This is a genomic window from Roseomonas sp. KE2513, assembly GCF_016107305.1.
GTDB lineage: Bacteria > Pseudomonadota > Alphaproteobacteria > Acetobacterales > Acetobacteraceae > Roseomonas.
In genome coordinates, this window is the sequence record NZ_RCVR01000007.1 from 1 (window position 1) to 55,994 (window position 55,994).

Here is a 55,994-nt window from a genome sequence, read left to right on the forward strand (position 1 = left end):
GGGCAAGGGGGGCGGTGCTGGGTGGGGATCGTGGGTGGAGGCCGCCATCGCCACCCTGCTCGACAGCAGCCACAGAAGCGCGCCAGGAGGAGGCCACCCGCGCAGCGTATCGGCTGATACTGGAGTTTGAGGCCCTACGCGCGGCGGGCGTCACAACCCGCCATGCCGTTGCTCAGGCTTTGACCGAGAAAGGCGTGCCGACGCCTCGAGGAGGGCACAGCTGGACGCATACGACGGTGACGCGAGTTCTGCAGCGGGTTGTCACCTAGGCGGGCGAGGCCTCCCCCTGCATAATCACGGGGAGGCCCGGCATCGCCAAAGATCGGGCCGGTAAGGGGTTGGAAGCAAGCCTTGAAGTTACCATTGTGGGGTAGCGCCTTGGTCGCGACCTCGATCGTCCAGACGGTCAGTTCCTTTTCCTCCCTTGCTGTTCCCCTGTTAGGCCCGCCGCTGATGGCTCGTGCTGGGCTTGCACCCGAAAACATTGGCCTCGTCTCGGCGATGACCTCTGCCGGCATCTGCTGGTGTCTGGCTTGCGGCGGGCCAATGCTGAGCCACCACGGGCCGGTCCGCACCCTTCAGATCGGCTTGGCCTGCATGGCTCTGGGTCTCTTCATCCTCTCACAGCCACTCGGCCTGATCGGTCTGCTTGGCGCGCTGGCCATCGGCTTCGGGACGGGACACAATACGCCTGCGGGGAGCCAGATCCTGGTTCGCACAGCTCCTCCCAGGCACCGCGCCCTGATTTTCTCGGTCAAGCAGGCAGGGGTGCCTCTCGGCGGCGCACTGGCGGGGCTCCTACTGGCACCGCTGGTGCTGGCGCTGGGATTATCAGGCGCGCTCTGGGTTGTCATCGGCATTGCGCTGCTGACGATGTTCTCAGTGCAGCCGTTCCGGCGTCGACTGGACGAAGATAGGGCCGCTGGGCGGCAGAACTGGGGGCGAGCATTACTCTCCCTCGCCGCACTGGCGCGCTCTGTCGCCGTTCTTCGGGCACATCCGTCCTTGCCCCTTCTAACTGCGTTCGGCGCTTCCTTCTCAATTCTGCAGTCCTGTCTCACAGCGTTCACTGCCACCTACGTCATCACTCGCTACGGTGCCTCGCTGGCCGAGGCTGGGCGGGTGGTTGCAGTGATGCAGGTTGCCAGCATGGTGGGACGCATCGCCCTGGGTTGGTTAGCGGACCAGGTAGGCCACGCTCTCCGACACCTTGCCTTGCAGGCCGTTGCCTCCACTGCGGCGGTTGGGCTGCTGATCTTGGTTGGTGGCCATGGATCCTGGACTCTCTACGGGTGCGCGGCGCTGGTGGGGGTCACGGCGATTGGCTGGAATGGCGTGCACATGGCGGAGCTAGCCCGGGTGGCACCTCTGCCTCTGGTGAGCGACGTGACATCCGCGGCCGGCCTTTTCGGGTTCATCGGTTCGATCTGCGGGCCGCTTGTATTCACGATGCTTGTGAGTTCGACGGGCAACTATGATCTTGCTTTCATTGTCATGGCCGTGCAGCTCGCGACCTTTGCTCTGGCTAGCGTGATTGTCTTGAGGCGTGGCAACGCCCGGGGCGGATGACCTGATAATGCGGGTCTATGCGGCCATGGCACAGAAGGAGCGGGAACTGATTTCCGCGCGTACGCGAGCGGTGCTGGCGGCGGCACGGGATCGGGAGACGGTGCTAGGCGGAGATAGGGGATGGCTGCAACCGTCGCCCCCCTGCGCCGCAGCTGCGGCCCACGTGCGCCAGGAGGAGGCTAACCGCACCGCACACCGTCTCACCTTGGAATTAGAGGCGCTCCGGGAAAAGGGATCACGACCAACGCCAAAATAGCGCGGGCCCTGATGCAAAGGAGGGTGCCAGCGCCGCGAGGAGGGGCTGTGTGGACCCATACGACGGTTGCTGGAATTATGGAGAGCTTCCGTGTGACCGACGTGCCCTATTTAGCGGCGTAGGCCTCTTCAGATACGGTGCACAGCCACTCCATGCCGATACGATCCCAGTGCAGGCTCCTGCTCCCAATTCCCTCAAGTTCAGACTTGACGTGCGCTGCGGCCGTTACATCAGATTTGGCGCCGCACGCTCATTAGGCGCCTATGCACCATCCGCTTCATGGGAAACACTCTCTTGAGCAGCTAGGATGTGGACGGCATGGGCGACACCGATCTCGACAGCACCGCTTGGCGCGTGACGCCAGGTGCGTACCTCGCCGGCCGGTCTGCCGACCAGTCCATGCCGGACCGCCCGCTGTCTCGCTATCTGACAATGCCCGACGGCTGCCGGATCGCAGTGGACGCTTGGCTGCCTGAGGGCTCGACAGGGCCGGTACCGGCCATTCTCATCCTCACACCTTATTATCGGCGGTTCGCGGTCGCGGATAGCAGCCAAGCGGACGCGATCCCAAATGCCGGCAAGTTTGTCCGCTTCCTGGTTCCACGCGGCTATGCCGTGGTGGTCGTTGACGTGCGTGGCACTGGTGCGAGCTTCGGCACACGCGACAGCTTCCGCTCGCCTCGGGAGCGGGACGACAGCCGTGAGATCGCGAACTGGGTTGTGGCGCAGCCCTGGTGCAACGGACAGATCGGTGCGACTGGGATCTCCTATCCAGGTGCGGCTTCAGATTTCCTAGCCAGCACTGGGCACCCGGCCGTGAAGGCGATCGCGCCGCTCTTCGCGATGTGGGACACTTGGCAGGACCACTATTATCCTGGTGGCGTGTTCCTGAACCGCCTGTCCCGGTCCTATGACGATCTCATGATCGCTATGGATCATGACAGGCGCGATCTGCTGAAGAACATCGCGTACTACGCTAATCCGGATCTTCAAGGGCCCGCCCCAGTAGACGAGGACCAGGGCGGCGTGCTGCTGGCTCAAGCCATTCAGGAGCACCTCGGCAGCTTCCACATGCCCGACTTCATTACTGAATTCCGCTTTCGTGAGGAGCCGTTGCCCTACGACGCTAACTTCAGCTCGGCCTCGTTCAGTCCCTATGCCTATCGCGACCACATCCGAGAGGATGTCGCGGTGCTTGCCACGTCTGGCTGGATGGACGGTGTAGGCTTCAGCAATGCGGCAATCACGCGTTACCTGACACTTTCAGAAAACCCAGTTCATCTCCTGCTCGGCCCCTGGGATCATGGGGCACGCAGCAACGTCTCCCCCTGGCGGGACCAGCCGGGATCCCAGTTTCCGCTGCTGGGCGAGTTGCTGCGCTTTTTCGACCACTACCTCATGCGCCGTCCGACAGGGTACGAGAAGGAAGCCAGGGTCCATTATTTTTCCATTCATGCCGAGTGTTGGCAGGAAGCTGGAACTTGGCCGCCCGTCGATCGGATCCGGCGACTGCACCTTGCCCCAGCCGCTCTGGAAGCCGAGAGCGGCGCCACGGGCCGCGACACGTTCCAAGTGGACTTCACCTTTGGCAGCGGTGACCACACGCGCTACGAGAGGCTGGCTGCCGTCGACACCACCACTTACTACGCTGACTGGGGTGGGCGGGCGACGCAGCTGCCATCATGGACCTCTGCGCCGATGGAAGCCGACACGGAGTTGACCGGCCACGGTGTCGCCGATCTCTGGATCCAGTGCAGCGAGCCCGACACATCAATCTTTGCCTACCTCTCCGAGGTCGAGGCCGACGGAACCGTGCGATACGTCACCGAGGGATTGCTTCGTGCTCTGCACCGCAAGGAGAGTCCCGCGCCGGAACGTTATCGAACGACTTGGCCCTCCCGGAGCTTCGCGCGCGCCGATGCCTCCCCGCTGGTACCCGGTCACGCCGAGCGCCTCCGCATCGCGCTGCTGCCGACTTCTTGGGTGTTCAGAGCGGGTAGTCGCATCCGTTTCTCGATCGCGGGAGCCGATGCCGACCACTGCGTCCAGGTGCCTCACGGGCGTCCGCCGATCCTTACCGTCCTGTATGGAGGTGATCACGCCTCGGCGCTCGATCTGCCAATGTGCGCCTTTCCCCGATCCACCCTTGAAGGAGCAACTTCATGACGATGAGCTCAATCGGGCGCCGCACCCTGACTGCTGCTGTCTTAACCTCAGGCACAGCGCTCTCCGCACGCCGGGCGCGGGCGCAAGGCATGTTCCCTACACAGCCTATCCGCCTCATCGTCTCTCAGGCTGCCGGCTCCAACACCGATGTCGTGGCGCGGCTTATGGCAGAGCCGATGGCCCGCAAACTCGGCCAGCCCGTAGTGGTGGAAAACCGGGCGGGCGCCAACGGCGTAATCGCGACGACTTACATCAAGCAGCAGCGGCCGGATGGACATACCATCGCGCTGGTTGGGGTCTCCCTGCTCACGTTCAATCCGTATCTCTACAGTAACCTGCCTTACGACCCGGCGCGAGATTTCACCTACATTGCGCCCGTCTCGGACACTCCTTTCGTCCTGGTCGTCAGCCCGAAAAGCGGTATCACCTCGCTCGCTGATTTTGTGACGCGCGCCAAGACGCAGTCAGGAAGGCTCACCTTCTCCAGCGCCGGGATCGGTAACTCTACCCATCTCGCGACTGAAATGCTCGCCGATCGCACGGGCATTCAACTTACTCATGTTCCTTATGCCGGCACTACTCAGGCACTGACGGCCGTTATGACCGGCGAAGTAGACGCGATGATCAGTGTGCTCGGTAACGCCCTGCCGCAGATTCGTGACCGATCGCTTGTTCCACTCGCCGCGGTCGCTGCGGCCCGCTCACCTGATTTGCCGGACCTGCCCACGCTGACCGAAGCGGGGGTAAACGCCCCGGTTATGCCAGGCTGGCTTGCGCTGGTCGGCCCGGCTGGCATGGCGGAGCCGGTCGTAATGTTGCTCAATTCAGCCGTGCGCGAGGCTTTGGCAGACCCGGCGGTCACTCGGAACATGGTCGCTTCCAACATCGTCCCGATCCCGGGCTCGGCGGAGGACATCCGCGGCCGTGTGGCACGGGATGGGGACGTCTGGGGTGGCTTCATCCGCACCAAGAACTTACGAGTGGAGTGAGGAAATAGCCTAGCAGCCTGCTTGTCGAGCCGTTGCAGCGGCGCTGCGGTCGGGCATCGGATGCCACATTAGGCATCCGAGCCATACTGGAATCAGCTCGGTGGACCGGGCCTTGGCTGCCCCGGCATCTGGCTGGTCCGGCTGAAAAATCCCTTTGACCGCCGTAATTCGACTGCGCTGATAGCAGGAGTTGTGGCAGCCATTCGAGCAGGCTCGCGTCGGTGGCGCGGGTTGCTTTTCGCGCCATGCAGCCTAGCCAGCACGCATGTCCATGGCTCTCACGATGGGGACCCAGCGCTCGTTCTCCTCGCTGAAGAACCGGGCCACTTGGTCCGGCGATCCTGACATAGGCGTCAGGTCGATGGCCGCGAAGCGCGCACGGACCTCTGGCCGTGCCGTGACGTCGTTCACGGCGGCGTTCAGCCGGGCCACTACCTCGGTCGGTGTGCCGCGCGGCGCGACGATCGCCTGCCATGGTTCGAGGTTGTTCACGCTGGCGAAGCCCGCCTCCTTCATCGTGGGCACCTCGGGTAGGGTGGGGATCCGCGCGTCGGACATGACGGCCAGACCGCTGATCGCGCCGGAACGGATGTGCTCGCCGATGACCGAGGGCGTGTCGACGAGGAAGGCAATCCGGCCGGCGAGAAGGTCCGCCAGTCCCGCTGCGCTACCGCGATAGGGAACATGCGTCACCTCGAGGCCGGTGACGTTGGCGAAGTGCTGGGCGGCGATGTGGCCGGAGGTGCCGGTGCCGGCCGAGCTGAAGTCGTAGGTGCCGGGCTTCGCCTTCACCGCTTGTACCAGCTCGGCGACGCTGCGGACGTTCATATTCTTCGCCGCGACCAGGATCAGCGGCACCTTGGCCACCAGAGCGACGGGGACGAAATCGCTCATGGGATCGAAGGGCAGGCTGGCATTGGCCCCCTGCACCAGGATCTGCGCCGTTAGTCCACCGAGCAGCAGGGTGTAACCATCGGCCGGGGCGCGAGCGACGGAGGCGGCACCCACGACACCGCCCGCGCCGGGGCGGTTGTCGACCACAACGGGCTGGCCAAGCAGGGGAGCCGCGCCTTCGGCCAACAGACGTCCCGTCGTGTCGTAGCTGCCGCCAGGGGCGAAGGGCACGACAATGCGAATGGGTCGGTCCGGGAAGGCGGCCCAGGCCGGGCTCGTGCCCGCGACGGTGCCAAGGGCAAGCGATCCGAGTAGAGTCTGACGGCGGCTCAGGAGCATAAGGGCAAGGTCCTTCGGTGCGGCGGTCACCAAACCGGGCCGCTGGGCAGATTGAGGGCGACCCGGATCTCGGCGCAGACGGCCTGGAATTCCGTCTCGGCCACTGCGCTGAAGCGGCGCATGCGGACATAGCCGTGGATCAGCCCCGGCCCGACGCGGGTGACAGTGGGAACGCCCGCCCTCTCTAGGCGCGCTGCATAGCGAAGCCCGTCATCGCGAAGGGGATCAAGCGCCGCGATGCTGAGGTAGGCGGGCGGCAACCCGGCGAGACTCGGTGCGCGCATGGGCAGGGCATAGCCGTCCTGCGGCCCCGCGCCCTCCGGCAGGAAGGCCTCCAATGCCTCCCTCATCGCCGCGCGGGTGAGAATGGGGTCCGTGCTCGCACGGTAGCTCTCGGTCTCCAGGTCGTCATCCAGCGTGGGGTAGAGGAGGGTCTGGTGCCGAATGGCCGGGCCGCCCCTGTCCCGCGCCATCAGGGCGCAGGCCGCAGCGAGGTTGCCCCCTGCGCTGTCGCCCGCGATGGCGATCCGATCCGGGTCAATCCCGAGTGCTTCGGCCCTCTCCGCCGCCCAGCAGAGCGCGGCGTAGGCGTCCTCGGTCGCGGCCGGGTAGGGGTTCTCCGGCGCGCGGCGGTAGTGGACGCTGAGGACGACGGCGCCCGTGTTGGCCGCAAGGCTCGCTGTGATGAAGTCGTGGGATTCCGGGCTGCCGGCGATCCAGCTTCCGCCGTGCAGGTAGAGGATGGCGGGGCGTGGCCCATCCCCCGCGGGGACGTAGACGCGGACGGGGATCTCGCGTCCGGGGAGGGTGACGTAGGTGGTGTGGGTGGAGAGCCAATCCGGGTGGCGCTCGGCCGTGACGCGGGCGAGGATCTCCGCGCGCAGGCGCCTCTGGTCGGGCGAGAGGTCCACGATCCCTGCCATCCGGCCGGCATCCCGACGCGCCTTCTCAACATAGGCCACCACGCCGGGGTCGATGGAGGGGTGCAGGTCGCTCACGTGGCGCCCGGACGGGAAAGGGCTGTTCTCATCTCGGCAAGACTAGGCGCCATGTTCACAGAGGTGCAAGTCTGTTTCACGCTGATGAAAACTCTGGAGGCTGCTTGGCCCGTCATCCTGTCCGTTCCACAGAGCCGCGCCACGCCGATACCATCGACGGCACTATCGGGCGCCGGCTGAGGCTGCTGCGCGAGGCACGACGCATGCCGCTGACCGAGGTAGCGCTGAGCCTCGGCAAGTCGGTCGGGTATCTCAGCCAAGTGGAGCGCGGCCTCTCGTCGTTGCCAGTCCGGGATCTCGTGCGCATCGCGGAGTTACTGGGCGTGGACTTCCTCTCGCTCGTTAGCCCTGTTGAGGCGGGCGAGGGGGCGTCACCCATCCGCCGTGCGGCCGATACTGCGTCGGTCACCTTCCACCCAAGCGGCATCACCAAACGGCCGCTCGCCCCAGCTGCACCAGGGGAACTTCAGCTTTTCCTCATGACGCTCGAACCCGGATCCAGCACGGGCAAGGACCTCTACAGCCATGAGGGAGAGGAGGCGGGACTGGTGTTGGAGGGCAGCATTCGGCTGACCATCGCGACAGAGACCCACAGCTTAGCCCAAGGCGACGCCTTCCGCTTCGCCAGCAGCACGCCGCACGGCTTTGCTAACACGGCGGAGCTGCGCTCAGTGGTGCTCTGGGTTAACTCGCGTAGATGAGGGAAGCGCCAGCGCCGTTAGGCAAGACTGTTCGAGAACAGCATGGAGGTCCAGGACCGAGGTGACTGTGCTGATCACCGGCAGCGTGTCTCGGGCGGGAGGAGGTGTTCACCACCCATCAACGGTCGTTGGTCGGTGTTGAACACGAGTGATCTGGCAGTCCGTCTGCGCTTGCCCTCCAGTGGAGCAGGCCGCCCGGACAGTCGCCGCAATCCTGCAGCATGCCGCAGGGCCTGGTCATAGCTCCAGAACGTCACGCGACACTTCGGGTCCTTACGGTGAGTGCGGAATGACCGGGCCGAAGGTCGTGATTTCCGGTCCCCGGCGCCCCGCATCGGTTGTCGGTAACTTGTCAGATGCCCAGATTGAGCTGGCGAGAGGCAATGGAGGCGGGGAAACCTCCTCGGGGTCAGGGTTTGCGCCGCAATGAAGCCGCTGACAGACAAGCACCTATCTGTACTGCGTCGGCACATGGTCGAGCTGATCTCGGTCCACGCCAACGTTCTCGAGGACGAGATCGGCAAGCCGTCGCTTGATGAGAGGGTCTTGGCTGCGATGCAGCGGGTACCCAGGCACTTGTTTGTGCCTCAGCCGCTCGCAACGCTCGCCTACCAGGACAGCCCCTTACCAATCGGCTTTGACAAGACAATTTCACAGCCGTTCATTTGTGCCCTGATGACTGACCTCCTCGGTCCCGGCCACACGGACATCGTGCTCGAGATCGGCACTGGGCTCGGGTACCAGACGGCGATTTTGGCGGAGCTCGCAAGCAAGGTCTGGACGGTCGAGATCGTAGAGGAGTTTTCGAGCCAAGCCGAGGAACTCCTTGGCAAGCTCGGCTACAGCAATGTCGGCTTCCGCGTGGGAGATGGCTCGCGTGGGTGGATCGAGCACGGGCCCTACGACAGGATCATGCTGACGGCTGCGCCAGAGCGGGTGCCTCCGGCCCTATTGGACCAGCTCAAGCCAGGAGGCAGGATGGTTCTGCCCGTCGGCCCTGTGAACGGTCAGTGGCTCACGGTTGTCGACAAGGATGCACATGGGGAGACACACGCCCGCGGGGTTATCCCTCTTAGCTTCAGCAGCCTTGAGGCGGTCATTTGAAAGAAGCTATCCGGGCACGAAGGTCGCTGTTGGGTCGTGGCTGGCTTTTGGCCGTCAGACCGTCTTCCAGGACGTGGCGCCCTCGTCGTCATCGTTAGCGAAGAGCTTGGCGTAGCGGTCCTCCTGCGCATCCAGCTTGAGCTTCGGCGCGCTGCCCTTGATCATCCTGTCCAGCAGCTGCCCCACAAGGCCGAGCGCGTCCACTTGGTCGTCGTGCCGGCCCGCCGGGAACGTCAGCAGCTCCGCCTCGAAGGTCTGGCGCCAGGGTGCCGCCCGCGGCAGGTGCAGCCCGTCCAGCGCCATGCGGCCGCGGATGGACTGCGCCCGGACGGCCTTGTCGCCACGGGTGGGGAAGGCGTGCCGGGCCACATAGGCCTGCCGCTCTCGCATGCGGCGCTCGAGGAAGGGACCCACACCCGCCCTGATCTGCCCTGTCTCCTCCGCCCAGCCGATCGGCCGCCAGCGCCGCACGAGGTCACAGAAGGCCTCGATCCAGGCGTCTGAGGCTGACTGACCGCGCCAGAGGTCCAGCAGCCAGAGCCGCCCCTGTGGGTCCATGCCAACCACCACGTGCACGGTCCAGTCACCCCCGCCCGAGGTGACCGCATAGTCCGAGCCGCCATAGACCCGCAGCGTTGCCCGTTCAGGCAAGCTGTCGGCCGGGTGCAGCCACTCGGCGAGGAAGTAGTCGCCCGTATCCGGCACCGGACGCTGCTGGTACAGCGCGCTCCAGCTGCGGGTGCTCGCCTCCGCCTTCACCCGGGTCAGCGAGGCGGCATAGCCGTAGGCGTCATCAGCCCACAGCATCTCGCCGGGAGAACGGCCCAGCGGGTCGTCCGCCTCGGCTTCCGCCGCCAGGGATACGACGCGCCACCTGTCCCGCTGCGTCTCCAGCAGCCGGCCGGAGAGGTCGTCCTCGTTCCACCGGGTCTGGACCACCACGATGGCAGCGCCGGGCCTGAGGCGGGTGCGGAGGTCGTCCTGATACCACTCCCACACCCGGTTGCGCCGCGCCTCACTGTCGGCCTCCTCCCTGGACTTCACGGGGTCATCGATCAGGGCGAGGTCGGCGCGGAGGCCGGTGATCACGCCCCCGATGCCGGCCGCCCGGTACTCACCGCCATTCGTGGTGGTCCAGAGATCCTCGGCCTCGCGGTCCAGCCCGTAGCCGAGCGTCAGGCCATGGGCGCGGATCCTGCCTCGCACCCTGCGGGAGAAGGCACCCGCCAAGTCGGCCGTGTTGGAGGTGGCGATCACACGGCGGTCGCGGCCCTGCGCCAGGAACCAGGCCGGGAACAGGTCGGAGGCGTAGGTGGACTTGGCCGAGCCCGGGGGCATGAACACCATGAGCCGGTCGTGCACGCCGTCGGCCACGGCCTGCAGCTCGCGGATCAACAGACGGTGGTGGGCAGCTGGCGCGAAGCCTTGGGGAGCGAGGGCGTGCTCGCACCAGAGACCGAAGTCACGGCGAATGGCGCGGCGCTGGCCCAGCTCCCAAGCCGGGTCACTTTCCATCGCCTGAGCCCTCGCCCCTCGGCGCCTCCCGGTCGAGCACGAGGCGGGCGGCACGGGCGCGGGCGATCTCCTCCTCGAGCTCGGCGTCACTCATCTCGCCCGCCGGCTTGGCCGACAGCACCACCTCGTGCTTCTCGCGCCAGCCAGCTCTGGCCTTCATCCAGAAGATCGAGGCGGCGGTGTTCTGACCCGAGGTCGCCATCTGGTAGAGGGTCTGCGCGACCTTCACCGTCGCCTCGACAGAGCCGCGGTCGAGCTCCCGGCGGAAGTGCACGCGCAAGGTCTTGGGATCGATCTCCAGCAGGGTGGCGATGTCGGGCTGGGGGATGCCGAAGCCGGCCATCACCCGCACCGTCCGGCGCTGCTCCTCGGTGGGGACGTAGGGGGCGCCTTGGGGCATATCAGGCACCCTCCGGCGCGGTGGCGCTGCGCTGCGTCCTGACCTCAGCAAAGGTCGCCCCGCTGCCCTCCAGGCTTGCCTTTTGGCCGGTGAAGGCCTGCCAACGGAGTACGGCCACATCGACGTAGGCGGGTGAGAGCTCGACCGCGTGGCAGGCGCGCCCGCTCATCTCGGCCGCAATCAGGGTCGTGCCGGAGCCGGAGAAGGGCTCGTAGACCGCCTGCCCAAGGGAGGAGTTGTTTTCGATCGGACGCCGCATGCACTCGACCGGCTTCTGGGTGCCGTGGACGGTGTCGGCGTCCTGGTCCCGCGAGGGGATGGACCAGAGGGTCGTCTGCTTCCGGTCTCCCGACCAATGACCCTTCGCGCCGTTGCGAACCGCGTACCAGCAGGGCTCGTGCTGCCAGTGGTAGTGGCCTCGCCCCAGAACCAGGCGCTCCTTGGCCCAGATCACCTGAGCGCGGATGTCGAACCCGCACTCGATCAGGCTCTCGGCGACGGTGCCGGCGTGCAGGGCGCCGTGCCAGACATAGGCCACGTCGCCCATGAAGAGCGCCCAGGCCTGGGTCCAGTCCGCCCGGTCGTCGTTGAGTACCTTGCCCGTGCGCGCGGTCTTGCTGCCCTCCAGAGCCTCGTTGCGCCAGGAGGGGTCGTAGGCCACGCCGTAGGGCGGATCGGTGACCATCAGGTGCGGGCGCACGCCGGCGAGGACGGCCTCCACGGCAGCAGGGTCGGTGCAGTCGCCGCAGACCAGGCGGTGGCGGCCCAGCAGCCAGACGTCACCCAGGCGCGACACTGGCACCTCGGGCGGGGAGGGAATGGCGTCGGGGTGGGTCAGTCCCGAGGTGGGCTCGGCGAGGAACGACGCGATCTCCAGCTCGTCAAAGCCGGTGAGCGCCAGGTCGAACCCCTCGGCACCCAACTCTGCCAGCTCCACCCGCAGAAGGTCCTCGTCCCACCCGGCCGAGAGCGCCAGGCGGTTGTCGGCGAGCACGTAGGCGCGGCGTTGGGCAGGGGTGAGGTGCGCCAGTTCCAGTGTGGGCACCTCAGTCATGCCGAGCTGGCGCGCTGCCAAGAGCCTGCCGTGGCCGGCGATCACGCCGCGCTCGCCGTCAACCAGGATCGGGTTCGTCCAGCCATACTCGCGGATGGACGCGGCGATCTGCGCCACCTGCGCGGGCGAGTGGGTGCGCGCGTTGCGAGCGTAGGGGATCAGCTCGGAGACGCGAGCGCGATTGTAGGATGGGAAAGTCGGGCGGGGGAGTTCCGTCATGGCGCCTCTGCCGAGCACGCAGCAGATTACGCGATGAGGTACGGCCAAAGCGATACGACAGGATTGCGCTACGCTTCCTTTGTTTGCGTCTTATGCGGAGTTCGAACTGAGCCGAGCATTCCGTGCTTTAGCAGGCCAGGTTCTGACCATGGATGGGAGGGTGGGGGTCGTGGGTTTGGTGGGACTGTTGCAGCGAGCAGCACCAAACTCTCATCAGTGCGAACTCGAAACTTGCCAATTTCCGCGCGTGCGTTGGGAGAGACCCACTAGACCCACCAGACCCACCCCCTTGCGGCGTCAGCGGGCCTCAACCGACCAGCGGACAACACCGCCTCCAGCACCACCTCGCCGGACAAACCGCAGCTTGTTGACGATCCGCCCCTGCCGATCTCGAAGGAAGTTTCCCAGTCGCAAGGTGCTGACCACGCCACGATCGCCGGCGATCCGTAGGAAGGCGTCGTTTAGCTCGGGGTGCCGCAGCTCGGTTGGCTCACCCATCTGGCTTTCTTCTCTCGTTCCTGCCGCAAGGGCCGCGTCTTTGACGGTCAGGGCCTCGTTCCCGAAGGCAGCCGACCACAGGCGCAGCAACTCTCCTAACTGGTCCAACTCGGGATCGTCAGCACGGGCGGCATCCATGCTGCCAACCGGGTCCGCACAACCGAGCCACACGAGAGCAGAGCGGACGAGCCGAGACCAGTCCGCGTAGGACTGTACGGGGGCGAGTAGGCCAGGCGTACCGGCCGCAAGATAGGCCCGAACAATCACCAGGGCGGCGGAGACATAGGCTCCCCGGGCAGACAGCACTGTCGCAACCGGATCGCCTTTGAACACTCGCAGCTCTGGCCGCTCAACCCCGGCGTCCAGGTCGCACACCATTACTCGGCGAACCATATCGCCGCGCACTCGCAGGTTGTTACCTGTGGCGAAGATTACCGCCCGGTTCTCAATCTCGACGATCCGCGATGTGCCGAGGGGGCGGAGCCGCAGCATCGTTCGCTCTGTCGCCTGAGCGAGCAGATCCCCGCCCAGCTCCCCGTTGACGTTGTCCAGGCTGACGACGGGAAAGCCGGACAGCAGCAGTCCGGTGAGGCGCTTCTCCGTTTCAGCCTCTTCCGGCGCGACCGAGGTGACTGGGCAGAGACGACCGGTGGCAATGGCACTGGCCACGTCCACCATATAGCTTTTTCCCGTCCCTGCCGTGCTGGCGCGGAAGGCGTGCATGGGCGCGATGCTCATAGCCCCCCGAACCACGGGCGTGATGCAGCCGGACAGTGCTACGGACAAGGAGGTGCCCTTCTTTGGTTCCCCCTCTCCTCCTCCAGGTACGAAGGGAAACTCGGCCAAAAGGTCCTTCATCAGCTGCAGCGCGACTTCGGCGTCTGACCGAGACGGTTTGTCATTTTTCGCGGCAGGCGTGAGGCGGAGGGTCGGGTCGGCAGCATGGTAGAGCCGCGTCGCGGGGTCGTAGCCCGGCTCAATCAGCAGGCTCCCGTCAGGCCGCAACGTCGGGGTCGTGGTGACGCCCGCGATCACCGGCAGCCGCCACCGTCCTTCCCGAGACAGCAGGATTGCCGCGACGTCACCGGGCGGATCGATGACGAGCCACTTGCTTGCCCGCTTGTCGTAGCGACAAAACTCGGCCACGTCGCATAGCACGTCCCGAATGGCGGGTGACGTCACGGCTGCCACGCCGGCGGCTAGGGTCGTACGGCCGTGGGAGGCAGGCACCTCCCGCGTCACCGGCCGGACCAGCTCATGTGCTCGCTGGAAGATCGGAGCGCCTGCTCGGATGATCGCGCTTTCCGCCATACTCGTCATACGGTTCAGCTCGCCGGCCGCGCTCGGGATGATGGGGCGCCCGTTCCTTCCGAATTTCGGTGGTGGCTTCGTCGGCTCTGGCTGCCCCTTTGCATCTTCCGCGGAAGCCTTCTTTTCCTCCGAGCCAGCATGGGTGCTCCCGTTTGGCTTCGGTTTCTCGGCGGCTGCCTGTGCTGCACCGCGGCGCTCGGCCACCGCGGCGTGCAGGGCATGTAGGGGAAGGTCGAGCCTCTCGGCGGCATCCTCCACCTCATCTCGAAAGGCGTCCCATGCCAAGCTCGCCAAGCGTGAGAGCTCGGCCTCCACCGCGGGAGCATAGGACGCGCTCATCCCTTCTGGCCTTTCCGGGCAGCCCACCGGGCAAGGGACAACATCTCGCCGCCGCGGGTGCGTTGCTCGGCATGCTCGAGCAGCCCCCGCCAGCGATCGCCCAGCGCCTCCGCCACGTCCTCAGGATCGTTGCCGGCGTTCACCGCCTCGATCACGACAGCAAGCGCCAATGGATGGCGCGCCACTTTCTGCCCGACTGCCTGCGCCGCGGCAGCGGCCTCGAGAAGCTTGCGGGCCTCGGCCAACGCACCGGGCGCGCCGCCGGTCTGGCCAGCCCGCCAAACCGCCCTTGCGGCCGTCCGATCATAGGCGCCAGGCTGGCCCTCCCGCAGCGCCTCAGGTCGCGCCAATCCGGCACTCACAAAGGCGAGGTTCAGGGTACGGACGAAACGCCCCACGTCCTCCGCCGCCACGGGGGGAAGGTCCCGCGGCCGGAGAGAGTGCAAATTCTCCACCGGCCAGACATACCGGCCGGAAGGAGCCTTCACGTGCGGGCCGAACGCGGCGATCTGCCGACCGGTCTCGTAGCCGGCGTTCAGCGCGTAGACCTCTCCGCCGACGCTCGGGAGGTTCACGTACCGGATGGGGCCGACCGGCCGATAGAGCGTCACACTCCGGCCGGGCTTACCGATCCGCACGGCCGGCGTTTCCCCAAGAGTGGTGAGCCGCACGGCCTCGAAGAGTGCGGACGCGTCCGGCGTGTCACAGTCGTTGTCGACGCCGATCGCGCAGAAGCCGCAAGCGACACCCCAGCCGGTGACGGGCCAACGGCGAAGCCAACGCTCAACCTGATCTGGTGAAGGGGGCACCATCGCCAGCGCGTTCCAGCCATTCACTGCTGGCAGCTTTGCGCCCGGCTTCAGCGGGAAGATGTGCCAGCCTTGATCCAGCAGGCGCAGCGGATCGCAGTAGGGGGTGGCGCTGTATGCCGTACTCATCAACGCGGCATCCCACGGGCGAAGCGTTCTTCCGGGGTGAGCTCAGGATGACCAAGGGCAGCGCGGGCCGCTCGGACCTGCTGCGCCTCAAAGGCCTCGATGTCCTCCATGCGGTAGACGACGGCGCCGCCGAGCTTGAGGTAGATCGGCCCCTGTCCGAGCCAGCGCCAACGCTCGAGCGTTCGGGGTGAGATGCCCCAACGATGGGCGACCTCGTTCTGGTGCAGATGGCGGAGAGGAGCGCAGCGATGGGGTGTGCCGCGCGCTTGGTCACCGGTGCTGTTGTTGGGCATGCGAACCGCGTCGAGGTCGTGCCGCCATGGCCCTGTGCCTGCGCGGTCAGCCCCGTCCTTTCGCGGTGAATCTCCGATCTGCGGCCCCGAAGTGATATGGCGGCGGCCCTCAAGGTTGTGAGGAATGGCCATAAAAAAGGTATGCAAAACAATGGGTAGAGAAGAAAGTTGTGAGGCCGGCGAGAAGGTTGTGAAGGGGTGGCTGCGAGCTCTTTCAAAGCCTGGCTTGATGCGCTGTCGGCGCATCCCGATCCACTCAAGAGTGGCTCTTTGAGGGTGGTGAAGCAGCGAGGCGCTGTTTCCGCTTGAGCACCCCGCCCGGCCTAGGGCATGCGGTTAAGTGTCGAAGCAAAGCGAAGGGAATGACGAGAATGGCCAAAGCCTACTGGGTTGCCACGTACCGCTCAGTCAGCAACCCGGATGCCCTGGCTGCCTACGCCAAGCTCAGCGGCCCAGCCATCGCTGCTGCAGGCGGACGCATCCTCGTGCGTGGGACGCCTTCCCACACCTATGAGGCAGGGCTCTCACAGCGTACCGTCGTCATCGAGTTCGACAGCGTGGAGCAGGCGCAAGCGGCGCATGACAGTGCAGCCTATCAGGAGGCGCTGGCTGCCCTCGCCGGCGGCGCTGAGCGCGACATCCGCATCGTCGAAGGGGTTTGAGGGCAGTCGCAAACCGGCCAGGCTGCGGCACCTTGTGACCTGACCGACGCGGGCGGAGCCAGTTTCAGGCGACCTGTTCGCTCAGCGCCGTCCCGAGCCGCAGATGCGGGTTCAGCCGATAGCCCTGGAACTTCCTGCTATCGATGACGTCGTCGAGTTGGAAGGGCACGCCGAAGGCTGTGCGCGACTGTTCTGTCAGCGTCTTCCGCAATCCCACAACGAAGTGCCGAAGGCTGTCTTCGGTCGTTCCCACTGCGGTAGCCAGGCTCCGCGTGGGGACAAATGGATGTCCAGTGTCACCACGGCCAGCCCGCTGCCCTTCCTGGTAGGCCGGCAGCAGCGCACGGATGATGGCGGCATGCCTCTTCTTGAGGACAATTTGCCCGTCAAAGAGTACCTGACCACGCGACGCGTCGATGGTGAAGGTCAGTGGACGCGGCACAGTGCGGACGCTGCGTCTCTGTGCCTGGGTGGCCGTGTCAGGTTCAAGCTCCACCGGGTCGCGAAGCTGCACATCTGGCGCCTGCGTGGCCTGCAGCATGGCTAGAAGGGAGTGGTCGGGCAGGCTCAGGTGGTCGCTGAGCGTCAAGCGGCCGGTCTCGGCCTCCAGGGCGGCAACCACCGCTTTGCCATGACGGACATGCATCTGGTGCAGCCGGGTGGCCGCCACGCCGGGCGGTAGGTCGAGGTAGCGCAGCGCACGGAATACCTCGCCATGCGCGCCGAGGAACCCGGCCTCGGAGGAGTCAGCATAGCGATGCGCAGCCAAGACGTAGGACTCGGCCGTGACCGCCTCCACTCCGGCCCGTCGCTCGCCGCGGAACAGCTCGACAACGTACTGGCTGGCCGGCTCGAGGTGACCGCACCGCGCGGCGAGGATGCCGAAGCGCCGATCCAGGCACTGGGTGCACACCCCGCAGTGCTTCCCGTTCTTGAACGTGGCCTCGCGGGTGGAGCCACAACTGAAGCTCGGTGTGATGAGGTCGCCGCAGCCCGCCTCGGCGATGCGCCGGACGATGTCCGCCTTGGTATCCCAAAAGAAGGGGTTCCGAACCTCGGCCTGGGAGGAAGTCACCCGGGAGAACAGCGCAGCGTAGTCGCGGAGCACCAGCGGGTGCGTGGTCCGCGTGGCGCGGGTGCCGAGGACGTGGCTGGCGATCGGCAGGTTCGTGCTGACGATGCCGTTCTCGTAGAAGGACACCCCTTTTTGACCGAAGAGGTGGGCCACCACCATGCCGAAGCAGGCGAAAAGGAAGGAGCGCGTGCGCTGCGTTGACTCCGCCATCTCGCCAGCGCCTTTCAGGCCGAGACCGACATGGAGGAGCTGGTCCTGCCCCGCACGCTCCCTAAGAGACGCGGCTAGACGGGTTTGGATGGAGTGGAGGAGGTTCGCCGACTGGTACGAGGCGAGCACCACGGGGATGCGGCGGACCAGCAGCGCATCCACAGCACCGGCGAGGGAGTCGAGCCCGCCGGAGAAGAGGATGATCTCCTCGGGCCTGAACTCGCCCCGCGGCCCGCTGCCCCGCAGGTCGAGGTAGTCCTGCTGCGGGGTGGGATGCTCGTCCCGCACGAAGTCGAAGGAGAACCGGTCACCCGAGAGAAAGCCCAGCGTATTGGCGAGCATGACGTTGATGGTGGGCGTGTTCCAGAACTCCGGATCGCGTACCGCGATGAGGAAGTGCAGACCGCGCCGCCACTTCGCTCCCTCTCCTTGCATCTCCGGCCCGTCACGGGAAATCCGGCGGTCGGCCGCGTGCACGTAGCAGGCGATGTCGAACAGGTCGGCAAGCCGGTCCGGCACGTTCGCCATCATCTGGCGGGTGATCTCAGACAGCGTCACAGTGAGCGTGGAGGTGCGGCGCCCGCGCACGCCGATGTCGAGGGTCAGATCAGGCTTGCGGCGCCAGGTGTCCGTTGCCCCGGCACAATGGATGAGAAGGTCAAGCATGCGCGGCGGCCTCTGCCCGAGCCTGCAGCTCGGTCCTGACCTTCGCGAAAGCGCGTCGGGCGAACTCGCCCGCTTTCGCCGGCGTGATGCCCCCCTCGTAGTTCGTCTTGCTGAACCAGCTGGCGGCGTTCTCCTCGACGATCTCCGACGTCTCGCGGCAGTGGATCTCCAACGCGCGCTCGAAGACGTGGTGGTCCTTGAGGCTCGGGAAGCGCTGGGCACCACCGACGTGGTCGGGCAGCACGCGGCTGAGATAGTAGGCGAGGTACTCGCGGGTCACTCGGGCGAAGAAGTCGCGGGCGAGGACGGCGAAGCGCGCCGGCTTGGCAAGGTCGTGGAGGGCAGTGCGGGCATCGTCGGCGGCATAGGTCGTGCCGAAGAGACCGCCGGCGTCGCGCCCGGCCACCGAGACGAGACTCTCCACAGCGGCTGTTGCCGCCATCTCGCTAAAGTCGGTGGCCTTGGGATCGCAGGCGATGCCCCTGTCGACCGCGGCCATGAGCGCCGCGCCGATCTCGATGAGCGAGGGTTGGCCTGTCGTGTCCAAGCCGAGGGCGAGCAGAGCCTCGCCGAAGTCAGCCTCGCGGGCGGCGAGCGGCAGCTGGGTAAGCAGCCAGAAGCCCTGGCGGAGTGCGCCGTCGTCGCCCGCCCGCTGCAGGCTGCCTTCTGCGGCTTTGCCCACTGCGGCCGCGAGCTCGGCCGCGTCCGCACCGCCGGTGATGAGGGCCACGACGGCTTGCCAGGGGCGGGTCGCCGGGAGTTTGCCCAGTCTCTGATGGCCCATCGGCGATGCCCCTCAGGCGAATCGATGTTCTTTCTGTGTTCTACTTTGGGGTGGCTGTCCGGTTTGGTGCAATAGGAAAGCAAGCTCGCCTTTTGGCCGGGCTACGCAAGCGTTCTGCCTGGCTCCTTTGTGGTCACTGGATTTCGCTAGAGGATTGTTTCCGCTACTCCTTTGCTGCCGGCGAGGCGATCGTCATCGGCGAACATGCATCGCCAAACCCCCAAGCTCCGGCCTCAGCCCACGCTTAGCCTCCACCTCCCCCCGCACCTGCGCGAGGTCTGCGCTCTACTCGCAGCCGGCCTGGTGCGGCTCCGTGCCCACACCGCCGTGGATCTCGCCCGCGACGCAGAGCAGGGGCGGGGCTCGGGAGAGAGTTCGCTACACTTCCCGCTCGAACAGAGCGGTCGTGTCCCTCCCGAAACTCGGAGGCACGCATGACGCAGAGATCGATGGCAGGGCAGGGAAGGGCGCCCGGGAAGCAGCAGGCGGCCCCGCCTGTGTCACCCACACCGGTGTTCCCGGCCATCCCGCCTGCTGACGTGCTGGGCCGTTTGGCAGCCCTCCAGAGCACGCCCACGGCGCACCTGAAGCAGCAGTGGCGCGAGCTGTTCGGCAAGGAGCCGCCGCCTTTCAACCGCGCCTACCTCCAGAGCCGGCTGGCCTACCGCATCCAGGAGCTCGCCTATGGCGGGCTCAGGCCTGAGACCCGCGCCCGCCTGGAGGCACTCGGCGAGCAGCTGGACGGGGGCAACGTGGTGCTTCGCCGCATCCGCGCCGACAGCCGCCCCTTGGCCGGCACCCGCCTGCTGCGCGAGTGGCAGGGGGTGGAGCACGCGGTCACCGTGCTGGCGGACGGGTTTGAGTTCGAGGGCCGGCCCTACCGCTCGCTGTCCGCGGTGGCGCGCCACATCACCGGCACCCGCTGGAACGGCTGGACATTCTTCGGCCTCAAGGGGCAGGGGAGGGGCGCATGAGCCGCCGGCAGGGCAGGGCGGCCGAGGTCGTGCCGCCTCCTACCCCCGTTCGGCGCCTCCGCTGCGCCGTCTACACGCGGAAGTCCACGGACGAGGGGCTCGACCGCGAGTTCAACACCCTCGATGCCCAGCGGGACGCCTGCGAGGCCTACGTGGTCAGCCAGCGCCAGGAGGGCTGGACCCTGGTAGCGGACCGCTACGATGACGGCGGCTTCTCGGGCGGCACCCTGGAGCGCCCGGCGCTGCAACGCCTATTGCGCGATGTCGAGCAGGGCCGGGTCGACATCATCGTCTGCTACAAGATTGACCGCCTCTCGCGCTCGCTGATGGACTTCTCCCGGCTGGTGGAGACCTTCGAGGCGCACGGGGTGACGTTTGTCTCGATCACCCAGAGCTTCAACACCACCACCTCCATGGGCCGGCTGACGCTCAACATCCTGCTCAGCTTCGCCCAGTTCGAGCGCGAGGTGATCGGCGAGCGCATCCGTGACAAGTTCGCCGCCTCCCGCGCACGGGGCATGTGGATGGGTGGGCACGTGCCGCTTGGCTACGAGGTCAGGGACAGGAAGCTGCTGGTGTACGAGGCGGAGGCCAGGACAGTCCGGCGGGTGTTCACGGCCTTCCTGGACACACAGTCCGGCACCGAGACCGCCCGCCTGCTCCAGGCGGACGGCCTGACCAGCCGGTCGGGGCGGCTGCTGGACAAGGGCGACGTCTACAAACTGCTGAACAACCGTACCTACGTCGGTGAGGCGGCACACAAGGGGAAGGTCTATCCCGGCGAGCACCAGCCCATCATTGATCGGGCGCTCTGGGACAAGGTGCACGCGCTACTGAAGGAAAGCCCGCACACCCGGGGCAACGGCACGCGGAACCAGACGCCGGCGCTGCTCAAGGGGCTGATCTACGGCGCGGACGGTCGGGCGCTCTCGCCAACGCACACGCGGCGCCGGGGGCGGCTGTACCGGTACTACGTCTCGCAGGCGGCGCTGAAGGGCACCGACACAGCGGAACAGGCCGACCCCACCCTCGTGCGGCGCGTTTCCGCGGCCGAGATCGAGGCGGCCGTTGTGGGGCAGGTGCGAGCCCTCCTATGCCAGCCGGAGATCATCGTGGGCACCTGGGCGGCGGTGCAGGTCAACGACCCCGACCTGACCGAGGGCGAGACGCGAGACGCCCTGCACCAGTTAGAGCCGCTCTGGGACGAGCTGTTCCCGGCGGAGCAGGCGCGGATCGTGCGGCTGCTCGTCGAGCGGGTGACGGTGTCTAGCACGGGGGCGGACATCCGGCTCCGAGTGGAGGGGCTGGCAAGTCTGGTGCGGGATCTCGGCACGGGCAGGGCGACGATGCTGGAGGCAGCGGAATGAGCGCCTCCACCAGCCTCACGGTCCAGGTGCCGCTCAGCATTCGACGCCGGCCAGGGCGGAAGACCGTAGTGACGCCGGATGGGACGGCGAGTGCTGCCATACCAGCACTGACGATCTCCACTCGCACCGATCCAGCACTGGTGAAGGCGCTGGCGCGCGCTTTTCGGTACCAGCGCCTGCTAGATGAAGGGCTGTATGCGTCAATCACTGAGATTGCGGAAGCAGAGAAGCTGGACCGGGGCTACATGGGGCGGTTGCTGCAGCTGACGCTGCTAGCACCGGGCCTGATCGAGGCAGTCCTGAACGGAACACCGTGCCCGGTAATCGGCTTGCCCGGATTGCTGAAGTCCGTCCCAGCGGCTTGGAGAGAACAGGCTGTCGAGCCAGGTTAACAGAGCTGTGCCGGACGACCTGCTCGGCACAGCCCTATAGTCGAATAAACCGATCTCAGCGCCAGGCAGGGCGGCCCAAGTTCACGTCACGGCCGCTGGTCAACGCACCGCCTGCGGCACCCGCTGCGCCGCCGATCAGAGCGCCCGTTCCAACGCTGCCTCCGGTAAGCGCACTCACACCAGCTCCTGCTCCGGCACCCAGGAGGCCGCCCGAAACGGCACGGTCGCCGGTGCTATAGCCGCAGCCGCTCAGGCCCAAAACGGCTATGCCAAGGAGCAGGACACCTGTTTTGCGCATATTTATGTTCTCCCTTGTTAGTGGGCTAATCAGACCGAGGTCTGGACACCAGATTAACTTGCCATTGTCAGCGGCCGCCGAGTAGCTGACCGAGGATCTCTGCCGGTTGCAGCCCATCTCGGCGCCGGTTGTCTCGGGAATAATCATCCCGGCGACGGTCGTAGTCGCGGCGGCGATCATACTCCCAACGACGTGCGTCCTCTCGACGCCGGGGCTCGGCCCAGCGTCGATCGTCACCACGATGGCGGCCGTAGTCCCGGTCTGAGCGGCGGTCGTAGTGCCGTTCCCGGCGCCCGTTTCCGCTTTCATCCTTCCAGGGATCAGCCAGAGCGGAAGGCACAGGGCCTGCCAGCATCGCAGCAAAACTGCCTAGGAGAAGAGCCCTCCACCCCGTCATGACGCCTACCCCTTTCCTGGGTTGGGTTTGTAGATACTCGCCGTAACGGTCTTGGGCGGGAAAGGTCGCATTGGGCTATGCGGAAAACCTGCCCGAGACCCCTGAGGAATATCTACATCGCACCATTCTGCTTCGAATGTGCCCTTACGATGGCTTGTTTATGGAGTTCTGCGTGTCGAGATCTGGTTGATCATGAGGCTTCGCAAGGACTCCGGAAGCACATATCTGCCGCACCAGCTTCGTGTTTCAACTTACAGTTCTATGCCCGGTCGTGAGCATCCGTAGAGTGCGAATACCAGCAGACACACAGTTTCCCACTTAACGAGCCTCTTCCGAGAGGTGGCTGCAGAAGGACTTTATGGGCCAAGTCTGAAACCTAGTACCCTCGACTGCTTTCCTATTTATCTTCGCCGCCGCCCTGAGCGCCGTGTGCGCTCAAGGCACCACCACCTCGCAGCGGAAGTCCTCGAACTTTCCAGAGGCGGTCCGGGGCAGATCCGGCAGGTAGACCAGGGTGATTTCGAAGGTCGGACCGAACTTCTCCTGCACCCAATGGCGAAGGGCTTTTTCCTCCTCACTCGCGAGCGGCCGCGCCACCACCAGCCGCAGCTCGATGCGGTGGAGGGCAGTCTGAGCGAGTTGGTAGCCTTGCAGCGGTGGCGCTGCCGACAGCAACGCGCCGATGTCGGGTGAGGAGAGGAGCGGCCATCGGCGCTCCCCTGAGGGCAGCAGGAGCATGTTCTGCGTGCGGCCGAGAATGCGCCGGAGCACAGGGAGGCCACGTCCACAGAAGCAGGGCGGCCCGACTTCGGCGAGGTCACCGATGTCGTAGCGGATCAGCGGCATGGCGAAGTTGTGGAGCGGCGTCACAACCACACGCCCAACCTGTCCCGGGCCGCAGGGCTGCCCGGCGTTGTCCAGCACCTCCAGAAAGACGCTCTCGGACTGCACGTGGTAACCCTCGCCATACGGGCATTGAAGCGCGAGATACCCAGCCTCTCGCGTGCTGTAGATGTCGGAAACGGGCACTCCCCAAGCCGTATGGCAGGCCTCGCGTACACCCGGCCGCAAGGTTTCCGAGATGGTGATGACCTCTTTAAGTCGTGCAGGCCGCACGCCTTGCGTCAGGCATGCCTCAGCCAGGGCCTTTGCGATGCTCGGATGCGTCAGCAGGTAATCGGGGTCTCTCCGCAACAACCACTCGACCTGGCGATCAATGGGAGTGGTGATGTTGAGGCCCACCAGCGGTCCGGTCGCGAACACGGTGTCTGTGGAGTAGCCCCAGGAGGCAGACTCCGTGCCCTCGGGCCATGGCGCTTTGCCCTTACCGCTCTCCCGGATGGTGGCGAAGGTTCCGGCGAGGTCCCGGCGGTGCCAAAGGTGGTCGCGCACGGTGAACGCGCTCCAGACCAACTCCCAGAGCTGGCTGCGCACGGAGCGGATCGGCTGACCGGTCGAACCGGACGTGAAGATCTCCCGCCAGTCTCCGTGACCAGCAGGCAAGGCGTCCGCAAGCATTGCCTCCGCGTCGTCGGCGGCCTGGATCTCCTCACGCCGCAGGAGTGGGATGCGGCGCCAGGCCTCCATCCAACTGCTATCAACGGGCAACTCGGAAAGCCCTTGGGCGAGGCGCCCACGGTAGAAGGGCACCTGGGCTGCGGCGTGCGAGAGCAGGCGAGCAAGCTGGTCACGCTGTCGCGCGAGCAGCCGCTCCTCCGGCCACCACTGGCTGCTCTCCAGCTGGAACAGGATCGACAGCATGGCCGCGCCATTGGCGGCGGGAATACCGGGCCAAGCGATCCCATCCACTGCCGAGTGAACCGTGAATTCCGGCTGCGGCATGGTCGCTCCTCTCCCCTTTTCCGGCAGCACCGAGCCTGAAACCGTGCCACCACGCCTCACGTTTGCCACGAAGATGCAACTATCCGGGAGATCAGTACTCTTGCTTCTCAGGCGGCATCAGGAGGGTGAATGCAGTCGGCGGTGATCAGTGCGGCAATGCTTGGCGTGCTGCAGGTGAGCCTGCCCGTCGCCACTGCCGCACCGGCGAGCCGGCCGATCCCTGAGGCCGCTGGTGCGGATGGAGGGAGAGGCACGTCCCTGGTGCGCGCGGGTGCCGCAGGGTTCCTTGCCTCCCCTGAAGCCCGGCAATCCCCCCTGGTCACCGTGGGCGAGGGCGGCGAAGGGGGCGAGGGTGGAAAGGGGCGCCGCTCCCGTCGGCGCGGTCGCGACGACCGGTACGGCTACCGCGAGCCGTACCGGTACCGCGCCGAGCCACCCTACTCCTACTCCGCGCCCCCTCAGGCTCGCGCCCGGCCCTACGCTGCGCCATCGGATTACGGCAACGCCCCGGAGCCGGCGCCGCGCTACGTCCCCCCGAGACCTGGAGGCGGCACATGGGTGGACCCGGGGAGCTGAGGCCGGACAGGGCGAACCGCTTGGTAGAGGACCGATCTATCGATCCAGGTGGGAAGGCTCCGAGGGGTAGGCGCTTCCAGCAGTTGGTGCGCCCGCTTGGCGCACCTATTCGGTTTCTCGTTCGGCCGGTGACGCTTCTCGCCCTGGCCTCTGCCGGGCTTGCTGTCGGGTGCGTGTTCGTCGGCTGGACCCTGCTTCGCCTGCCGGTTGATGGAGGGATGGTCGCGGATCCGGGCACCGGTGGCTCTCTCGTGCTGGAAGCCGCAGATGGGGAGGCGTTTGCGGCCCGCGGGGTGCTGCGAGGAGATGCGATCACCGCCGACCGTTTGCCCCGCCGTCTCGCCGATGCCGTCATCGCCATCGAGGACCGGCGCTTCTATGAGCACGGCGGAATAGATCCTCGCGGTGTTCTTCGCGCGGCCCTGCGCAACGCCACCGCCGGCCGAACCCGTGAGGGCGCCAGCACCATCACCCAGCAGCTGGCACGCCTGCTCTACCTCTCCCAGGAGCGAACCCTGGCCCGAAAGGCGCAGGAGCTCCTCATCGCCGTTTGGCTGGAGCGACAGCTCTCCAAGGATGAGATCCTCGCCCGCTATCTCAGCAGCGCCTATTTCGGGGCTGGTGCCTGGGGCGCCGATGCCGCGGCCCGACGGTACTTCGGCAAGGCCGCAGGTGACTTGAGCCTGGCTGAGGCCGCGATGCTGGCAGGTCTCGTCCGTGCCCCCTCCCAGTTGGCACCGACGCGTAACCCTGAGGGCGCCCGCCAGCGTGCCGGGCTGGTGCTCACTGCTATGGTTGAGACCGGCCGTGCGACACAGGCAGATGCCGCCGCGGCGCGTGATGCCCCTGTTGCGCTCCGCACCCCTCCCGAGATGGTCCCCGGGCGCGGCTACTTTGCCGACTGGGTCGAGGCCGAGACACGGCGGCAGGTCGGACCAGTGCCCGTCGACGTGATGGTGCGCACAACGCTTGATCCAGCCCTTCAGGACATTGCCGAGCGAGTGGTCGGGTCTGCTCTGGATCGTGAAGGAACACGCGCCAAGGTAGGGCAGGCCGCGCTTGTGGCCCTCTCCCATGATGGAGCGGTGCTCGCCGCCGTCGGCGGACGTGACTACGGAGCGAGCCAGTTCAACCGGGTCACCCAGGCGCGGCGTCAGCCGGGCTCCCTCTTCAAGCTCTTCGTGTATGGCGCGGCGCTGGAAGCAGGATGGCAGCCCGATACGTCGGTTGTGGACCAGCCGGTGCGGATAGGCACATGGGAGCCGCAGAACTTCGGCGGGCGCTACCGGGGCCGCACCACCCTCAGGGACGCCTTCGCCCAATCGATCAACACGGTCGCGGTTCAGGTCTCTGAGGCCGTCGGGCGCAATCGGGTGATCGAGGTGGCAAAGCGCCTGGGTGTGCGCTCCGAGCTTGCCTCCGTCCCCAGCATTGCCCTTGGCAGCACCGAGGTCACTCTCCTGGAAATGGCAGGTGCCTTTGCGGGGGTCGCGTCAGGATCACGGGTGGAGCCCTATGTTCTTCGTGCCGTCAGGGCACGCGATCGCCCTCTTTACTCGAGGGCCGAACCGGGGATCGGAGGCGGGCAGACAGCACCCGTCCTCACACCGGCTGCACGGGCCGGCCTGCTCGACCTTCTGCTCGCCGTGGTGCGCGATGGAACCGGGCGAGCCGCCCAGCTTCCCCGCCCAGTGGCCGGAAAGACCGGGACTACACAGGATAATCGCGACGCCTGGTTCGTGGGCTTCACCGCCGACGTAGTGGTCGCTGTGTGGGTCGGGAACGACGACAACACACCGACCAACAACGTGACAGGTGGCACCCTTCCGGCCAACATTTGGCGCGCCTTTGTCTCCGAGGCAGACCGGGTGAAGACCGCGACCGCACAGGCAGCCGCGGTGGCTCGTCCAGTACCGCCCGGGGCAGCAGGACGTCCCCCTCAGGCTACCGCACCATCAGCACCGCCTGCCATGCCTCCGCGCCCGGCGGTTCGAGGTCAGGCAGTTGTCCTGGACACGGGCACTCTACGGGTCGCTGGGCAGGTGGTGCGGTTAGGAGGCGTCATCGGCTTTTCGGGCGAGCCTGCGCGCGACATGGCGCTCTACCTGGCCGGGCGCGAGGTGATATGTGAACCCGCAGATGCCGGGACGCACCGCTGCAAGGTCGGTGACCGCGACCTCTCCGAGGTGGTGTTGTTTAATGGCGGCGGCCGCGCCGCCAGGGATGCCGAAGCATCCTTGCAGCGAGCCGAGGATCAGGCCCGAGAAGCTAGTCGAGGCCTGTGGGCTGCATGGTGACGGTTAGTTCTGCTGGAAACACGGTGGAGCCCGGCACCCTGCCACAACACCGCCCGTTTCACCGGGTAGGGCCAACCTCCTGCCGAGTAGATCAGTGGAGGTAGCAATGCGAAGCCTGCGTGTTCTTGCCGCCTTTGCTGGGCTCATTATGCTGTCTGGCTGCGAGACGAGTACGTGGGACGGTTACCCGCAGAGGCCCTACGCCACACCGCCTTACCCTCCGACCTATAGCCAACCCCCAGCCTACCCTCCTCTTGGACGGCCTGGTGACAGCAGGGAAGGTTACCGAGGTGGGGAGGATGATCGCTTGAGGCGAGACGGCCGTGGCTACACGCCTTATGGCGGCGCACCGGCTTACCGACCGGAGGATACCCCACCCACCTACCGTCAGCCCGAGTACGGCGACCGGAGCCCCCGCCAGGACGAGAGTGGACGATACTATCCACCTCCTTCACCGTACGGAGGTTCGTCCCCATACGCTGATGACGACCGGCGCAATGACCGCGGTGGCGATGACGGCAATGCTGTGCCATCGTTGCTTGAGCGCTGGCGGCAGCGCGACGCACCGGCGTACCGGCCGGATGCTGCGCCTCCGGAGAACTCCGGGGATGCTTATCGTGCTCCGCCGACCACAGAACCAGATAGGCTTCAGCCAGATCTGGGAAGACCAACTTGGCGGTAACTGGCACACCTCCCACCGCGGGTCGCGCGTACAAGCGGACCTTCCTAAACACTGCTGTCCTTGGTCAGCGGGGTAGAAAATCGGGCCAGGTCGGACTGGTACCCCATGGAGGCATATGATGCGGTTCGCGCTCCTCGCCGCCATCCTGGCAGTTTCCCTCATGCAGATCAGCCCAGCCGCCGCCGATGCTGACACACTGCCTGTGCAGTATGGCGGTGAATGGCGAGGCGGTGGGCGCGATTACCCGGCTTATCGCGACGACCTCGAACGCGAGGAGCGCCGCGCCATGCGACGGGAGCGCCGTGCGGAGCGTTATGCGGCCTTCCACGAGCAGCGCATGCGTACCCACTATCAGCGGGGCGGCCGCGACTGGGCGCGCCTGCCCGACTTCGAAAAGGACCGCTACATCCGAGATGAATGGGAACGCTGGGGCAGAGATCGCTGGGGCCGCTGATCACTCTTCCAGATGGCTCGAAATCTTCAGTTGAGACGCCAGGGCAGCAAATAACTCGGCAGGGCGACGAGCCGCTTCAACGGACTATCATCTCCGCTCTGCCCCTGTCCTGGCCATTCGCGCGACGCTGTCGCCTTCCTGAAGGCGGCCATGGCCGCTCAGACGGCAGTTAGGCACTGAAGTGGAGAGCAGCCGCTCACTTCCGCCCTGCTTACCTGCCGGGCTCTGTCACCGGGTGGTGCAGGGAGCGGCCTTACCTTGCCTCCGTGCTTTGCCCTGCCTGTCTTTTATGGCGAACAGGCGGGGATGGAGCATGACCTCAGCCCCCGTCCTAGGCCGCCCTCTCTTCCACGCTTCCCAAGTAACGCCCTCTGCCGGCCTTGGCGCCTGATCGGCATGCTCCCTCTGCCACGAGGTGACCATGGTGGTGTTGGCCCCGCCAGACGCCTCGCCCGAGGCACTGATGGTAAGGCCTGGGCCTAGTTCCCGAGGGCGAACTGGACGGCGACCGAGATCTGGAGCGCAGGGGTATCGCGGTTCAGCCCGGCGCCTCCGGCCACCCCGACCACGGCGCCGTTCGGCAGGCGGTAGCGAAGCCCGGCCTGGAGCAGGCTGAAGTCGCGGTTCCCACGCTCCTGCTGCGAGAGGGCGTAGGTGAGGACGAGGGCCAAGTCGCTTGTGACGGCCTGACCGATGGAGGCGTTGAAGAGGTAGCGGTTGGTCCGATCCCCGGGCTGCGGATCGATGCGGGTGGTCCAACCGAAATTGGCGTGGATTCCGAGGGGCAGGCGCCCCGGGCGGAAGGTCTTGCCGACGAGCGCCACCCCCTCTGCCTCGTAGGCGGTGCGGCCGGGGCCGTAGATCGTGCGGATGCGTCCGAGGAGACCGACAGCTGGGGCGGCGCCCCGCTCCTCGGAGAGCTGGTAGAGGAGGCCGAGGCCACTGGTACCGCCTGCGCGGGCGCGCTCGCGCTCCTCCTGTTGCTGCGGCAGGGTGTCCCCATCAGTGAGGTCGACGGCGGTGCCGAGGCGGCGCCGGGTCTCAAGATTGCCGTAGGCGCCCGTCTGGCCGAGACGGAGCTCCAGCCGGGGAAGGACGCCGATCTCGTACTCGGTTTGAAGCGCGCCGGTGTCGCGGATCCGGCCCTGGCGCGCGCGCTCATAGGCGCCAACGACGCCGATCTCGGCGGTGCCGGGGGCAGCGGCGATGGGGTCGGTGATCTCGAACGGGTCGTCGGCGAGCTCGATCGGCTCGTCCTGGGCGGCGACGGGGGTGGCGGCGAAGAGGAGGAGAGCGAGAACGCGGCGGGACATCGTGCCTGCCCTTAGGTCGGGCAGGCGCGGGGCGCCAGGGCGAGGCGTGCGGGCGCCCAGTCAGGGCTCATCCTGCCCGCAACCGCTCCTCCGCCTACTCCACCCGAAACTAGCATGCCGCTTCCAGCTAAACGTCGCCATGACAGCTGTGTGCCGAGAGGGGAACTGTTTTCCCGGGTGCCAGATACTCCACGACGGACGTCGCGAACTCCTGCGGGTCATTCGTCACGGTAGCTCTGGCGATCTGGGCTGACGTGAGCCCTCTCACACCAACTGTGGTGCTGACGATTGGCTTGCCGAAGGCAAGCGCTTCCAGAACCTTCACGCTCACGCCCGTTCCATAGCGCAGGGGAACGACTGCAACTTGGATGTTCTCATAGAAGTCGTTCACCACGTCGAGGTGAGGCCAAACCGTGACCCCCCTCGCGTTACGGATGACTGGCTGTACCTTTCCAGCAATTCGCCCAGCTATAAGGAATTTAAACTCTGGTATCGCTTGTCTGATTAGAGGCAGCACCTGACTAGAGAAGAATAGCATGGCGTCGAGGTTCATGACATCGTCGGACGCGACGAAGCCTGCATGGAACTCAGGCGGCTTGTCTCTCCTCCTGCAGGATGGCGCCTGCGCCTCCTGCGGCCATGGGGCATAGATGACCTTGCCTGCAAGCTCCGGGAAGGAGCTATAGAATTCGAACTCTTCTGGCGAGGCAACGAGTATTTTGTTGCAGCGCGAAAGCAGCTTAAGCTCGGTCTGTCGCGACCGTTCGAGGCTCACCCGTGTGAAATGATGTCGTAGCCACGCGGCACCATGTTGCTTAACCGCCGACGCAAGGGAGAGCTTGCGAAACAAATTCCCATAAGCCTCCTGGTACTCGCTAGCCCTTTTGACGAAGTCATCATGCAGATCGAGGACGATCTGGATCCCCGGAGTGTAGCGGATGATCCTGCCAGCAAGCTGAAGCGCATGAATCTTATGGAAGTAGATAATATCAATATCCCAATTGAGCAGCTGCCGAGCTGGCAGCGTAGCTCCTGGTCCGCTTTGTAATGTCGCGAGCAGAGGATGTGACGCGAAAACGTCTCCAGTGAGCCGTCTCTCTAGTTCCCGCCACGCCTGTCCCAGCTTCCCCGATAACTTTCCCCCATTATTCCAGCCGGGCAGGAACATGTGCCCTTTGAACATCTTGCGGTAAGCGGCCTGGGTTTCTTCCGCGTCAGCTAGTGCACGATCACGAAAGAAGCAGACTGAATAAATTTCTGCGCCTTGATCTGCGTATCTCTGAGCGACGGAGGTGTAGATCTGTTGCGATCCGTTCCTTGGGGGCAGAAAGAGCTCGTCTGTGACGAATGCTATTTTCTGCGGTCTCGTCATCACGGCATCCTCCACCTTGTTGTTTCGCCGCCGAGAAACGGTGCATGGTTCAGATTGTTGGTGACCGGATTCTACATAATTCTCTGCTTTGCTTCGGCGGCGCCGAGTTTCCCCATGCGTCGGCCCGATCTCGCCGGGACACTCCCTTGTGTGTTTGGCGACCTCAATGCTGCTTTAAGGCGTCATAGTTTTGCCTGCACCTGAGATTCGGCCAGGTCGATGTACCCTTGTGACTTAATCTGACAGCTGCTGCGAAGCCGCTGCAGCTCAAGATTTACCCGAACGACCGTCCATACATAAAAGGCCGTGAGCGGCTCATTGCCTTGCCAAAGACGAGTTTCCGCCATGTTCGTTATCAAAAATAAGCCCAGAAACATTGTGGCCCAACTGGCAGTCGTACCTGCTCCGGCGAGGCCAATACTGATCAGGCGCACGAAAAGAACGAGGATGCTCGCCACAAAGAGGGCGACGCCTATGAGGCCCGCATCAAGAGCGAGCTGGAGGAAGCCGTTATGCGCGTGGAGATCGAACTGTTTTGTCCAGTACCAGAAGAGGGCACCAGGAGCGCTCTCCCCTAGCCAGAAAATGCCGTAACCATATCCGGCTAACGGCTCCTGCCGAATCATCTCTAGCACGAACTCCCATATGTTCGTGCGGCCGGATAGGGTCACATCCCTTCCCAACGCTTCCGCAATTAGCGCTGAGGCATGCCCGCCGAAGATGAGGGCAAAGGCGATAACCCCTGTTAGGAACCCTGGGGCAAGGGACCGCGCCAAGCCGTCGCTCCATAGGAGCTGCTTCACCAAGCTGGAAACCAGCACGGCAACGCCGATGGAGAGGATGGGGGTGCCGGAGCGGGAGAGAAGAAGACACGAGAAGGAACCAACAAGGGCGCAGACATCAAGAGACATGATCCGGAAGCGCCTCATGCGCCACGCCATGCTGATCCGATGAATTGCGGCGATCGCCGCAATCGCCACGAAGCCACCAAGGAGATTCTTGTGGGCAAACGGACCCCGAAGCTGGCTGTGAACGTCTAGACCAAGACCCGGAAATGCTGCAGTGAAGAGAAGCGTCGTGATAACAGTAATCACCGCGGCCCTAATCAGCGTTCTCGTAATCTGATCCTCGTTGAAGTGCAGCCCAGTAAGTAATCCAAAGCTTACGGCTCCTAAGAGAGCGACTGCACGCCGCAGAGTTGGACCAGGAAGAACCGACCACGTTACCGATGCGAATGACCAGCCCAGGAGGATGATCAGAGGAGTCCCGAGCAGGAGTAGCGCTCCCGGGCGCGTGTACCAGACAAGTAGCGTTAGGTTCGCCACGTACATACCGAGCAAAAGGAGCTGCTTTCTCGGATCACCTTCCTGGGCAATGCTCGTGACATCTTCGTCCGATGGCAAGCCAATCGGTTGATCGCCGAGAAAGCCCGCTTGCAATCCGGCGAGAAGGAGGACCGAAACCACGGCCATCCACTGCATCAGCCTGGGCGGAACTCTGTCACGCATGTGACCATCCGGTTACAGGCATTCAATAAGAGACGATGTGACACAGAGTTTCAAGAGCTACTTCTATGCTGCAGGCTCAGTCACGGCAAAAGCGGAAATGCTCGGTCTATTCCCGCTAGTACTGTAAAGACGGAAGATCAACCAATGGTGGCAGAAATCCAATTGGTGCATCTTTTGGTTGGGATGTCGAGATTTCTCGCTTCAGCTTTCAACTCAAGACGTTGAACTGGCGAAGAGTTCGCGAGTTAGGTATTATTTAAGCTACACCTTTCTCCTTCCCCTCATGCGCACTACGAGGGTGCATTAGGTAACGTCATAAGCTTTCATGGCTTCACGGCTCCGATATCATCACGCAGGAAGCGGTTCGGCATGGTCGGGCAAGGGGAGATGGCTGCACTGTGAGTGCGAAGCAGGGGTCCGCAAGGCGGCTCCTCACATACTACAGATGCCGTATCCGCAAGCGCTATGACTCAGTGGCGGGGAGGTGCCTGGAACCAGCCTCGATCCCCCGGCTGCAGATCGGAGCATGTCCCCTTCGACCTGAAGAGAAACGAGACGGAAGACGCAGCCTTGCGCAAAGCTGGTAGCGGATGACGTGTGATGCTCGGGGCTGAAGAGCACGCAGTTGGCGCTTGAAGGCGATCGCCCGAGGAAAGGGAACACCAACTCTGGGGAAGACTAATTCGAAAAGGCCGAGCGATTACAAATAACTAAACCTTGTAGACTAAATCGCCCAAGTCCCAAGCTTCGGAGACAATGGCCTCTCCGGAGAGAGAAAACGGCGCTCGTTCCGCACTCGAAGTATCAAGCTATGCGCGGAAACTGAGGCCAGAACACACGGAGAAGCGCGATCCAACCTGCCAGAGAAAAATTGTCTCGTGGAAAGTTGGAGCGGGCGAAGGGATTCGAACCCTCGACCCCGACCTTGGCAAGGTCGTGCTCTACCCCTGAGCTACGCCCGCGCTCCGTGTGGGGCGGCGTATGACACGGGCTGCGGGGGCTTGCAACCCCCTCCCTGCTCGGGGAAATCGTCGGGAAATGCCGCAAACTCCCGACAACCTCCTCGCCCGCCTCAAAGCAGCGGGCATTCAGGCCACTACGCACCGACATCCACCACTCCACACCGTCGCGGAGAGCAAGGCGCTGCGCGGCGCATTACCTGGCCTGCACGTGAAGAACCTCTTCCTCCGCGCGAGGCCCCCGCACCCCTTCCTGCTCGTCGTCGCAGAGGAGGACACGCCGCTCTCGATTAACGCTCTCGCCCGCCGCCTCGATACCGGTCGCCTCTCGATGGCGAGCGAGGCGGAACTATGGGACCGGCTAGGCGTGCGTCCCGGCTCCGTCACCCCGTTCGCCCTGGTGAACGCTTCTGCCGGCAGCGTCCGTCTGGTGATGGACCGACGCCTTCTGGAAGGGCAGGGGCCGGTGAACCTCCACCCCCTCACCAACACAGCCACCACCGCGATCGCGGCTCCTGATCTCCGGCGCTTTCTCGAAAGCCTAGGGCACACACCCGAAGCCATCGACCTTGTGGAGGCCCCCGCGTCCCCGCTTGCCTGAGAGCCCGCGCGGCGCATCTATGGGGGCGAGCAGATCGCCCGAAACGCCCCTCACGACCAGGTTGGAACCGCTATGAGCACCTCTCTCGACCAAACCCAGCCCACGGCCGACGACCTGATCAAGGACGGCGACCAGCGCAGCTTCATGCAGGACGTCGTCGCGGCCTCGCGCGAGGTGCCGGTGCTGGTGGACTTCTGGGCCACCTGGTGCGGCCCCTGCAAGCAATTGACGCCCACGCTGGAGAAGGTGGTCCGCGCCGCCGGCGGCCGCGTGCGGCTGGTCAAGATCGACATCGACAAGAACCGCGCCCTCGTCCAGCAGCTCGCCCAGCTCGGCCTGCCACTGCAGTCCGTACCGACGGTCGCCGCCTTCTGGCAGGGCCAGATCGCCGACATGTTCCAGGGCGCCCTGCCCGAGAGCGAGGTGAAGCGCTTCACCGAGACCCTCCTGAAGATGGCGGGCGGCCAGATGCCCTCCGCCGACCTCCTGGCAGAGGCCAAGCAGGCGGCGGAAGAAGGGGACCACCAGGGCGCGCTCGAGCTCTACGGTGCCCTCGTTCAGCAGGAGCCGGAGAACGCCGCCGCCTATGCCGGCGTCGCCCGCAGCCTGATGGAGCTGGGCGAGGAGGAGCAGGCCACCCAGGTACTGGACAGCCTCTCGCCCAAGCTGCGCGAGCACGCCGACGTCGCCGCGGTCCGCAGCGCCCTCGAACTTGCGGCCGCCGGCAGGGAGGCGCGCGGCAAGCTGGCCGAGTACGAGGCCCGCTTGGCCGCTGACCCGGACGACCACCAGGCCCGCATCGACCTCGCCATCGCACTCAACGCCGCCGACGACCGCGCCGGCGCCACCGACGCCCTGCTGGAGGCCTTCCGCCGCGACCGCGCCTGGAACGACCAGGCCGCCCGCAAGCAGCTGCTGAAGTTCTTCGAGGCCTGGGGCTTCGAGGACCCAGCGACCAAGGCCGGCCGCCGCAAGCTCTCCTCGATGCTCTTCAGCTGAGGCAGCCCCGCCCGGGTGCCTCAACGAAGGCACCCGGGCAACCGCCCGGCGATCAACCCGGGCGGAGGCGGCGCCGGCCAGCGGCCAGTGCCCTGGACAAGCCGCCCATCCGGCGCATCTGCCCCACCTACACGCAGGCGAACGGGAAGACCGGCCATGCCCTTCAAGCCCTCCGGCCTCGCGGCCCTGCCGGCGGAGATCGCGGTGTTTCCCCTCACGGGCGCGCTTCTCCTCCCCGGCGGCCGCCTACCGCTGAACATCTTTGAGCCGCGCTACCTCGCGCTCGTGGAGGCGAGCCTCGCCCAGGGCCGGTCCTTTGGCATGATCCAGCCCGACCCCGCCGCCGCCGCCCAGGCCGGCGCCCCCGGCCTCTACAAGGTCGGCTGCCTCGGCCGCCTCTCCTCCTTCTCCGAGACCGACGACGGCCGCTTGCTGATCAGCCTCACCGGCATCATCCGCTTCCAGGTGGCGGCCGAGTTGCCCGGGCGCGATGGCTACCGCCGGGTGCGCGCCGACTACTCGACCTTCGCGGCGGACCTGGACAATCCCGCCCCCTCGGCCGAGCTCGACCGCCCCGCGCTGCTCGACGCGCTCCGCGCCTATTTCCGCACTCAGGGAATCGACGCGAACTGGGAGGCGATCGAGCGGCTGGAGGACGATGCCCTCGTCACCACCCTCTGCATGGTCTGCCCCTTCGAGCCCCTGGAGAAACAGGCCCTGCTGGAGGCGCCCGACCCTGCCTCCCGCGCCGCGATGCTGGTTGCGATGCTCCGGATGGACAGCTTGCCCGGTACGGGCCAAGACGTGCGTCCGAGCTGAGGCGAAAGCCGAGAGAGAACCCATGAGCCAGACATCCGGTCCGTCCGCCGGCGCCGAATCTCCCGCCGTCGATCCCCGCCTGCTGGAGATCCTCGTCTGCCCCGTCACCAAGGGCCCGCTGCGCTACGACCGCGCCGCCGGTGAGTTGGTGAGCGAAGGCGCGGGCCTCGCCTACCCCATCCGCGACGGCATCCCCATTATGTTGCCCGACGAGGCCCGCCGCCTCGCGGACTGAGGCGCCGTGCCCACCCCCACCGAGATCCGCCTGAACCGCACCGAGCGCCGGCTGGACGTGGGCTTCGACGACGGCAGCCGCTTCGAGCTGCCCGCCGAGTACCTGCGCGTGGAGAGCCCCTCTGCCGAGGTGCAGGGCCACGGCCCCGGGCAGAAAACGCTCGTCCACGGCAAGCGGGAAGTCGGGATCGTCGCGGTGGAGCCGGTCGGCCACTACGCCGTGCGCTTAGTCTTCGACGACCGCCACGACACCGGCATCTACACCTGGGACACCCTGCACCGCCTCGGTCGCGAATACCCCACGCGCTGGGCGGAATACGTGGCAGCGCTGGCCACGCAAGGCCTGTCGCGCGACCTCCGCGGGCGGGGGAGGGGCTGATCCCGCTCCAGTTCCAATCCGCCCTCGGCCTGTTGGCCCTGGCCGTCCTCGCCTGGGCGGCAGGTGGCGCCGCGCGCCCCATCCCCTGGCGCGCGGTGGCGGTCGGCCTCTCCCTGCAAATCACCCTCGGCGCCACCCTCCTGCACATCCCGCCGCTCCGTGCCGCCTTCTCCCTCGTCGGCGACGCGGTGAGCGCCCTCGCGCGCGCGACCCAGGCGGGCACGAGCCTCGTCTTCGGCTATCTCGGCGGCGCACCGCTGCCCTTCGCGGAAGCGCGGCCGGGTGGCGCCTTCGTCCTCTTCTTCGGGGCCCTGCCGATCGTCCTGTTGGTCGGCGCCCTCTCCGCGCTGCTCTATCACTGGCGCGTGCTGCCGGTGATCGTGCGGATCATGTCCCGTGCGCTGCGCTCGGCCTTCGGTATCTCGGGCGCCTGCGGAGTCTCGGTCGCGGCCAATGTCTTCACCGGCATGGTGGAGGCGACGCTCTTCATCCGCCCCTGGCTCGCCAGCCTCTCCCGGTCCGAGCTGCTGGTGGTCATGACCGCCGGCCTCGCGACGATCAGCGGCAACATGCTGGTCGTCTATGCCGCCATGCTGGCCAACGTCGTGCCCGACGCGGCCGGCCAGCTCCTGGCCGCGAGCCTCGTCAGCGCCCCCGCCGCCATCCTGGCCGCCCGCCTCATGATCCCCGGCGAGACCGCCCCCGAGGGCGCCGACATCGAGGCCCCGCGCCTCTACGACAGCAGCATGGATGCCCTGACACGCGGCACCTCGGATGGTCTCTCGCTGCTGCTGAACATCATGGCCGGGCTGATCGTCTTCGTGGCGCTGGTGGCGCTGATCAACATGATCCTCCAACCGCTCGTGGGCACGACGTTGGAGGCGATCGCTGGCGTCCTCCTATGGCCGCTCGCCTTCGCCATGGGCATCGCCCCCGAGGACGCGACCGCCGCCGCCCGCCTGCTCGGCATTCGCGGCGTGGTGAACGAGTTCGTCGCCTACCTCGACATGGCCGGAGAGGGCGGTGCCGCGCTGGCCCCGCGCACGAAGCTCATCCTCTCCTGGGCGCTCTGCGGCTTCGCGAACTTCGCGAGCGTCGGGATCATGGTCTCCGGTATGGGCGCGCTCTGCCCGGAGCGCCGGGCCGAGATCGTGCGCCTCGGCCTGCCCTCGCTGCTCGCCGCGACGATCGCCTGCTGCATGACCGGCGCGACGGTGGGGCTGCTCTCGCCTTGAAGCCTGCGATTACGCCGGCCGCCGTGCCCTCAGCGCCGCCGCCAAGGTCCCGTCATCCAGCACGTCCAGCGCCCCACCCATCGGCACGCCCTGCGCAAGCCGCGTGACGGGCACCGAGAGAGGCCGCAGCCGGTCCACCAAGTAATGCCCGGTGGTCGCGCCCTCCACAGTCGCAGGCAGCGCGAGGATCACCTCCTCCACCTCGCCGCCCGCCACGCGCTCCACCAGCGGCTGAATCGAGAGATCCTCCGGCCCCACGCCCGCGAGCGCTGAGAGCGTGCCGCCGAGCACGTGGTAGAGCCCGCGATGCGCCCCCGCCCGCTCCAGCGCCCAGAGGTCGGAGACACCCTCCACCACGCAGACCAGCCCGCGTTCACGCCGCGGGTCGCGGCAGACGGAGCAGGGATCGCGCGAATCCAGGTTCCCGCAGACGCGGCAGGGCCGCACCGCCTCCGCCGCCGCCTCCAGCGCGTTGGCCAGCGGGATCATCAGGCGCTGCGGGTCCTGCAGCATCTTCAGCACCGCGCGGCGCGCGGAACGCCGTCCGAGACCGGGCAGGCGGGACAGGAGATGGATGAGCTGCTCCACCGGGTCATTCGGCGGAACGGCTCCCGGGGCGGGCGCAACGCGCACGGAGGAGGCATCGAACGGCATCCTCTTCATATGGTGATGCCGCCCCCCCTCCGCATCAGAATGGCCGCGTCAGAACGGCAGCTTGAAGCCGCCCAGCCCGCCGCCGCCCATGCCCGGAATGTTCAGGCCGGAGGTCGCCTTGGACATCTCCTCGGCCATCATCGCCTCCACCTTCGCCTTCGCGTCGGCATGGGCGGCGATGATCAGGTCCTCCAGCACCTCGCGCTCATCGGCCACCAGCAGGGAGGGATCGATCACGATGCCCTTCAGGTCGCCCTTGCCCGAGAGGGTCACGCGCACCATCCCGGCGCCCGCCTGGCCCTCCATGGTGGCGGCCTCCAGCGTCGCCTGCATCTCGGCCATCTTGGCCTGCATCTGCTGCGCCTGCTTCAGCATGTTGCCCAGGTTCTTCATCGGCGGTCCTCGCGGTCAGGGAAAAGGGTTCAGGGCCGGTCCATGCCGGCCGGCTCGGCGTCGAGCGGGGCGAAGCCGGGATCGCCCTCGGCCGGAAGATAGCCGACTTCGTCCTCCTCCACCGGCTCGCCGTCATTGGCAAGGCCGGGGAGAAGCTCGGGCGGCGGCAAGCCATAGGCGTCGAGATTGGCGTCCCGCACCTCCCGGATCTGCGCGCCGGGAAAGGCCTGCATGACGGCCAAAACCAGGGGATGCGTCCCCGCCACCTCCAGCCGCGCCGCCTTCGCCTCGCGCGACTGCTCCGCGATCGTTGGCTCGCCCGGCGCATTAGAAAGCGAGACGGTCCAGCGCGCCCCCGTCGTCTCCTGCAGCAGGGCGGTGAGCTGCCCCGCGAGGTCGCGCGGCGCGTCGGGCCGCGTCCGCAACTCGATCCGCCCTTCGGCGAACTTCACGAGGTGAACGCTGTGCACGAGATGCGCGTGCAGCATCGGCTTCCGCCCGGAGGCGAGCGCCACGACCTCGCGGAAGGTGGTGGGGGAGGGGGCCGGCGCCGCCTCCGTCACGGGCGGCATGGCCGGTGCCGCCTCCGCCATCACCGGCGCACCACCAGCGACGGCCCGCAGCCCGCCGCCGGAAGGCGCGCCGATCGAAGTCGTGGCCACCGCGCTCGCCATGGCGCCGATAGGCGCCGGCGCCGCGCCGCGTGGCCCAGGCCCACTGGCCTGCCCTGCCGGCGCGCCGGAAAGCCGCCGTACGATCTCGCCGGGCGTCGGCATCTCGGCCAGATGCGCCAGCCGGATGAGCACCATCTCCGCCGCCGCGCGCCGGTCTGGGCTTTCGGCCACCTCGCCGATCCCGCGCAGCAGCACCTGCCAGGCGCGGCCGAGCACGGGAATGGTCAGGGTCTCCGCCAGCGCGCCCCCGCGAACCCGCTCCGTCTCGGGGATGGAGGGATCGTTCCGCAAGCCCGGCACGGCGCGGAACCGCGTCAGCGTGTGGGTTAATTCGGCCATGTCGGCCAGCACCACGCCGGGATCGGCGCCGCGCTCGTGCGCGCGATCCATCCCCGCCAGCAGGCCCGGCAGGTCGCCGCGCATGGCGGCCTCCATCAGGTCGAGCACGAGAGCACGGTCGGCGAGGCCGAGCATGTCCCGCACTCCCTCCGCCGTCACGACGCCGCCCTCGGTCGGCATGGCAATCGCCTGGTCGAGCAGGGAAAGCCCGTCGCGCACCGAGCCGTCCGCCGCGCGCGCGATCATCGCCAGCGCCTCCGGCTCGATCGAGGCGCCCTCCTTCTCCGCGATCCCGGCGAAATGCGCGCGCAGCACCTCCTGCGGCACACGGCGCAGGTCGAAGCGCTGGCAGCGCGAGAGGATGGTCGCCGGAACCTTGCGGATCTCGGTGGTGGCGAACAGGAACTTCACCTGCGGCGGCGGTTCCTCCAGCGTCTTGAGCAGCGCGTTGAACGCCGCCCCGGACAGCATGTGGACCTCGTCGAGAATATAGACCTTAAAGCGCCCCTGGCTCGGCCGGAAGCGCACGGCCTCGCGGATCTCGCGCACGTTGTCGACGCTGTTGTTCGAAGCTGCGTCCAGCTCCATTACGTCCGGGTGGCGGTCCGCCAGGATGGCGCGGCACTCGGGGCAGACCCCGCAGGGATCGGCCGTCGGCCCGCCCTTGCCGTCCGGCCCGATGCAGTTCAGCGCGCGGGCGATGATGCGGGCGGTGGTCGTTTTTCCCACCCCGCGCACGCCCGTCAGCATGAAGGCGTGCGCCACGCGGTTCTGCGCGAAGGCGTTCCGCAGCGTGCGGACCAGCGCCTCCTGCCCGATGAGGTCGTTGAAGTCCTGCGGCCGGTACTTTCGCGCCAGCACCCGATAAGGCTGCGAGGGCTCGGCGCCCGGCGTTGCAGAGGAGGGCGAGGCGGGAACCGGCGCGGGCGAGGCCGCCGCGGGAACAGGTGCCGGATCGGGATCGCCGAAGAGGCCCGGCCCCTCCATCGGAGGCTCCGGCAGCTCGTCCGACGTTTCTGGCGAGAGATCGGTGTCGCTGGTCATCCGGGCCGCAGGGTTGGGGCGGCCTGGGCCGCCAGGCGATCTGATGGGGCAGGACCCCAAAGGGTGGAAGACCGGCCACGACCCAGGCGTTTACCCGCCTCGGCTGCTTCCTTCCGGACCTGACCGGGTCGACGAGGCGCCCGTCCGCGACCGGCCTTCCGCGGCGGAATATGGGGGGAGGGGGGCCAGGAGTCCACCGGGTCTCCGCCGGATGAACCGGCTATCAGCCCCGCGGCCACCGGGCATTGCGCCGGGAACGCACCCGTGTTGTCCCCTCCCGCCCCCCGTGCGAGTTTCCGGCCCCACATGCTCAGCATCCCCGCCAGCCGCCCGAACGCCTATACCGGCAGCCCGCTCGACCGCGTCTCGGACCGGCGGGACGACGCCGATTTCGTCGCGGCGGCCCTGGCCGACCCCGCCAGCCTCATCGCCCCCGTCTGGCGCGCGAAGAGCCTTCTTCGCGGCGTCGAATCGGGCGCGCCCGAGGCCGTGCTCCTCACTCGAGAGGCTGCCGAGGCCGTGCTGATGACCGGCGGCCCCTGGGCCCTGCTCGGCCTGCGCAACGATGGCACCGCGGTCTTCACGGTCGATTGCAGCGCCGCCGAGGACCCGCTCCCCCTCCTGCCGGAGGGCTATGGCAGCTTCCACGACCTCCGCGCCGTCGCCGGCCTCCTGCCGCCCGGCGAGGCCTCGATGCTCGCCCATGCCCGCGGCCTCATGCACTGGCGCACCCGGCACCGCTTCTGCGGCGTCTGCGGACAGCCCTGCGAGCCGCGCTCGGCGGGGAACGCTATGTCCTGCACCGGCTGCGGCGCCCAGCACTTCCCGCGCACCGACCCCGCCGTGATCATGCTCGTGGTGGACGAGGACCGCGTCCTGCTCGGCCATTCCACCCGTTTCCCGAACAGCACGATGTACTCCACCCTTGCCGGCTTCGTGGAACCGGGCGAGAGCCTGGAGGAGGCGGTGCGCCGCGAGGTGCACGAGGAGACCGGCGTCAGGGTAGGGGAGGTGTTCTACCACTCCTCCCAGCCCTGGCCCTTCCCCGCCTCCATCATGCTCGGCTTCCACGCGGAGGCGCTGAGCCAGGAGATCACCATCGACCCGGCCGAGCTGCGCGACGCCCGCTGGTTCACCCGCGACGAGATCCGCAACCCCGAGAGCGCCGGCTTCTCCTTGCCGCGGGTCGACTCGATCGCCCGCCGCCTGATCGAGGACTGGCTGCAGGGAGCCCCGGCATGATCCGCGCAACCCTCCTCCTTCCCGCCCTGCTCCTCCTCGCCGCCTGCGGCCGGAACGACCCGCTGCCGCCCGCCGACACCCCGGCCGAGGCCGCCTGCCGGCGCGAGGCCGAGGCCAGCCCCGCCGCGAAGGCCGGCTATGCCCGCCTTCCCCCAGCGGACAACGTCACGCAATTCAACCGCGTGAAGGCCGAGATCGCCGCCGCGGAGCGCGCCGCCTATCTCCGCTGCATGCGCGACAAGGGCCTCGCCCCGCCGGGCGGCGTGGAGCCGGTGCGCCCGCCCCGCTGATCCTGCCGCCCCGAGCGGTGAGGGACACCGCTCCTCAGGCGAGCTTCGTCGTGTCGCCCGCCTTGACCACGCCCGCCGCCGAGAGGTTCTGCCGCGCCGCCTTCTCGGCGATGCCGCTGATCCCCTCGCGCCGGACGAGTTCCGCCCAGACCTGCTCCGGCCGGATGCCCGCATCCACCCAGACAACGATGAGGTGGTAGAGGAGGTCCGCGCTCTCGCAGACAAGGGCGCTGCGGTTGCCGGCCATCGCCTCGATCACCGTCTCCACCGCCTCCTCGCCCAGCTTCTGCGCGACCTTTCCGGTGCCGCGCGCCAGCAGGCGGGCGGAGTGGGAGGTCTCGACATTGCCCGAGAGGCGCCGCTCCTCCACCGCCGCCCAGAGCCGGTCCAGCACCGCCGGCACGGGTTCCCCGCCGGGCTGATCGAGCGGCGCGAGGTGCCGCGCCTCCGCCCGGCGCACGCGCTTGGGCGGCTGGGCGAGGGCGTCGATGGGCGCATCCGCCAGGTCCGCCGGCACGGGCAGCGGCTTGTGGACGCGAAGGTCCTCCTTCCACTGCGCGGGCTTCAGCTTCGGCGCCTTCGCCTTGCTTTTGACCGATACCTTGGCGGCGCCCGCCTTGGCCTTCGCCGGCCCGCGCTTCGCCTTGGCCGCGGCCTTGCGCGGCCGGACCGCCTCCTCCGCCGCGGCCGGCTTCTTGGCCTTGGACTTCGCTGCCTTGCCCATCACGCCGCCTCCCGCGGTTCGGCCGCCGGTCTTACTGGCCAGCCCTTCGCCGCCAACGCCGCCTTCGCCTCGGAGATGCGGAAATGGCCGTAGTGGAAAATGCTCGCCGCCAGCAGGCCGGTTGCGCCGGCCGCCGCCCCCTCGGCGAAATGATCGAGCGTGCCCACGCCGCCGGAGGCGACGACCGGCAGCCGCACCGCCGCGCGCACGGCGCGCAGGAGGTCGAGGTCGAATCCCTCGCCGGTGCCGTCGCGGTCCATCGAGGTCAGCAGGATCTCTCCCGCGCCCAGGCCCTCGACCCGGCGCGCCCATTCGACGGCATCCACCCCCGTCTCCCGCCGCCCGCCATGGGTGAAGATCTCCCACCGGCCCGAGGCGACCCGGCGCGCGTCCACCGCCACCACGATCGCCTGGGAGCCGAAGGCCTCCGCGCCCCGCCGCACCAGATCCGGGTCGGCCAGCGCCGCGGAATTGATGGAGACCTTGTCGGCCCCGGCCAGCAGCAGCGCCCGCATGTCCTCCACGCTGCGCACGCCGCCGCCCACGGTCAGCGGGATGAACACCTCGGCCGCCGTGCGGGAGACGACGTCGAGCATGGTCCCGCGGTTCTCGTGCGTCGCCCCGATGTCGAGGAAGGTGATCTCGTCCGCCCCCTCGCGGTCATAGGCGCGGGCCTGCTCCACCGGGTCGCCGGCATCGCGTAGGGCCACGAAGTTGACGCCTTTCACGACGCGCCCGTCCTTCACGTCCAGGCAGGGAATCACGCGCAGGGCGAGCACTGGCAGTTCCTTCTCAATGATCGCCGATTGCGCTGCCCAGGAGGGCGGGTCAAGCAACCTTGAACGGGGAGGCCCCTTTGGGCGTCAATCTCTTGCACGGAAACAACACAGGTTGCGTCACGGCCCTAGTGAAGGCGCGCGCGCCACTCCTCGATCATCTCCCGCCCGCGCGAGGAGGCCTCGCCCGCGGGGATCAGGGCGATGAAGCGCTCCATATCCTCGATGGCGGCGCCGAGGTGGCCAAGCCGCGCGTTCATCACCGCCGCCTCCCGCCAGAGCGGCGAGGCATCGGGCGCAAGGCGCAGCATGTCGGCCGTGCAGGCCAGCGCCCCCTCCACGTCCTCGTCGCGCAGGCGGCGCAGGCGGATATTCGTCTGCAGGCGCAGCAGCACGGCCCGCCGGCTCATCGGCGCCAGCATCCCCGGCCGCAGCTCCGCCGACGGCCCCTCCACCCGCTTGATGAGGGCGCGGAGCGCGGGTACCGGCAGGGGTGTGCCGCCGCCGAAGGGGTCCACCACCACGGAACCTGCCTTCTGCGCGCCGTCAAGGGCGACGAGGAAGTGCCCCGGGAAGTCGAGGCCCCGCGCCGGCCAGCCCGCCGCCTCCGCCACATGCAGCCAGAGAAGGCCAATGGCCACCGGCAGCCCGCGCCGCCGCTCAGTCACACGGATGAGATTCGCGTTGCGCAGATCGTCATAGGTCTCCGCATCGCCGGAGTAGCCGCCCTCCTCGTGGATTACGCGGGCGATCAGCGCGCGCCGCTCCTCCGCCTCGCGCGGCGGGTCCTGCGAGAGGACGCCGCGCACCAGCGCCGAGAGCCGGCCCTCCGCCGCGCGCCAGTCGGCCCCGGGTGCGTCGATCCGCGCGAATTGCAGCGCGACCGCCCCGAGGTCCAGCTCGTCGTCAGGCAGGCGCCCGGCCGCCTCGATCGCGGCCCGCGCCTCAGCGATTGCGTCGGGCATCAGCGCTCCGCCGCGGGCGCCGTGCGCTCCGCCGCGGGAAGCATGCGGCCCAGGCGCTGGCCACCGAAGAGGTGCACGTGGAAATGCGGCACCTCCTGCCCGCCCTCCGGCCCCATATTCGTCAGGGCACGAAAGCCGCGTTCCTCCAATCCCAGCTCCCGCGCCACGCGGCCCACGGCGCGCCAGAAGCCCGCGATCTCGGCGTCGGAGGCATGGGCGCTGAAATCCGCGATCGACACGTAGCGTCCGCGGGGGATGACCAGCACGTGCACCGGCGCCAGCGGGTTGATGTCGTGGAAGGCGACCGCGTACTCGTCCTCGTGCACCCGCCGGCTCGGGATCTCGCCGCGCAGAATGCGGGCGAAGATGTTCGTGTCGTCATAGGGGGGCAGGCCGGAGACGGGACTGTGCATCGGGGTTCCTCGTGCGGGGCGCCCTTTCGTGGGGCGCCGCCGTGCGCAGTGCAAGACCTTCGCCGCGCGTCGCGCGAGGCCCTCAGCGCCGCGCGATCCGCCCGTCCAGCACCGGGGCCACCCGGCCGCGCGCGGCGAGGTGGTCCGCCAGCACGTCCTCCAGCGGCGAGCCGTCGTCATAGGCCTCCAGCGCCGCGTCGCGCAGCACGCCGTAGCCGTCGCTGCCCGCGCGCATGAAGTTGTTCGTCACCACGCGATAGGCGCGGTCGGGGTCGAGCGGCCCCTCGGCCGTCCGTGCCTCCACCAGCCGCCGGCCCGGGGGGGCGGCGGGGTCGATGATCAGGCGCAGCCCCGCCACCTGAGGGAAGCGGCCCGCCAGCGCCGGAAGGCGGGAAAGGCCGTTCTCCAGCGCCTCCGCCAGCGCGCCGCCGCGGATGGTCAGCGTCGCCAGCGTGTTGCCGAAGGGCAGCACGGCCAGCACGTCGCCATAGGTGAGTGTGCCCGCGGGCAGCGAGGCGCGCAGGCCGCCGCCGTTCAGCACCGCGATCTCCGCCCCCCGCGTGGCCGCCAGCGCGGCCTCGGCCACGAGGCTCCCCAGCGCGCATTCCCCGTCCCGGCAGCCCGCATCGGGGAAGGGGCCCTCCGCCAGACCCACCGGCCGCCGCCTGACCTCACCGAGCGGCCCGGCATACTCCGCCACAACCGCTGCCACCGCCGGGTCCTCGGCCACGTCGGGCCCGATCGGCCGCACCGCGCCGCCATGGGCCGCCACCCGCCCGTCCGCCGCCAGGTCCAGGTCCAGCCGACCGAGATAGCGGCCGTGGCAGGCCACCGTGGCGATCCGCACGTCCCGTCCCTTGCCCGCGATCATCAGCGGGCTCGGCCCCACGGCGCCCGGAAGGCCGTTCGCCAGCAACAGGTGGGAGTGGCCGCCGATCACCGCGTCGATCCCCTCCACCTCGGCCGCGAGTTGCCGGTCCGCGGGAAGGCCGAGATGCGACAGCACGACCACCGTGCTCACCCCCTGCCGCCGCAGCGCGAAGGCCGCGCGGTCGGCGGCCTCCATGGGATCCGTGAAGCGCAGCCGCGGCCCCGGGGAGGAGGAGTTGACCGTCTCCGGCGTGGTGAGGCCCACCACCCCGATTCGCGCCCCATTCGACTCGAGCACGGTGAAGGCGCTCACCCGGTCCCGCAGCAGCGGCTCCGCGCTCGTGTCGAGATTCGCCGAGAGGAGCGGGAAGGGCACCGCCGCCGCGTAGCGCGCGAGGTTCTCCGGCCCGTTGTCGAACTCGTGGTTCCCCAGCGACATGGCCATGGTGCCGACCGCCCGCTGCACCGCCGCCTCCGCCAGGCCGCGATGGACGGTGTAATAGAGGCTGCCCATGAACTGGTCGCCCGCGTCCAGCAGGAAGGGCGCGCGGCCCTCGGCCAGGGCGGCGGCGTGCGCCTCGCGCATGGCCCCGGCCAGCCGCGCGGCGCCTCCGGCGCAGGGGCGCCCCTCCCGGCAGACGGCCCCGCCTTCCGAGACGCCGTCGTGCTTCGAGTGAAAGTCGTTCATGTGGATGAGCGCGATTCGCGCCCCCTCCGCCGCCAGCGCCCGCCGGATCGCGGGCGCCGCGAGAGGAAGGCCGGCCGCCGCGCCGAGCAGCCGGCGGCGGAGGAGCGGGAAGTGGTGCGCGTGCCGCATAGATGCCCTTTTCACCGGGAAGGATACCCGGCCTGCAAGGTCGCCGGCCGTGCCTCATGGCCAGCCGGACCCTTTCGTGCAGCCCGGTGTAGCGCCATCGCGCGCCGCACCGGAATGCCGCTTGCAGGACGGTCGTGGTGGGTTCACAGGACGGTTACCCGTTCGGCCCAGACTGCCGCCTCCCTCAGCCGCGCCCTGTGCGGCCCGCCCGCACGCGGCCCGCGCGGAACCAGAACGCCCCGGCCCCGCAGTGGGGGAGGGGACGGAGAAGGCGCCGAGCGGAACGCGAATGCCGGTTTACCTGCCGATCGCCGAGATGTCGGTCGATGCCCTGCTGCTGCTGGGCATCGGGCTCGGCGTGGGCTGGCTCTCGGGCCTCTTCGGCGTCGGCGGCGGCTTCCTGCTGACGCCGCTGCTCATCCTCATCGGCATCCCCGCCCCCGTCGCGGTCGCCTCGGGGGCGAACCAGACGCTCGGCGCCTCCGTCTCCGGCCTCATCGCCCAGTGGCGGCGCGGCAACGTCGATGCGCGCATGGGATGCGTGCTGCTCGTTGCGGGGCTCGCCGGCTCGTCGGCCGGCACGCAGCTCTTCGTGCTGCTCAAGCGGCTGGGCCAGATCGACCTCGCGGTCTCGCTCTTCTACGTCGTCGTCCTCGGCACGGTGGGCCTGCTCATGGTGCGGGAAAGCCTCCGCGCCATCGTCAGGCGCAGGCGGGCCCTGCCGGCGCGAACGCACCAGCACTCCTGGCTGCACGGCCTTCCCCTCAAGATGCGCTTCCGCAAGTCGCGCCTCTACATCTCGATCATCCCGCCGGCGATGATCGGCTTCGGGATCGGCGTGCTCTCCTCCATCATGGGCGTGGGCGGCGGCTTCATGCTCGTGCCCGCCATGATCTACCTCCTGGGCATGCCGACCACGACGACGATCGGCACCTCGCTTTTCCAGGTCACCTTCGTCAGCGCCAACGTCACCCTTCTCCAGGCGCTCCAGACGGGCTCGGTCGATATCGTCCTCACCCTGCTGCTGCTGACAGGCGGCGTGGCGGGCGCGCAGTTCGGCGCCGCCATGGGCACGAAGCTGCGGGGCGAGGAGACGCGGGCGCTGCTCGGCCTGCTCGTGCTGACGGTCGCGGCGGGGCTGCTCTGGGGCCTGCTGGCGACGCCGGCCAGCCTTTACCTCATGGGCCCGGCGACGTGACCCCGGCGCGCGCCGCCCTTCTCGCCATGCTGTTGCTCGCCGCCTCGCCCGCCCTGGCCCAGCGCGAGCCACCGCCCGCCCCGCCGCCCTTCGCAGGCCCGGCGCTCGCGGCGGAACTCGGTCAGGACCGCATCGCCGTGGACACGAGCTTCACGGGCGCGGACCTCCTCGTCTTCGGCGCGACCGACCGGTTGCTCGGCCCCGCCGGGGACAACGTCGTCATCCTCGGCCTCGGCCCGCCGCGGGACGTGGTGGTGCGGCGCCGTGTCCGCTGGCTCGGCCTCTGGGTGAACGGCCCCTCCGCCCGCTTCCAGGAGGTGCCGAACTACTACGCCGTGGCCGCCACCGCCCCCGTTGCCGGCCTGCTCGAGGAACCCGCCCGGCGCGAGCGGCGCCTCGGCCTCGACGTGCTGACCGCCCGCCTGCCGGGCCCGCGCGACCCGCGCTTCCGCAGCGCCCTCATCGACCTCAAGCGCGCCTCCCGCCTCTGGAACGAGGAGGAGAGCCCGGTGGAGATCTCCGGCGGCCGCCTCTTCCACGCGCGCCTGCCGCTGCCCTCCACCATCGCGACGGGGGACTACATCGTGCAGGTCATGCTCGTGCGCGGGAACCGCATCATCGCCCGCCAAGAACTGCCCTTCCGGGTGGACCGGGTGGGCGCCACCGCCCGCATCGCCGACGTCTCCCGACGCCTGCCGCTGGCCTATGGCCTGGCCTGCATCGCGCTGGCGGCCTTCGCGGGCTGGCTGGGCAGCGTAATCTTCCGCCGCGGCTAGGGCCGCTGCCGCTGCCGTCCCGCTTGCCTCGCCCACCCCGCTAGCCGATTCTCCCGCCCGCCGGCATCCTCCGGCCCGGCGATCCCCGCCTCAGGAGCCCCGATGCCGCAGGACCGCGTCTTCCTCGTGGTGGTCGACGACAGCCCCGAACGGGCGGTCGCGCTGCGCTACGCCTGCCTGCGCGCCCGCAAGTCCGGCGGCCGGGTCGCGCTGCTGCGCATCACCGAGCCCGTGGGGTTGCAGGAATGGGCGGGCGTCGGCGCCCTCATGCAGGAGGAGCGGCGCCAGGAGGCCGAGCAGCTCCTCTCGGCGCTGGCCGCCCAGGTGCAGGAGATCACCGGCGGCCTGCCCACCATGCTTATCCGTGAGGGCGATCCCGTGGAGGAAGTGCTCGGCGCCCTTGAGGAGGACCGGCGCATCTCCATCCTCGTCCTCGCCACCGCGACCGAGGGAGGGCCAGGGCCCCTGGTCACTGCGCTCGCGGGCCGCCACGCCGGGCGGCTTCGCTGCCCGCTGACCATCGTGCCCGGCGGCCTGGACGATTCGGAACTGGACCGTGTGACCTAGGGTCAGGACCCAGCAATTCCGTCCAGTACTTGATCTGAGTGGAAGATTTCCGCGGCCAGAGGTGCTGGCCGCGTGGGTCAGCCCGCTTCTGCCCCCGCCGCCTCTGAACTGCGCGCGTTGCCCTTGGAACGTTTGGCCTCGTAGAGACGCGAATCTGCGAGAGCCATGGCTTCTGCAATCGTCGCTGCCTCTCCCGGCATCAACGCGACGCCGAGGCTGCATCCGAGCGAGAGCCGTCCAGCCGACCTCGGCACTCCCGCCTGCAGCATGGCGTTCAGTCGTGCCCCTACCTCCAGCGCGGGTTGTGCGCTGCTACCTGCGGAGGGGAAGACAAGGACGAATTCATCGCCGCCCGTACGGATGGCCACGTCCTCCTTGCGGAGATTGTCGCGCAGCCAGACCCCGATGGCACGCAGCACATCGTCCCCGGCCGCGTGGCCGTAACGGTCATTGATCGGCTTGAAGCCGTCGAGGTCGAGGGCTGCCACTGCGTAGCCGTGCACCGCCCCCCTGTGCTCCTCATGCCAGGCCTCAAAACCGGCGCGGTTCAGCAGGCCGGTCAGCGGGTCGCGCCAAGCCTGGTCGCGCAGGGCCTCCAATCGAGCTACCACGTTCCGCGGGCCACCCTGGCCCCCTGCCGCACCCAGTGCTGCCTCGATCCGGCCCGCGGTTCGCCCAGCAACCAGCCCGCCCATGACGGCCAGTCCAAGGGTCGCCGCACCAAGCCAAAGGGCAAAGGAATTCAACCGGGCGAGCGCGACGTTGCGGTCTGTCTCGGCAAGAACGGTCCAGCCGAGGCTCGGACGGTCGGGATCACCGTCCACGCGTGCCCGGGCGAGGATCACGGCTCGTCCGTCCGCCCCTGTGGCCTCCTGCCAGAGGCGCGCGTGCGGCCCAGTCGGCGGGGCGGGATCCTGAACCCAGGGGCGGCCGCGCTCAGTGTCGGGGCCAAGCAGTACGGTGCCGTCGGCGGCCAGGATGCGCAGCGTCATCGGCGGATGGGCCGGGGCAAGGCTCATCACCTCGCTTCGCACGACGTCAGCCCAGCGCCAGGTGAGATGGCCCGACACGACGCCGAGCACCCGTCCATCTGGCGTCCGGACCGGGGCCGCGGCATCGATGAAATAGGCGTTCTCCCCGCCGCCATGTGCTGAGGGCAGCAGGCGGGCCAGCAGTACGGCGGGATGCACGTCACCGAGGTGGAGCCCGGCGAGACCGGGCTTGAACCAGGGACGGGAGGAGACGTCCACACCCTCCAGCAGCCCACCCGTAGCGGCGATGACCCGTCCGTCCGCTCCAACGAAGCCGATCCAGGAAAAGGTGGGGGAGCGGAGGCGGAGAGCCTCCAGCAGGCGGCGGGCGGCGGCGGGCTCGGCGGGCTCTCGCTCGAAAGTCTCGAAGCGGGCGAGGAGGCCAACATCGGCGGCCCATTCCGACAACCCGGCATCCAGGCGCCGCGCCATCGCGTCGGCATAGCCGACCATCCTCTCCCCGGTCTCTGCAACGACCAGCCGGCGCTCTTCCCGGAGCAGCAGCGCCGAAACGGCCGCGCCCACAAGCCCAAAAACCATCGCGACAATGAGGCCGTGACGCCAGCCGATGCCGAGCCGGAGCGTCATCCTCATGCGTCCTCCGCTCCACTTGGCAGGCGGGATACCAGCCGTGCTTGGTTGTATCGCATGTCGTTTAGAGCGCGCAATTGTTCCCCAGCACTGCATCGCCGGGTGTTGCCATTCGACGCTCCAGCAACCGCTGGTACACCTGACGCGTCGCGAAACAACCCTCCATGTAAGCGGCTTAGCTACTAACCGGTGCGCGTATAGCGCGCAGCATATCCATCGGGCGCTGCGGCCTTCCAGCGGGGCGCGGATGCGGTTGAACACGCGAGGGCAGTTCAAGCCGGGAGAAGGTCTGGTGCGGCGCTTCGCCGACTGGAGTGTCACGCCCGCGCATCCCAGGGCGGGTGACCTGGAGAGTCACGCTGACCGCACGCTGGCCATCGATCCGCGGCATCCCTGCGGAAGTGGGAAGTAGGGCGCGGTCCCCTGTACCAGCGCCTCCGCAAGCCAGAACAGATCGGCCATGACAGCACCTTCAGCCACCGGGAAAGCTGCCATTCAGATCACGTGATAGGCTAAAGTAACGGGCCCAGCCCTCGGGTGGATTTACCCAATTGAGGAGCGCGGCCCGGCCCTGCGCCGCGCAACGGTTGCAGCCGGCCGCGCCCTGCCCCACATCCACGGCCTGACGGCGGCGGTACCCCGTGCCGAAGCGCCCGCCGCAAAAGGGATTCCCGATGTTCATCGAGACCGAGGCGACGCCGAACCCCGCGACGCTCAAGTTCCTGCCCGGCCAGCCCGTGATGGGCGATCGCGGCACTGCCGACTTCATCTCCGCCGAGACTGCCGAGCGCTCCCCCCTTGCCGCCCGCCTCTTCGAGCTGGACGGCGTAGCCCGTGTCTTCCTCGGCGCCGACTTCGTCACCGTCACCAAGTCTGGTGCGACCGACTGGTCCGCGCTGCGCCCGCAGGTGCTCGGCGCCATCATGGAGCACGCCATGGCCGGCCGCCCCGTCCTGGCCGGCGACGAGGCCGAGGAGGACGAGGATACCGATCCCGCGGACGCCGAGGTCGTCGCCCAGATCAAGGAGCTGCTGGACACCCGCGTGCGCCCGGCCGTCGCCGGAGATGGCGGCGACATCGTCTTCCGCGGCTTCCGCGACGGCGTGGTGAAGCTGCGCATGCAGGGCGCCTGCTCCGGCTGCCCCTCCTCCCGCGCGACGCTGAAGCACGGCGTCGAGAACATGCTGCGCCACTACGTGCCCGAGGTGGTGGCAGTGGAGCAGGTGGAAGCCTAGCGGCTTTCCCCGTGGTGGAAGCCTGAGGGTTTCCACCGTCCGCGTCATTCACCCGCGTGATCGCCACGATGGCGCAGGGTGACTGGTAGCGGGACGCCTTCGGGAGGATGTTGGGGGCAAGGAGATCCTCTCATGCCCGATACCAACCTTCCTCCCGATGCCCGGCTGAACGATGCCGCTCTCGACCGCATCTTCCGCCAAGCCCGCACCGCCAATGCCTGGCAGGACCGGCCTGTTCCGGACTCGCTCCTGCGCGAGCTCTACGAGACCGTCGCCCTTGGCCCGACGAGCGCCAACCAGAGCCCCGGTCGCTTCCTCTTCGTCCGCACGCCCGAGGCCCGCGAGAAGCTGCTCGGCGTCGTCTCCGCCGGCAACCAGGAGAAGACGCGCACCGCCCCGGTGACAGTGGTCGTGGCTTACGACCCCGCCTTCTACGAGTACCTGCCGCGCCTCTTCCCGCACGCCGACGCGAAGTCCTGGTTCACCGGCAAGCCGGAATTCGCCGAGCGCAGCGCCTTCATGAACAGCACGCTCCAGGCGGCCTATCTCATCCTCGCCGCCCGCGCCCTCGGCCTCGATGCCGGACCAATGGGCGGCTTCGACGCCGAGAAGACGAACGCGCTGTTCTTCGCCGAGAGCGGGTGGAAGGCCACCATGCTGATCAACCTCGGCTATGGCGACCACTCGAAGACCTTCGGCCGCCTGCCGCGCCTGCCCTTCGATGAGGCGGTGGTTCTGGCCTGACCGGGCTGTCGCTGGCAAATCGGGGAGGGGAAGAAGGAATTCTTCCTCTCCCCTGACTCCTCACCATCGTCTTCTCTGGTGTTTGAATTACTGAACGGCCGGTGGGCCTCGTGTGATGGACCCGGGGCGGCTGCACGCCCAGAAAGGGTGCGGAGATAGAACCGGCCCGCATTCATGGTATCCGCGGAAGCCAGATGTGAATCCAAGAGCCTTGGGTCCTTGGCGGGAGAGGTGCCGGAAAGGGCAGGGCCCTCTGCAGACCTCACCGCTTGGCACACCGGCCCTTAGGCGTGCGCCAGAAGCGCCTCTCCTGCCTCGGTCAGCAGCACCCTCGTATCCCCACCAGTCGTCGCATCGCCGGCTTCCAGCCGGACAAGGTGCCCTGCCGTCGCGTCCTCCCAGACCGGTAGGCGCGGGCAGGAGGTGCGCCAGGCCTCCATTGTCTCAGTGTAGCCGCGCGGCCGGTCTGCGATCCAGGCGAGGAACTGGAGCAGGAGGTAGGCGGCAGGGTCGGGCCGCGCCTCAAGGCTGGCGGTGTGAACCATCGAGAGGCCTCCTAACAGGGGAAGGATCCGTTCTTAACGCCCGCGGCGTTATGCCGCGTAGCACGTTCACATCCCAGGTTTGATACCTTAGAAGTATGGCATGATCGAGTTGCGCCGTCTTCGCGCCTTCGTTGCTACCGCGGAGGAGGGCCATGTCACCCGTGCTGCGGAGCGCCTGGGCATGCAGCAACCTCCGCTCACGCGCCTGCTGCGCGGCCTCGAGGAGGAACTGGGCACGCTGCTCCTGCGCCGCCTCCCGCGCGGCGTGGAGCCGACCGAAGCGGGGCTGGTGCTGCTGGAGGAGGCGCGGGCGGTTCTCGCCCGCGCCGCGATGCTCGAGGAGAACGTTCGCCGGGCCGCGCGCGGGGAAGCGGGGCGGCTCGCCGTGGGCTTCACCAGCTCCGCGGCCCTGCATCCCTTCGTTCCTGCCGTGCTGCGCCACTTCCGGGAGACCTTGCCAGGCGTGCGGATGGAATTGGATGAGGCCGGCACGGCCGAACTGGTGGAGCACGTGCTGCTCGGCCGGCTGGACGCGGCCTTCGTGCGCTCCCCCGTGGGAACGGTCGGCGGGCTGGCCGTGGAACTCGTGCTGGAGGAGCCGATGCTTGTGGCCCTTCCCGCCGGCCACCCCCTCTCGCTGCCGGAGGGGCCGCCGCTGCCGCTCACGGCCCTGGCGGGGGAGGCCTTCATCCTTTACCGCCGCAAGGCCGGTCCAGGACTCTACGACTCCATCCTGGCCGCCTGCCGCCAGTCCGGCTTCACCCCGGCGATCGCGCAGGAGGCGCCGCGGCTGCCCGCGACGCTGAGCCTCGTCGCCGCCGGGCTTGGGATCTCCGTGGTGCCGGCCTCCATGCGGCGCCTGGCGGTCGCGGGCGTCGCCTATCGCGCGCTGGAGGGGCGTCCGGGCCTCTCCGCCCCGGTGCACCTCGTCCTGCGCCGGGCGGGTCTGACCGCCATCGCCGTCAGGTTCCGGAACACCGTGCGCTCGGCCGCGGCCGCGCTGCGGGAACCCGGCGGCGGCTGAACCGGCAGGCCGGCAACCACGGGCCTGGGCCCTCGTTCGCCCCACCTGCACCCTGGGGGCAATATCCATGATCCGACCGCTGCTGGTGCCCGCCCTTCTGGCGCTCGGCGCCCTGCCGGCCCTGGCGCGCCTGCCGACTCCAGCCGAGCAGGGAGGAATCGAGGCCGCGCTGCGAGGCGCCGGCTATGTCAGCTGGGGAAGCATCGACGTGCCGCCGGCGGGTGGGCGGATCGTGGTCGAGGAGGCGCGCCGCACGCCGGACGGCCCGGCGCGCCTGGTGCTGGTCAAACCCGCGACGATGCGGGTGACGGAGGAGGTGCCGGCGCGCTGACGCCCCGGCACCCGGAAGCGCCTCAGGCCGCGACGCGGCCGGCCTGAGGGTCGAGCCGGTAGCCGCCGCCCTCGGTGAGCAGCAGCGAGGCCGTTGCCGGATCCGGCTCGATCTTCTGACGGAGGCGGTAGATATGCGTCTCCAGCGTGTGGGTCGTGACCGCCGCGTTGTAGCCCCAAACCTCGTTCAGCAGGATCTGCCGGCCCACAGGCCGCCCGCCGGCGCGGTAGAGGAACTTCAGGATCGCGCATTCCTTCTCGGTCAGGCGAATCCGTCGGTTGCGCTGAGTGTCCTGCAGCATCTTCGCCGAGGGCCGGAAGGTGTAGGGCCCGATGACGAAGACCGCGTCCTCCGAGTTGTCGAAAACGCGGAGCTGGGCACGGAGTCGCGCAATCAGTTCCATGATGCGGAACGGCTTGGCGATGTAGTCGTTGGCCCCCGAATCGAGGCCCCGAACCACGTCGTGCTCCGCATCGGCGCCGGTCAGCATGATGATCGGCACCTTGATGCCGGTCCGCCGAAGCTCCGTGCAGAGGTCGCGGCCATCGCCGTCGGGCAGCCCGATGTCGAGCAGCACGGCGTCGAAGCGCGCCCCGTCGGCAAGCAGGATCTGGCCTGCTTCCGCCATGGTTCCTGCCTCGCGGGGGGCGAATTCACCATCCACCGCCAGCTGCTCGACCAGAGTCGCACGCAGCGCCTGGTCGTCTTCCACGATCAGGATCGGACGTGGGTCCGACATGCAGCCTCCCGTTGATGGTCTGTCCGGACCGACCACCGAAACGGCAATCCCGGAACTGTGAGGCCCGATATGGGGCCAAGGAGCCTGTACCGGCAAGTCTTGGCTCTCTTTTTCGTGGGGGTTGATGCTTCTTGCCCCATTTCCGGTCGCGACTGCCCCCTTTTGGCCACGGCCCGAACCCCATATTGGCAGCGCAGGACGGGGCGGTGCGCTCGCGTATCGTTATGGTTGCCCGTTCTGGCTGGCAAGTCGCCACCGAACGGTTTGTTGATGGGAAACGGCATGGCCGAGCCAATCATGGGTGCCTTCCTGGGCAGCGTCCTGGGGGGGGCGG

The 55,994-nt window shown here is 67.8% G+C and carries 52 protein-coding genes, 1 tRNA gene and 1 other RNA gene; 27 read left to right on the forward strand and 27 right to left on the reverse strand.

Going from position 1 to position 55,994, the window contains the following annotated elements:
• Positions 1–14: 14 nt before the first annotated feature.
• The 4 genes from D9599_RS32430 (at position 15) to D9599_RS08870 (ending at position 4,980) form a co-directional block, all read left to right on the forward strand.
• Complete coding sequence (locus tag D9599_RS32430) at positions 15–269, forward strand: recombinase family protein (protein ID WP_375373044.1); 255 nt, start codon at positions 15–17, stop codon at positions 267–269.
• A 109-nt stretch (positions 270–378) separates the two neighbouring features.
• Positions 379–1,569 carry an MFS transporter gene (locus D9599_RS08855; RefSeq protein ID WP_198380874.1) on the forward strand — a complete coding sequence of 397 codons (1,191 nt, stop codon included), beginning with the start codon at positions 379–381 and terminating at the stop codon, positions 1,567–1,569.
• Between the two features lie 574 nt (positions 1,570–2,143).
• Positions 2,144–3,991, forward strand: coding sequence for a CocE/NonD family hydrolase (locus D9599_RS08865; RefSeq protein WP_198380876.1), 1,848 nt, complete (start codon positions 2,144–2,146; stop codon positions 3,989–3,991).
• A complete protein-coding gene (locus D9599_RS08870) occupies positions 3,988–4,980 on the forward strand; it encodes a tripartite tricarboxylate transporter substrate binding protein (protein WP_198380877.1) in 993 nt (330 codons plus the stop codon). Before D9599_RS08865 ends, D9599_RS08870 begins: the two co-directional genes overlap by 4 nt.
• A gap of 252 nt (positions 4,981–5,232) precedes the next feature.
• Here the strand turns inward: D9599_RS08870 and D9599_RS08875 are convergent, their stop codons facing one another.
• Both D9599_RS08875 and D9599_RS08880 read right to left on the reverse strand, forming a co-directional pair.
• The gene (locus D9599_RS08875) at positions 5,233–6,213 is read right to left on the reverse strand and encodes a tripartite tricarboxylate transporter substrate binding protein (protein WP_198380878.1); all 981 of its coding nucleotides are present in this window, start codon (positions 6,211–6,213) and stop codon (positions 5,233–5,235) included.
• Between the two features lie 26 nt (positions 6,214–6,239).
• On the reverse strand, positions 6,240–7,211 hold the full coding sequence (locus tag D9599_RS08880) for an alpha/beta hydrolase (RefSeq protein WP_198380879.1): 972 nt from the start codon (positions 7,209–7,211) through the stop codon (positions 6,240–6,242).
• 104 nt (positions 7,212–7,315) lie between these two features.
• Between D9599_RS08880 and D9599_RS08885 the strand changes: the two genes are divergently transcribed.
• Positions 7,316–7,912 (forward strand): helix-turn-helix domain-containing protein, encoded by a 597-nt coding sequence (locus D9599_RS08885; protein WP_198380880.1) that lies wholly within the window; start codon positions 7,316–7,318, stop codon positions 7,910–7,912.
• 471 nt (positions 7,913–8,383) lie between these two features.
• The gene (locus D9599_RS08890; RefSeq protein WP_198380881.1) at positions 8,384–9,016 is read left to right on the forward strand and encodes a protein-L-isoaspartate(D-aspartate) O-methyltransferase; all 633 of its coding nucleotides are present in this window, start codon (positions 8,384–8,386) and stop codon (positions 9,014–9,016) included.
• A gap of 54 nt (positions 9,017–9,070) precedes the next feature.
• Here D9599_RS08890 and terL read toward each other — a convergent pair whose 3' ends face one another.
• The 6 genes from terL to D9599_RS31265 all read right to left on the reverse strand — a co-directional run bounded on the left by terL (position 9,071) and on the right by D9599_RS31265 (position 15,829).
• Positions 9,071–10,531, reverse strand: a complete 1,461-nt coding sequence (terL, locus tag D9599_RS08895; protein ID WP_198380882.1) for a phage terminase large subunit — start codon at positions 10,529–10,531, stop codon at positions 9,071–9,073.
• The gene (locus tag D9599_RS08900) at positions 10,521–10,931 is read right to left on the reverse strand and encodes a hypothetical protein (protein WP_198380883.1); all 411 of its coding nucleotides are present in this window, start codon (positions 10,929–10,931) and stop codon (positions 10,521–10,523) included. The genes terL and D9599_RS08900 overlap by 11 nt, the downstream gene beginning before the upstream one ends.
• Position 10,932: 1 nt before the next feature.
• A complete protein-coding gene (locus tag D9599_RS08905; protein ID WP_198380884.1) occupies positions 10,933–12,204 on the reverse strand; it encodes a site-specific DNA-methyltransferase in 1,272 nt (423 codons plus the stop codon).
• Between the two features lie 297 nt (positions 12,205–12,501).
• Entirely contained in the window at positions 12,502–14,298 is a 1,797-nt protein-coding gene (locus D9599_RS08910) for a hypothetical protein (protein ID WP_198380885.1), read from the reverse strand.
• A 50-nt stretch (positions 14,299–14,348) separates the two neighbouring features.
• On the reverse strand, positions 14,349–15,290 hold the full coding sequence (locus D9599_RS08915; protein ID WP_198380886.1) for a bifunctional DNA primase/polymerase: 942 nt from the start codon (positions 15,288–15,290) through the stop codon (positions 14,349–14,351).
• Positions 15,290–15,829 carry an AlpA family transcriptional regulator gene (locus tag D9599_RS31265; RefSeq protein ID WP_232480308.1) on the reverse strand — a complete coding sequence of 180 codons (540 nt, stop codon included), beginning with the start codon at positions 15,827–15,829 and terminating at the stop codon, positions 15,290–15,292. Before D9599_RS31265 ends, D9599_RS08915 begins: the two co-directional genes overlap by 1 nt.
• Positions 15,830–15,954: 125 nt before the next feature.
• On the opposite strand from D9599_RS31265, the gene D9599_RS08925 reads away from it, so the two are divergent.
• Positions 15,955–16,245, forward strand: a complete 291-nt coding sequence (locus D9599_RS08925) for a DUF1330 domain-containing protein (protein WP_198380887.1) — start codon at positions 15,955–15,957, stop codon at positions 16,243–16,245.
• 64 nt (positions 16,246–16,309) lie between these two features.
• Here the strand turns inward: D9599_RS08925 and D9599_RS08930 are convergent, their stop codons facing one another.
• Both D9599_RS08930 and D9599_RS08935 read right to left on the reverse strand, forming a co-directional pair.
• The gene (locus D9599_RS08930) at positions 16,310–18,196 is read right to left on the reverse strand and encodes a 7-cyano-7-deazaguanine synthase (protein ID WP_198380888.1); all 1,887 of its coding nucleotides are present in this window, start codon (positions 18,194–18,196) and stop codon (positions 16,310–16,312) included.
• Positions 18,189–18,926 carry a hypothetical protein gene (locus D9599_RS08935; protein WP_198380889.1) on the reverse strand — a complete coding sequence of 246 codons (738 nt, stop codon included), beginning with the start codon at positions 18,924–18,926 and terminating at the stop codon, positions 18,189–18,191. Before D9599_RS08935 ends, D9599_RS08930 begins: the two co-directional genes overlap by 8 nt.
• A gap of 488 nt (positions 18,927–19,414) precedes the next feature.
• On the opposite strand from D9599_RS08935, the gene D9599_RS08940 reads away from it, so the two are divergent.
• From D9599_RS08940 to D9599_RS08950, 3 genes are read left to right on the forward strand one after another with little or no spacing between them, the layout of a single operon-like run.
• A complete protein-coding gene (locus D9599_RS08940; RefSeq protein WP_232480309.1) occupies positions 19,415–19,954 on the forward strand; it encodes a DUF2924 domain-containing protein in 540 nt (179 codons plus the stop codon).
• Positions 19,951–21,321, forward strand: coding sequence for a recombinase family protein (locus D9599_RS08945; protein ID WP_198380890.1), 1,371 nt, complete (start codon positions 19,951–19,953; stop codon positions 21,319–21,321). The genes D9599_RS08940 and D9599_RS08945 overlap by 4 nt, the downstream gene beginning before the upstream one ends.
• Entirely contained in the window at positions 21,318–21,713 is a 396-nt protein-coding gene (locus D9599_RS08950) for a hypothetical protein (protein ID WP_198380891.1), read from the forward strand. Before D9599_RS08945 ends, D9599_RS08950 begins: the two co-directional genes overlap by 4 nt.
• Positions 21,714–22,843: 1,130 nt before the next feature.
• Here D9599_RS08950 and D9599_RS08955 read toward each other — a convergent pair.
• Positions 22,844–24,280 (reverse strand): phenylacetate--CoA ligase family protein, encoded by a 1,437-nt coding sequence (locus tag D9599_RS08955; protein WP_198380892.1) that lies wholly within the window; start codon positions 24,278–24,280, stop codon positions 22,844–22,846.
• A gap of 674 nt (positions 24,281–24,954) precedes the next feature.
• Between D9599_RS08955 and D9599_RS08960 the strand changes: the two genes are divergently transcribed.
• Both D9599_RS08960 and D9599_RS08965 read left to right on the forward strand, forming a co-directional pair.
• Complete coding sequence (locus D9599_RS08960) at positions 24,955–27,123, forward strand: PBP1A family penicillin-binding protein (protein WP_309228585.1); 2,169 nt, start codon at positions 24,955–24,957, stop codon at positions 27,121–27,123.
• 800 nt (positions 27,124–27,923) lie between these two features.
• Positions 27,924–28,259, forward strand: coding sequence for a hypothetical protein (locus D9599_RS08965; RefSeq protein WP_198380894.1), 336 nt, complete (start codon positions 27,924–27,926; stop codon positions 28,257–28,259).
• 479 nt (positions 28,260–28,738) lie between these two features.
• Here D9599_RS08965 and D9599_RS08970 read toward each other — a convergent pair whose 3' ends face one another.
• The 4 genes from D9599_RS08970 to D9599_RS08985 form a co-directional block, all read right to left on the reverse strand.
• Entirely contained in the window at positions 28,739–29,572 is an 834-nt protein-coding gene (locus D9599_RS08970; protein ID WP_198380895.1) for a hypothetical protein, read from the reverse strand.
• A 127-nt stretch (positions 29,573–29,699) separates the two neighbouring features.
• Positions 29,700–30,944: a glycosyltransferase gene (locus D9599_RS08975; protein ID WP_198380896.1), complete on the reverse strand. Its 1,245-nt coding sequence runs from the start codon at positions 30,942–30,944 to the stop codon at positions 29,700–29,702.
• A 182-nt stretch (positions 30,945–31,126) separates the two neighbouring features.
• A complete protein-coding gene (locus D9599_RS08980; protein WP_198380897.1) occupies positions 31,127–32,452 on the reverse strand; it encodes an O-antigen ligase in 1,326 nt (441 codons plus the stop codon).
• A gap of 887 nt (positions 32,453–33,339) precedes the next feature.
• A tRNA-Gly gene (locus D9599_RS08985) sits at positions 33,340–33,414 on the reverse strand.
• 76 nt (positions 33,415–33,490) lie between these two features.
• Between D9599_RS08985 and D9599_RS08990 the strand changes: the two genes are divergently transcribed.
• The 6 genes from D9599_RS08990 to D9599_RS09015 all read left to right on the forward strand — a co-directional run bounded on the left by D9599_RS08990 (position 33,491) and on the right by D9599_RS09015 (position 37,678).
• On the forward strand, positions 33,491–34,012 hold the full coding sequence (locus D9599_RS08990) for a prolyl-tRNA synthetase associated domain-containing protein (protein WP_232480310.1): 522 nt from the start codon (positions 33,491–33,493) through the stop codon (positions 34,010–34,012).
• A 72-nt stretch (positions 34,013–34,084) separates the two neighbouring features.
• Positions 34,085–35,011 (forward strand): tetratricopeptide repeat protein, encoded by a 927-nt coding sequence (locus D9599_RS08995; protein WP_198380899.1) that lies wholly within the window; start codon positions 34,085–34,087, stop codon positions 35,009–35,011.
• A gap of 156 nt (positions 35,012–35,167) precedes the next feature.
• A complete protein-coding gene (locus tag D9599_RS09000; RefSeq protein ID WP_198380900.1) occupies positions 35,168–35,830 on the forward strand; it encodes an LON peptidase substrate-binding domain-containing protein in 663 nt (220 codons plus the stop codon).
• Positions 35,831–35,852: 22 nt separating this feature from the next.
• Complete coding sequence (locus D9599_RS09005) at positions 35,853–36,065, forward strand: Trm112 family protein (RefSeq protein WP_198380901.1); 213 nt, start codon at positions 35,853–35,855, stop codon at positions 36,063–36,065.
• Positions 36,066–36,071: 6 nt separating this feature from the next.
• Positions 36,072–36,443, forward strand: a complete 372-nt coding sequence (locus tag D9599_RS09010) for a gamma-butyrobetaine hydroxylase-like domain-containing protein (protein WP_198380902.1) — start codon at positions 36,072–36,074, stop codon at positions 36,441–36,443.
• A 32-nt stretch (positions 36,444–36,475) separates the two neighbouring features.
• Positions 36,476–37,678, forward strand: a complete 1,203-nt coding sequence (locus tag D9599_RS09015; protein WP_232480311.1) for a NupC/NupG family nucleoside CNT transporter — start codon at positions 36,476–36,478, stop codon at positions 37,676–37,678.
• 9 nt (positions 37,679–37,687) lie between these two features.
• Here the strand turns inward: D9599_RS09015 and recR are convergent, their stop codons facing one another.
• From recR to ffs, 4 genes are all read right to left on the reverse strand, one after another.
• Positions 37,688–38,332: a recombination mediator RecR gene (recR, locus tag D9599_RS09020; RefSeq protein ID WP_198381067.1), complete on the reverse strand. Its 645-nt coding sequence runs from the start codon at positions 38,330–38,332 to the stop codon at positions 37,688–37,690.
• Positions 38,333–38,380: 48 nt separating this feature from the next.
• Positions 38,381–38,725 (reverse strand): YbaB/EbfC family nucleoid-associated protein, encoded by a 345-nt coding sequence (locus D9599_RS09025; RefSeq protein ID WP_198380903.1) that lies wholly within the window; start codon positions 38,723–38,725, stop codon positions 38,381–38,383.
• A 29-nt stretch (positions 38,726–38,754) separates the two neighbouring features.
• Complete coding sequence (locus tag D9599_RS09030) at positions 38,755–40,782, reverse strand: DNA polymerase III subunit gamma/tau (protein WP_198380904.1); 2,028 nt, start codon at positions 40,780–40,782, stop codon at positions 38,755–38,757.
• 63 nt (positions 40,783–40,845) lie between these two features.
• Positions 40,846–40,941: signal recognition particle sRNA small type (gene ffs / locus D9599_RS09035), an RNA gene on the reverse strand.
• A gap of 147 nt (positions 40,942–41,088) precedes the next feature.
• On the opposite strand from ffs, the gene nudC reads away from it, so the two are divergent.
• Together nudC and D9599_RS09045 are read left to right on the forward strand one after the other, a co-directional pair.
• Positions 41,089–42,024, forward strand: a complete 936-nt coding sequence (gene nudC, locus D9599_RS09040; protein WP_198380905.1) for an NAD(+) diphosphatase — start codon at positions 41,089–41,091, stop codon at positions 42,022–42,024.
• Complete coding sequence (locus D9599_RS09045; RefSeq protein ID WP_198380906.1) at positions 42,021–42,314, forward strand: phosphoribosylamine--glycine ligase; 294 nt, start codon at positions 42,021–42,023, stop codon at positions 42,312–42,314. The genes nudC and D9599_RS09045 overlap by 4 nt, the downstream gene beginning before the upstream one ends.
• A gap of 34 nt (positions 42,315–42,348) precedes the next feature.
• Here D9599_RS09045 and D9599_RS09050 read toward each other — a convergent pair whose 3' ends face one another.
• The 5 genes from D9599_RS09050 to D9599_RS09070 all read right to left on the reverse strand — a co-directional run bounded on the left by D9599_RS09050 (position 42,349) and on the right by D9599_RS09070 (position 46,879).
• Positions 42,349–43,038, reverse strand: a complete 690-nt coding sequence (locus D9599_RS09050) for a phosphoribosyl-ATP diphosphatase (protein WP_198381068.1) — start codon at positions 43,036–43,038, stop codon at positions 42,349–42,351.
• Positions 43,038–43,817, reverse strand: coding sequence for an imidazole glycerol phosphate synthase subunit HisF (gene hisF, locus D9599_RS09055; RefSeq protein WP_043836252.1), 780 nt, complete (start codon positions 43,815–43,817; stop codon positions 43,038–43,040). The genes D9599_RS09050 and hisF overlap by 1 nt, the downstream gene beginning before the upstream one ends.
• Positions 43,818–43,942: 125 nt before the next feature.
• Positions 43,943–44,779 (reverse strand): SirB1 family protein, encoded by an 837-nt coding sequence (locus tag D9599_RS09060; RefSeq protein ID WP_198380907.1) that lies wholly within the window; start codon positions 44,777–44,779, stop codon positions 43,943–43,945.
• Positions 44,779–45,192 (reverse strand): histidine triad nucleotide-binding protein, encoded by a 414-nt coding sequence (locus D9599_RS09065; protein WP_198380908.1) that lies wholly within the window; start codon positions 45,190–45,192, stop codon positions 44,779–44,781. The genes D9599_RS09060 and D9599_RS09065 overlap by 1 nt, the downstream gene beginning before the upstream one ends.
• An 82-nt stretch (positions 45,193–45,274) precedes the next feature.
• Positions 45,275–46,879: a bifunctional UDP-sugar hydrolase/5'-nucleotidase gene (locus D9599_RS09070; RefSeq protein WP_198380909.1), complete on the reverse strand. Its 1,605-nt coding sequence runs from the start codon at positions 46,877–46,879 to the stop codon at positions 45,275–45,277.
• 289 nt (positions 46,880–47,168) lie between these two features.
• Here D9599_RS09070 and D9599_RS09075 point away from each other — a divergent pair, with 289 nt between their 5' ends.
• The 3 genes from D9599_RS09075 (at position 47,169) to D9599_RS09085 (ending at position 49,420) form a co-directional block, all read left to right on the forward strand.
• A complete protein-coding gene (locus D9599_RS09075; RefSeq protein ID WP_198380910.1) occupies positions 47,169–48,077 on the forward strand; it encodes a sulfite exporter TauE/SafE family protein in 909 nt (302 codons plus the stop codon).
• A complete protein-coding gene (locus D9599_RS09080) occupies positions 48,074–48,853 on the forward strand; it encodes a TIGR02186 family protein (protein ID WP_198380911.1) in 780 nt (259 codons plus the stop codon). Before D9599_RS09075 ends, D9599_RS09080 begins: the two co-directional genes overlap by 4 nt.
• Positions 48,854–48,955: 102 nt before the next feature.
• The gene (locus tag D9599_RS09085; protein ID WP_198380912.1) at positions 48,956–49,420 is read left to right on the forward strand and encodes a universal stress protein; all 465 of its coding nucleotides are present in this window, start codon (positions 48,956–48,958) and stop codon (positions 49,418–49,420) included.
• A 77-nt stretch (positions 49,421–49,497) separates the two neighbouring features.
• On the opposite strand, the gene D9599_RS09090 is transcribed toward D9599_RS09085, so the two are convergent.
• Positions 49,498–51,045: a diguanylate cyclase gene (locus tag D9599_RS09090; RefSeq protein WP_198380913.1), complete on the reverse strand. Its 1,548-nt coding sequence runs from the start codon at positions 51,043–51,045 to the stop codon at positions 49,498–49,500.
• 671 nt (positions 51,046–51,716) lie between these two features.
• Here D9599_RS09090 and D9599_RS09095 point away from each other — a divergent pair.
• Together D9599_RS09095 and D9599_RS09100 are read left to right on the forward strand one after the other, a co-directional pair.
• Complete coding sequence (locus D9599_RS09095) at positions 51,717–52,277, forward strand: NifU family protein (RefSeq protein ID WP_198380914.1); 561 nt, start codon at positions 51,717–51,719, stop codon at positions 52,275–52,277.
• Positions 52,278–52,409: 132 nt separating this feature from the next.
• Positions 52,410–53,021, forward strand: coding sequence for a malonic semialdehyde reductase (locus D9599_RS09100; protein WP_198380915.1), 612 nt, complete (start codon positions 52,410–52,412; stop codon positions 53,019–53,021).
• A 284-nt stretch (positions 53,022–53,305) separates the two neighbouring features.
• On the opposite strand, the gene D9599_RS09105 is transcribed toward D9599_RS09100, so the two are convergent.
• Complete coding sequence (locus D9599_RS09105; RefSeq protein WP_198380916.1) at positions 53,306–53,566, reverse strand: hypothetical protein; 261 nt, start codon at positions 53,564–53,566, stop codon at positions 53,306–53,308.
• Between the two features lie 100 nt (positions 53,567–53,666).
• Between D9599_RS09105 and D9599_RS09110 the strand changes: the two genes are divergently transcribed.
• A complete protein-coding gene (locus D9599_RS09110) occupies positions 53,667–54,590 on the forward strand; it encodes a LysR substrate-binding domain-containing protein (protein ID WP_198380917.1) in 924 nt (307 codons plus the stop codon).
• Between the two features lie 67 nt (positions 54,591–54,657).
• Positions 54,658–54,921 carry a hypothetical protein gene (locus tag D9599_RS09115; RefSeq protein ID WP_198380918.1) on the forward strand — a complete coding sequence of 88 codons (264 nt, stop codon included), beginning with the start codon at positions 54,658–54,660 and terminating at the stop codon, positions 54,919–54,921.
• A gap of 22 nt (positions 54,922–54,943) precedes the next feature.
• On the opposite strand, the gene D9599_RS09120 is transcribed toward D9599_RS09115, so the two are convergent.
• On the reverse strand, positions 54,944–55,660 hold the full coding sequence (locus tag D9599_RS09120; RefSeq protein WP_198380919.1) for a response regulator transcription factor: 717 nt from the start codon (positions 55,658–55,660) through the stop codon (positions 54,944–54,946).
• Positions 55,661–55,994 lie beyond the last annotated feature (334 nt).

Excerpts from the sequence above, each read along its gene's own strand:
- nudC (WP_198380905.1), top strand. The coding sequence starts at position 41,089 with ATGCTCAGCATCCCCGCCAGCCGCCCGAACGCCTATACCGGCAGCCCG.
- D9599_RS09050 (WP_198381068.1), bottom strand. The coding sequence starts at position 43,038 with ATGGGCAAGGCAGCGAAGTCCAAGGCCAAGAAGCCGGCCGCGGCGGAG.
- D9599_RS08890 (WP_198380881.1), top strand. The coding sequence starts at position 8,384 with ATGGTCGAGCTGATCTCGGTCCACGCCAACGTTCTCGAGGACGAGATC.
- D9599_RS08950 (WP_198380891.1), top strand. The coding sequence starts at position 21,318 with ATGAGCGCCTCCACCAGCCTCACGGTCCAGGTGCCGCTCAGCATTCGA.
- D9599_RS09110 (WP_198380917.1), top strand. The coding sequence starts at position 53,667 with ATGATCGAGTTGCGCCGTCTTCGCGCCTTCGTTGCTACCGCGGAGGAG.
- D9599_RS09090 (WP_198380913.1), bottom strand. The coding sequence starts at position 51,045 with ATGAGGATGACGCTCCGGCTCGGCATCGGCTGGCGTCACGGCCTCATT.
- D9599_RS09060 (WP_198380907.1), bottom strand. The coding sequence starts at position 44,779 with ATGCCCGACGCAATCGCTGAGGCGCGGGCCGCGATCGAGGCGGCCGGG.
- terL (WP_198380882.1), bottom strand. The coding sequence starts at position 10,531 with ATGGAAAGTGACCCGGCTTGGGAGCTGGGCCAGCGCCGCGCCATTCGC.
- D9599_RS08945 (WP_198380890.1), top strand. The coding sequence starts at position 19,951 with ATGAGCCGCCGGCAGGGCAGGGCGGCCGAGGTCGTGCCGCCTCCTACC.
- D9599_RS08930 (WP_198380888.1), bottom strand. The coding sequence starts at position 18,196 with ATGCTTGACCTTCTCATCCATTGTGCCGGGGCAACGGACACCTGGCGC.
- D9599_RS09000 (WP_198380900.1), top strand. The coding sequence starts at position 35,168 with ATGCCCTTCAAGCCCTCCGGCCTCGCGGCCCTGCCGGCGGAGATCGCG.
- D9599_RS08905 (WP_198380884.1), bottom strand. The coding sequence starts at position 12,204 with ATGACGGAACTCCCCCGCCCGACTTTCCCATCCTACAATCGCGCTCGC.
- D9599_RS09065 (WP_198380908.1), bottom strand. The coding sequence starts at position 45,192 with ATGCACAGTCCCGTCTCCGGCCTGCCCCCCTATGACGACACGAACATC.
- D9599_RS08975 (WP_198380896.1), bottom strand. The coding sequence starts at position 30,944 with ATGACGAGACCGCAGAAAATAGCATTCGTCACAGACGAGCTCTTTCTG.
- D9599_RS08900 (WP_198380883.1), bottom strand. The coding sequence starts at position 10,931 with ATGCCCCAAGGCGCCCCCTACGTCCCCACCGAGGAGCAGCGCCGGACG.
- D9599_RS08875 (WP_198380878.1), bottom strand. The coding sequence starts at position 6,213 with ATGCTCCTGAGCCGCCGTCAGACTCTACTCGGATCGCTTGCCCTTGGC.
- D9599_RS08870 (WP_198380877.1), top strand. The coding sequence starts at position 3,988 with ATGACGATGAGCTCAATCGGGCGCCGCACCCTGACTGCTGCTGTCTTA.
- D9599_RS08990 (WP_232480310.1), top strand. The coding sequence starts at position 33,491 with ATGCCGCAAACTCCCGACAACCTCCTCGCCCGCCTCAAAGCAGCGGGC.
- D9599_RS09005 (WP_198380901.1), top strand. The coding sequence starts at position 35,853 with ATGAGCCAGACATCCGGTCCGTCCGCCGGCGCCGAATCTCCCGCCGTC.
- D9599_RS09105 (WP_198380916.1), bottom strand. The coding sequence starts at position 53,566 with ATGGTTCACACCGCCAGCCTTGAGGCGCGGCCCGACCCTGCCGCCTAC.
- D9599_RS08940 (WP_232480309.1), top strand. The coding sequence starts at position 19,415 with ATGACGCAGAGATCGATGGCAGGGCAGGGAAGGGCGCCCGGGAAGCAG.
- D9599_RS08965 (WP_198380894.1), top strand. The coding sequence starts at position 27,924 with ATGCGGTTCGCGCTCCTCGCCGCCATCCTGGCAGTTTCCCTCATGCAG.
- D9599_RS08915 (WP_198380886.1), bottom strand. The coding sequence starts at position 15,290 with ATGAGTACGGCATACAGCGCCACCCCCTACTGCGATCCGCTGCGCCTG.
- D9599_RS09095 (WP_198380914.1), top strand. The coding sequence starts at position 51,717 with ATGTTCATCGAGACCGAGGCGACGCCGAACCCCGCGACGCTCAAGTTC.
- D9599_RS08865 (WP_198380876.1), top strand. The coding sequence starts at position 2,144 with ATGGGCGACACCGATCTCGACAGCACCGCTTGGCGCGTGACGCCAGGT.
- D9599_RS09120 (WP_198380919.1), bottom strand. The coding sequence starts at position 55,660 with ATGTCGGACCCACGTCCGATCCTGATCGTGGAAGACGACCAGGCGCTG.
- D9599_RS08995 (WP_198380899.1), top strand. The coding sequence starts at position 34,085 with ATGAGCACCTCTCTCGACCAAACCCAGCCCACGGCCGACGACCTGATC.
- D9599_RS09030 (WP_198380904.1), bottom strand. The coding sequence starts at position 40,782 with ATGACCAGCGACACCGATCTCTCGCCAGAAACGTCGGACGAGCTGCCG.
- D9599_RS08970 (WP_198380895.1), bottom strand. The coding sequence starts at position 29,572 with ATGTCCCGCCGCGTTCTCGCTCTCCTCCTCTTCGCCGCCACCCCCGTC.
- recR (WP_198381067.1), bottom strand. The coding sequence starts at position 38,332 with ATGCCGTTCGATGCCTCCTCCGTGCGCGTTGCGCCCGCCCCGGGAGCC.
- D9599_RS09100 (WP_198380915.1), top strand. The coding sequence starts at position 52,410 with ATGCCCGATACCAACCTTCCTCCCGATGCCCGGCTGAACGATGCCGCT.
- D9599_RS09085 (WP_198380912.1), top strand. The coding sequence starts at position 48,956 with ATGCCGCAGGACCGCGTCTTCCTCGTGGTGGTCGACGACAGCCCCGAA.
- D9599_RS09115 (WP_198380918.1), top strand. The coding sequence starts at position 54,658 with ATGATCCGACCGCTGCTGGTGCCCGCCCTTCTGGCGCTCGGCGCCCTG.
- D9599_RS09045 (WP_198380906.1), top strand. The coding sequence starts at position 42,021 with ATGATCCGCGCAACCCTCCTCCTTCCCGCCCTGCTCCTCCTCGCCGCC.
- D9599_RS08925 (WP_198380887.1), top strand. The coding sequence starts at position 15,955 with ATGGCCAAAGCCTACTGGGTTGCCACGTACCGCTCAGTCAGCAACCCG.
- D9599_RS08980 (WP_198380897.1), bottom strand. The coding sequence starts at position 32,452 with ATGCGTGACAGAGTTCCGCCCAGGCTGATGCAGTGGATGGCCGTGGTT.
- D9599_RS09075 (WP_198380910.1), top strand. The coding sequence starts at position 47,169 with ATGCCGGTTTACCTGCCGATCGCCGAGATGTCGGTCGATGCCCTGCTG.
- D9599_RS09070 (WP_198380909.1), bottom strand. The coding sequence starts at position 46,879 with ATGCGGCACGCGCACCACTTCCCGCTCCTCCGCCGCCGGCTGCTCGGC.
- D9599_RS31265 (WP_232480308.1), bottom strand. The coding sequence starts at position 15,829 with ATGCGCCGACAGCGCATCAAGCCAGGCTTTGAAAGAGCTCGCAGCCAC.
- D9599_RS09025 (WP_198380903.1), bottom strand. The coding sequence starts at position 38,725 with ATGAAGAACCTGGGCAACATGCTGAAGCAGGCGCAGCAGATGCAGGCC.